The sequence below is a fragment of the Pseudarthrobacter kochi genome (assembly GCF_055412805.1).
Genome location: NZ_JBVAYV010000005.1, coordinates 113,390 through 162,336, shown reverse-complemented (window position 1 = coordinate 162,336; position 48,947 = coordinate 113,390). Strand labels below are relative to the sequence as shown.

Annotated in this window: 52 protein-coding genes; 25 read left to right on the top strand and 27 right to left on the bottom strand. The window is 67.3% G+C overall.

The features are described 5' to 3' along the window. Positions 1-139 precede the first annotated feature (139 nt). From ACZY0Y_RS04875 to ACZY0Y_RS04835, 9 genes are all read left to right on the top strand, one after another. On the top strand, positions 140-487 hold the full coding sequence (locus tag ACZY0Y_RS04875) for a hypothetical protein (protein WP_463886578.1): 348 nt from the start codon (positions 140-142) through the stop codon (positions 485-487). A gap of 223 nt (positions 488-710) precedes the next feature. After that, entirely contained in the window at positions 711-1,433 is a 723-nt protein-coding gene (locus ACZY0Y_RS04870) for an AAA family ATPase (RefSeq protein WP_463956981.1), read from the top strand. Between the two features lie 228 nt (positions 1,434-1,661). Continuing rightward, positions 1,662-2,675 (top strand): isopenicillin N synthase family dioxygenase, encoded by a 1,014-nt coding sequence (locus tag ACZY0Y_RS04865; RefSeq protein WP_463886697.1) that lies wholly within the window; start codon positions 1,662-1,664, stop codon positions 2,673-2,675. A 233-nt stretch (positions 2,676-2,908) separates the two neighbouring features. After that, a complete protein-coding gene (locus ACZY0Y_RS04860) occupies positions 2,909-3,307 on the top strand; it encodes a (R)-mandelonitrile lyase (RefSeq protein WP_463956989.1) in 399 nt (132 codons plus the stop codon). Between the two features lie 97 nt (positions 3,308-3,404). Next, positions 3,405-3,686: a hypothetical protein gene (locus ACZY0Y_RS04855; protein WP_463956980.1), complete on the top strand. Its 282-nt coding sequence runs from the start codon at positions 3,405-3,407 to the stop codon at positions 3,684-3,686. 71 nt (positions 3,687-3,757) lie between these two features. After that, positions 3,758-3,973, top strand: a complete 216-nt coding sequence (locus ACZY0Y_RS04850) for a hypothetical protein (protein WP_463956979.1) — start codon at positions 3,758-3,760, stop codon at positions 3,971-3,973. 90 nt (positions 3,974-4,063) lie between these two features. Further along, positions 4,064-5,206 (top strand): ABC transporter permease, encoded by a 1,143-nt coding sequence (locus ACZY0Y_RS04845; protein WP_463885695.1) that lies wholly within the window; start codon positions 4,064-4,066, stop codon positions 5,204-5,206. Then, the gene (locus tag ACZY0Y_RS04840) at positions 5,203-5,934 is read left to right on the top strand and encodes an ABC transporter ATP-binding protein (RefSeq protein WP_463885697.1); all 732 of its coding nucleotides are present in this window, start codon (positions 5,203-5,205) and stop codon (positions 5,932-5,934) included. Before ACZY0Y_RS04845 ends, ACZY0Y_RS04840 begins: the two co-directional genes overlap by 4 nt. Before the next feature lie 100 nt (positions 5,935-6,034). Next, complete coding sequence (locus ACZY0Y_RS04835; RefSeq protein ID WP_463885699.1) at positions 6,035-6,622, top strand: TetR/AcrR family transcriptional regulator; 588 nt, start codon at positions 6,035-6,037, stop codon at positions 6,620-6,622. Positions 6,623-6,633: 11 nt separating this feature from the next. Here ACZY0Y_RS04835 and ACZY0Y_RS04830 read toward each other — a convergent pair whose 3' ends face one another. Further along, positions 6,634-8,148 carry a CYTH and CHAD domain-containing protein gene (locus ACZY0Y_RS04830; protein WP_463956978.1) on the bottom strand — a complete coding sequence of 505 codons (1,515 nt, stop codon included), beginning with the start codon at positions 8,146-8,148 and terminating at the stop codon, positions 6,634-6,636. Between the two features lie 101 nt (positions 8,149-8,249). Here ACZY0Y_RS04830 and hrpB point away from each other — a divergent pair, with 101 nt between their 5' ends. The 3 genes from hrpB to ACZY0Y_RS04815 all read left to right on the top strand — a co-directional run bounded on the left by hrpB (position 8,250) and on the right by ACZY0Y_RS04815 (position 11,606). Beyond that, entirely contained in the window at positions 8,250-10,931 is a 2,682-nt protein-coding gene (hrpB, locus tag ACZY0Y_RS04825; protein ID WP_463956977.1) for an ATP-dependent helicase HrpB, read from the top strand. 97 nt (positions 10,932-11,028) lie between these two features. Next, a complete protein-coding gene (locus ACZY0Y_RS04820) occupies positions 11,029-11,310 on the top strand; it encodes a hypothetical protein (RefSeq protein WP_463885704.1) in 282 nt (93 codons plus the stop codon). Continuing rightward, positions 11,307-11,606, top strand: a complete 300-nt coding sequence (locus tag ACZY0Y_RS04815; RefSeq protein ID WP_463885706.1) for a hypothetical protein — start codon at positions 11,307-11,309, stop codon at positions 11,604-11,606. Before ACZY0Y_RS04820 ends, ACZY0Y_RS04815 begins: the two co-directional genes overlap by 4 nt. Here the strand turns inward: ACZY0Y_RS04815 and ACZY0Y_RS04810 are convergent. Beyond that, positions 11,597-12,919 (bottom strand): nicotinate phosphoribosyltransferase, encoded by a 1,323-nt coding sequence (locus ACZY0Y_RS04810; RefSeq protein ID WP_463956976.1) that lies wholly within the window; start codon positions 12,917-12,919, stop codon positions 11,597-11,599. The two genes, ACZY0Y_RS04815 and ACZY0Y_RS04810, sit on opposite strands and share 10 nt — an antisense overlap. Before the next feature lie 62 nt (positions 12,920-12,981). Here ACZY0Y_RS04810 and ligD point away from each other — a divergent pair, with 62 nt between their 5' ends. Further along, positions 12,982-14,004: a non-homologous end-joining DNA ligase gene (gene ligD, locus ACZY0Y_RS04805; protein WP_463956975.1), complete on the top strand. Its 1,023-nt coding sequence runs from the start codon at positions 12,982-12,984 to the stop codon at positions 14,002-14,004. A gap of 24 nt (positions 14,005-14,028) precedes the next feature. Here the strand turns inward: ligD and ACZY0Y_RS04800 are convergent, their stop codons facing one another. Beyond that, on the bottom strand, positions 14,029-14,916 hold the full coding sequence (locus ACZY0Y_RS04800; protein ID WP_463956988.1) for an amidohydrolase family protein: 888 nt from the start codon (positions 14,914-14,916) through the stop codon (positions 14,029-14,031). A gap of 136 nt (positions 14,917-15,052) precedes the next feature. Next, positions 15,053-15,406, bottom strand: a complete 354-nt coding sequence (locus ACZY0Y_RS04795) for a hypothetical protein (RefSeq protein ID WP_463885709.1) — start codon at positions 15,404-15,406, stop codon at positions 15,053-15,055. A gap of 151 nt (positions 15,407-15,557) precedes the next feature. On the opposite strand from ACZY0Y_RS04795, the gene ACZY0Y_RS04790 reads away from it, so the two are divergent. Continuing rightward, entirely contained in the window at positions 15,558-16,841 is a 1,284-nt protein-coding gene (locus ACZY0Y_RS04790) for a class I SAM-dependent methyltransferase (protein WP_463956974.1), read from the top strand. Between the two features lie 31 nt (positions 16,842-16,872). Here the strand turns inward: ACZY0Y_RS04790 and ACZY0Y_RS04785 are convergent, their stop codons facing one another. Next, positions 16,873-17,544 carry an alpha/beta hydrolase family protein gene (locus ACZY0Y_RS04785; RefSeq protein ID WP_463885713.1) on the bottom strand — a complete coding sequence of 224 codons (672 nt, stop codon included), beginning with the start codon at positions 17,542-17,544 and terminating at the stop codon, positions 16,873-16,875. Positions 17,545-17,614: 70 nt separating this feature from the next. Here ACZY0Y_RS04785 and ACZY0Y_RS04780 point away from each other — a divergent pair, with 70 nt between their 5' ends. Together ACZY0Y_RS04780 and ACZY0Y_RS04775 are read left to right on the top strand one after the other, a co-directional pair. Beyond that, on the top strand, positions 17,615-18,610 hold the full coding sequence (locus ACZY0Y_RS04780) for a pirin family protein (protein WP_463956973.1): 996 nt from the start codon (positions 17,615-17,617) through the stop codon (positions 18,608-18,610). A gap of 21 nt (positions 18,611-18,631) precedes the next feature. Next, positions 18,632-18,979: a GNAT family N-acetyltransferase gene (locus ACZY0Y_RS04775; protein ID WP_463885717.1), complete on the top strand. Its 348-nt coding sequence runs from the start codon at positions 18,632-18,634 to the stop codon at positions 18,977-18,979. A 31-nt stretch (positions 18,980-19,010) separates the two neighbouring features. Here the strand turns inward: ACZY0Y_RS04775 and ACZY0Y_RS04770 are convergent, their stop codons facing one another. The 3 genes from ACZY0Y_RS04770 to ACZY0Y_RS04760 all read right to left on the bottom strand — a co-directional run bounded on the left by ACZY0Y_RS04770 (position 19,011) and on the right by ACZY0Y_RS04760 (position 22,173). Then, positions 19,011-19,415: a cupredoxin domain-containing protein gene (locus ACZY0Y_RS04770; RefSeq protein ID WP_463956972.1), complete on the bottom strand. Its 405-nt coding sequence runs from the start codon at positions 19,413-19,415 to the stop codon at positions 19,011-19,013. Between the two features lie 96 nt (positions 19,416-19,511). Continuing rightward, positions 19,512-21,710 (bottom strand): putative bifunctional diguanylate cyclase/phosphodiesterase, encoded by a 2,199-nt coding sequence (locus tag ACZY0Y_RS04765; protein ID WP_463956971.1) that lies wholly within the window; start codon positions 21,708-21,710, stop codon positions 19,512-19,514. 160 nt (positions 21,711-21,870) lie between these two features. Beyond that, the gene (locus ACZY0Y_RS04760) at positions 21,871-22,173 is read right to left on the bottom strand and encodes a DUF4193 domain-containing protein (RefSeq protein ID WP_024367177.1); all 303 of its coding nucleotides are present in this window, start codon (positions 22,171-22,173) and stop codon (positions 21,871-21,873) included. 231 nt (positions 22,174-22,404) lie between these two features. On the opposite strand from ACZY0Y_RS04760, the gene ACZY0Y_RS04755 reads away from it, so the two are divergent. Both ACZY0Y_RS04755 and ACZY0Y_RS04750 read left to right on the top strand, forming a co-directional pair. After that, positions 22,405-22,671 carry a hypothetical protein gene (locus tag ACZY0Y_RS04755; protein ID WP_160666091.1) on the top strand — a complete coding sequence of 89 codons (267 nt, stop codon included), beginning with the start codon at positions 22,405-22,407 and terminating at the stop codon, positions 22,669-22,671. Positions 22,672-22,773: 102 nt separating this feature from the next. Continuing rightward, on the top strand, positions 22,774-23,481 hold the full coding sequence (locus ACZY0Y_RS04750) for a response regulator transcription factor (protein WP_463885724.1): 708 nt from the start codon (positions 22,774-22,776) through the stop codon (positions 23,479-23,481). On the opposite strand, the gene ACZY0Y_RS04745 is transcribed toward ACZY0Y_RS04750, so the two are convergent. Beyond that, positions 23,432-24,883, bottom strand: a complete 1,452-nt coding sequence (locus ACZY0Y_RS04745; RefSeq protein WP_463956970.1) for a sensor histidine kinase — start codon at positions 24,881-24,883, stop codon at positions 23,432-23,434. The two genes, ACZY0Y_RS04750 and ACZY0Y_RS04745, sit on opposite strands and share 50 nt — an antisense overlap. 281 nt (positions 24,884-25,164) lie before the next feature. Then, complete coding sequence (locus ACZY0Y_RS04740; protein ID WP_463956969.1) at positions 25,165-25,662, bottom strand: HtaA domain-containing protein; 498 nt, start codon at positions 25,660-25,662, stop codon at positions 25,165-25,167. A gap of 181 nt (positions 25,663-25,843) precedes the next feature. Between ACZY0Y_RS04740 and ACZY0Y_RS04735 the strand changes: the two genes are divergently transcribed. Next, positions 25,844-26,824, top strand: coding sequence for a S1C family serine protease (locus ACZY0Y_RS04735; protein ID WP_463956968.1), 981 nt, complete (start codon positions 25,844-25,846; stop codon positions 26,822-26,824). Positions 26,825-27,212: 388 nt separating this feature from the next. Next, positions 27,213-28,178 carry an AfsR/SARP family transcriptional regulator gene (locus ACZY0Y_RS04730; protein ID WP_463956967.1) on the top strand — a complete coding sequence of 322 codons (966 nt, stop codon included), beginning with the start codon at positions 27,213-27,215 and terminating at the stop codon, positions 28,176-28,178. A 36-nt stretch (positions 28,179-28,214) separates the two neighbouring features. Here ACZY0Y_RS04730 and ACZY0Y_RS04725 read toward each other — a convergent pair whose 3' ends face one another. Next, positions 28,215-29,507: a Y-family DNA polymerase gene (locus tag ACZY0Y_RS04725; protein WP_463956966.1), complete on the bottom strand. Its 1,293-nt coding sequence runs from the start codon at positions 29,505-29,507 to the stop codon at positions 28,215-28,217. Continuing rightward, complete coding sequence (locus ACZY0Y_RS04720; RefSeq protein ID WP_463881341.1) at positions 29,500-29,931, bottom strand: LexA family protein; 432 nt, start codon at positions 29,929-29,931, stop codon at positions 29,500-29,502. Before ACZY0Y_RS04720 ends, ACZY0Y_RS04725 begins: the two co-directional genes overlap by 8 nt. Positions 29,932-30,448: 517 nt before the next feature. Here ACZY0Y_RS04720 and ACZY0Y_RS04715 point away from each other — a divergent pair. Next, positions 30,449-31,024, top strand: a complete 576-nt coding sequence (locus ACZY0Y_RS04715; protein ID WP_463956965.1) for a hypothetical protein — start codon at positions 30,449-30,451, stop codon at positions 31,022-31,024. A gap of 106 nt (positions 31,025-31,130) precedes the next feature. On the opposite strand, the gene ACZY0Y_RS04710 is transcribed toward ACZY0Y_RS04715, so the two are convergent. Beyond that, the gene (locus tag ACZY0Y_RS04710) at positions 31,131-31,487 is read right to left on the bottom strand and encodes a DUF2975 domain-containing protein (protein ID WP_463956964.1); all 357 of its coding nucleotides are present in this window, start codon (positions 31,485-31,487) and stop codon (positions 31,131-31,133) included. Positions 31,488-31,707: 220 nt separating this feature from the next. Here ACZY0Y_RS04710 and ACZY0Y_RS04705 point away from each other — a divergent pair, with 220 nt between their 5' ends. Beyond that, positions 31,708-32,109 carry a VOC family protein gene (locus ACZY0Y_RS04705; protein ID WP_463956963.1) on the top strand — a complete coding sequence of 134 codons (402 nt, stop codon included), beginning with the start codon at positions 31,708-31,710 and terminating at the stop codon, positions 32,107-32,109. A gap of 351 nt (positions 32,110-32,460) precedes the next feature. On the opposite strand, the gene ACZY0Y_RS04700 is transcribed toward ACZY0Y_RS04705, so the two are convergent. Next, positions 32,461-32,808, bottom strand: a complete 348-nt coding sequence (locus tag ACZY0Y_RS04700; protein WP_463956962.1) for a hypothetical protein — start codon at positions 32,806-32,808, stop codon at positions 32,461-32,463. A 755-nt stretch (positions 32,809-33,563) separates the two neighbouring features. Between ACZY0Y_RS04700 and ACZY0Y_RS04695 the strand changes: the two genes are divergently transcribed. Continuing rightward, a complete protein-coding gene (locus ACZY0Y_RS04695; RefSeq protein ID WP_463881333.1) occupies positions 33,564-33,851 on the top strand; it encodes a hypothetical protein in 288 nt (95 codons plus the stop codon). Positions 33,852-33,865: 14 nt separating this feature from the next. Here ACZY0Y_RS04695 and ACZY0Y_RS04690 read toward each other — a convergent pair whose 3' ends face one another. The 12 genes from ACZY0Y_RS04690 to ACZY0Y_RS04635 form a co-directional block, all read right to left on the bottom strand. Next, on the bottom strand, positions 33,866-34,486 hold the full coding sequence (locus ACZY0Y_RS04690) for an L-threonylcarbamoyladenylate synthase (RefSeq protein ID WP_160666076.1): 621 nt from the start codon (positions 34,484-34,486) through the stop codon (positions 33,866-33,868). An 89-nt stretch (positions 34,487-34,575) separates the two neighbouring features. Continuing rightward, positions 34,576-34,731 (bottom strand): hypothetical protein, encoded by a 156-nt coding sequence (locus ACZY0Y_RS04685; RefSeq protein ID WP_463956961.1) that lies wholly within the window; start codon positions 34,729-34,731, stop codon positions 34,576-34,578. Positions 34,732-34,742: 11 nt separating this feature from the next. Then, the gene (locus ACZY0Y_RS04680) at positions 34,743-35,114 is read right to left on the bottom strand and encodes a DUF5134 domain-containing protein (RefSeq protein ID WP_463956960.1); all 372 of its coding nucleotides are present in this window, start codon (positions 35,112-35,114) and stop codon (positions 34,743-34,745) included. A 10-nt stretch (positions 35,115-35,124) separates the two neighbouring features. Then, on the bottom strand, positions 35,125-36,252 hold the full coding sequence (locus tag ACZY0Y_RS04675; RefSeq protein ID WP_463881328.1) for an XdhC family protein: 1,128 nt from the start codon (positions 36,250-36,252) through the stop codon (positions 35,125-35,127). Further along, positions 36,245-37,060, bottom strand: coding sequence for an SRPBCC family protein (locus ACZY0Y_RS04670; protein ID WP_463956959.1), 816 nt, complete (start codon positions 37,058-37,060; stop codon positions 36,245-36,247). The genes ACZY0Y_RS04675 and ACZY0Y_RS04670 overlap by 8 nt, the downstream gene beginning before the upstream one ends. Further along, positions 37,060-38,337 (bottom strand): vWA domain-containing protein, encoded by a 1,278-nt coding sequence (locus ACZY0Y_RS04665; protein WP_463956958.1) that lies wholly within the window; start codon positions 38,335-38,337, stop codon positions 37,060-37,062. Before ACZY0Y_RS04665 ends, ACZY0Y_RS04670 begins: the two co-directional genes overlap by 1 nt. Beyond that, on the bottom strand, positions 38,334-39,260 hold the full coding sequence (locus ACZY0Y_RS04660; RefSeq protein WP_463881322.1) for an AAA family ATPase: 927 nt from the start codon (positions 39,258-39,260) through the stop codon (positions 38,334-38,336). Before ACZY0Y_RS04660 ends, ACZY0Y_RS04665 begins: the two co-directional genes overlap by 4 nt. Continuing rightward, a complete protein-coding gene (locus tag ACZY0Y_RS04655; protein WP_463956957.1) occupies positions 39,257-39,907 on the bottom strand; it encodes a nucleotidyltransferase family protein in 651 nt (216 codons plus the stop codon). Before ACZY0Y_RS04655 ends, ACZY0Y_RS04660 begins: the two co-directional genes overlap by 4 nt. Further along, a complete protein-coding gene (locus tag ACZY0Y_RS04650) occupies positions 39,891-40,811 on the bottom strand; it encodes an XdhC family protein (protein WP_463956956.1) in 921 nt (306 codons plus the stop codon). Before ACZY0Y_RS04650 ends, ACZY0Y_RS04655 begins: the two co-directional genes overlap by 17 nt. A 1-nt stretch (position 40,812) precedes the next feature. Next, entirely contained in the window at positions 40,813-43,206 is a 2,394-nt protein-coding gene (locus tag ACZY0Y_RS04645) for an aerobic carbon-monoxide dehydrogenase large subunit (protein ID WP_463956955.1), read from the bottom strand. Then, complete coding sequence (locus ACZY0Y_RS04640) at positions 43,203-43,763, bottom strand: (2Fe-2S)-binding protein (protein ID WP_463956954.1); 561 nt, start codon at positions 43,761-43,763, stop codon at positions 43,203-43,205. The genes ACZY0Y_RS04645 and ACZY0Y_RS04640 overlap by 4 nt, the downstream gene beginning before the upstream one ends. A 5-nt stretch (positions 43,764-43,768) precedes the next feature. Continuing rightward, positions 43,769-44,647, bottom strand: a complete 879-nt coding sequence (locus ACZY0Y_RS04635; protein WP_463956953.1) for an FAD binding domain-containing protein — start codon at positions 44,645-44,647, stop codon at positions 43,769-43,771. A 120-nt stretch (positions 44,648-44,767) separates the two neighbouring features. Between ACZY0Y_RS04635 and ACZY0Y_RS04630 the strand changes: the two genes are divergently transcribed. Together ACZY0Y_RS04630 and ACZY0Y_RS04625 are read left to right on the top strand one after the other, a co-directional pair. Then, entirely contained in the window at positions 44,768-45,757 is a 990-nt protein-coding gene (locus ACZY0Y_RS04630) for a LysR family transcriptional regulator (protein WP_463956987.1), read from the top strand. Between the two features lie 111 nt (positions 45,758-45,868). After that, positions 45,869-46,186: a DUF6457 domain-containing protein gene (locus ACZY0Y_RS04625; protein ID WP_463881309.1), complete on the top strand. Its 318-nt coding sequence runs from the start codon at positions 45,869-45,871 to the stop codon at positions 46,184-46,186. Between the two features lie 240 nt (positions 46,187-46,426). Here the strand turns inward: ACZY0Y_RS04625 and ACZY0Y_RS04620 are convergent, their stop codons facing one another. After that, entirely contained in the window at positions 46,427-48,778 is a 2,352-nt protein-coding gene (locus tag ACZY0Y_RS04620) for an FdhF/YdeP family oxidoreductase (RefSeq protein WP_463956952.1), read from the bottom strand. Positions 48,779-48,947: the final 169 nt, after the last annotated feature.

The following is a 48,947-nucleotide window of genomic DNA, read 5'->3' as shown; positions in this document are numbered from 1 at the left end:
AATGCACCGCCTCACCCACAGCACAGCACCCACAGGCCACGGCAGTACCAACTTCACGGAAACGCAGTACCAACAACTCGGACTACCGGTACCAACTCACGCTATCTGGCACTCTTGCGGCAAGTGAGACTATGGAGCTATGACGAGCTTCGAAAGCAGAGCCGGTCAGGAGACGTTCGGTCCTCTTCGATTGAAGAGCATTTGGACGGAGCACGAGCTGAGGAACTTTGACCTCATGGTGATCATGCAGGTCTCAGGGTGCGAGCACATCGCCGAAAGCGTCATTGAGGGCGAATCGATTTCCCCGAAAGAGAGGTCTGTACTTGAGATAGCGAATGATTTGGCGAAGCAGAAAGGTTATCTGCCGCCATTTGACTTATCTGGGGATGAGGTACGCGTTTCTGAAGATGCAGGCTTGGAGCTGGAAAAGTTCTTTGAGTCCGAAGAGTGGGCGAAAAGGGATCGGAGCCAGACGCGGCAAATTTGATCTTTGACGTCAAATTTGCGGGCAGCCCCCACTATTGAGAATGGCGGGGGCTGCTTTTGCGTCCTTGGTGGCCTAGCGTCCGAATCCAGAAATGCATGATCCGCCCGGTCCGACCGGCTCTGAAATGCACCCGCCGAGCGGAGACGCACTTGCTGCAGGTGGAGGGTTCGTCCTGTGCTCATAGGCGAGACGAGACCATTTAGATGCCTGCAAGAATGGGCGCATGGCCTTCCACAACTATCCGGTCCGACGACTGGCCGAGGATCCTACCAACGTCCTCGATCGTCGGCGGTGGCCAGCAGCCCTGCCACCTGTCGCCCAAGTCTTGGACCAGGGTCTCGACCTAACTTCAGCCACAATTCTGGTCGGCGAAAACGGATCAGGAAAATCAACCCTCGTGGAAGCCATCGCCCTGGCCTACGGTTTGTCTCCCGAAGGCGGGTCAACAGGCGCCCGCCACGCCACTAGGGCTACGGAATCCGTGCTCGCGAATCACCTGCAGCTCATCAGGAACGCCGGCGCCACCAGACGGGGATACTTCTTGCGTGCGGAAACCATGCATGGCTTCTTCACCTACCTTGAGAAGAACCCGAGCACATCCAGTCCGGACATCTCATTCCACGACATGTCACATGGCGAGTCATTCCTGGAATTGGCCGTCGATCGATTCCGAGGGCACGGATTGTGGGTGCTTGACGAACCAGAGTCCGCACTGTCCTTCACAGGGTGCCTCAGCCTAATTGCAGTCTTGAAGGATCTGCTGGACGAGGGGAACTCCCAGGTCGTAATGTCGACACACTCACCTATTCTTGCAGCGCTTCCCGGCGCGCAGATTCTGGAAGTAGGTCAATGGGGCCTACGCCCCCGTGCGTGGGCAGATCTTGATCTCGTGACTAACTGGCGATCCTTCCTAGACTCACCTGAGAGATACCTTAGACACATCTAGCCTCTGAAACCCGCCTCAGAGCACTGGCCGAGGCTTAGCGTGGTATATTTTCCGTTTTCTGAAGCGCCCCCTACTCCGGTGAGCTGGTGGCGGACGTCCGTGGCAGGCAGAGCACGTCCGCCGTATGTCTTTTTTCGACATGTGAATGCCGCGGAGTGAACGCCGGTCCGTAATATTGGAGAATATTCAGTCCCCAGCTTGCCAAGGTTATTGAAAAGGACTATTGAGGTGCCACTCCAAACATTGCCCGTCCTGGACTTCTCCCGTTTGAATGCCGGCCCGGAGGGGGCTGCACAGTTCCGTGAGGACCTGCGGAACGCCATGCACGAGGTCGGCTTCCTCTACCTGGCCGGACACGGAATCCCCCAGGAGCTGACCGACGCCATGCTTGACGTGTCCCGGCGTTTCTTCGAGCTGCCCGACGAGCAGAAGCTCGCCGTCGAGAATGTCCACAGCCCGCAGTTCCGCGGTTACACCAGGGTCGGCGGCGAGCTCACGGACGGCGCGGTTGACTGGCGCGAGCAGATCGACATCGGCGTCGAGCGTGCCGCCGTCCAGGCGGGTCCCGGCCTCGCCGACTATTGGCGTCTCGAGGGGCCCAACCTGTGGCCGGAAGCCCTTCCCGAAATGCGGGACATCGTTCTGGAGTGGACCGCGCGGTTGAGCGCCATCTCGTTGGCTCTCCTGCGTGCCCTGGCGGTGTCCCTCGGGGCGCCCGAAGACACCTTCGACGCCGCCTTCGCGGCGCGGGCGTTCCCACTGCTCAAGATTGTGCGGTATCCGGGGGAGTCCAACCCGGAACCCAAGCAGGGGGTGGGCTCCCACCGCGACGGCGGGGTCCTGACGCTGCTGCTCGTGGAGCCCGGCAAGGGAGGGCTGCAGGTGGAGTACCAGGGGCAGTGGATCGATGCCCCGCAGGTTCCGGGAACGTTCGTCGTCAACATCGGCGAGATGCTCGAACTGGCAACCAATGGATACCTCAAGGCGACGCTGCACCGCGTGATCTCGCCCCTGCGCGGCACTGACCGCGTCTCCCTGCCATTCTTCTTCAACCCGGCGCTGGACGCGACGATGCCGCAGCTCGCGGTGAGCCCGGAGTTCCAGGCCAGGGCCCGTGGCCTGTCGGTTGATCCGACGAACAGCCCGATTCTGGAAACCTATGGGGACAACGCCCTCCGCTACCGGCTGCGGGCCCACCCTAACGTTGTCGCGGAGCACCACTCCGATCTGCAGGCCGGCTGACGGACGCGCCGCGGGGCCACCGAAGCGACGGCGCCGTCCGTAGGCTTCCCGAATCCGCTACGCAAAAAGAAGCATAACGACGCGGGCGCGTAGCGGAATCGGGCCGGGCCACATCGTCGCGGAAGGACCCGTCGATGCAGGTACCGGCAGAACCTCCCAGGGACGCCGCGGGCCTTCCAGCGTGGACGGGATCGTCAACCGCGATTTACGGGACCTAAAGGAGAGCCTAGGAAATCCAAGCCAAGCAGCCCAGCAACAAAGGCCCCGGGGAGATGTTCTCCGGTGATGTCTGGTTCGACGTCATCGCCAAGGGAGAGGGTCCCTCCCGGTTGCGCGTCAACATGGTCCGGTTCGCGCCCGGTGCGCACACAGCCTGGCACTGCCACGCCAACGGACAGACCCTGCATGTCACCGAAGGGCGTGGCCTGGTCCAGTCCCGGGGCGGCGAGGTCATCGAAATCCGACCGGGGGACACGATCTACACCCCGCCCGGCGAATGGCACTGGCATGGAGCCGCCCCCGATCACTTCATGAGCCACCTGGCCATGTGGGAATCCTTGTCTGAGGGACAGGAAGGCCCGGAGATGCAATGGGGGAGCCATGTTGACGACGGGGAACCCGGCAGCAGCTGAGGGGCCTCGTCGCCGGGATGACGGGTTGGCGCCACTGAATAGCATAGACAGCCGTACGCCCGGTGCCATCGAAGGCTAACGATTGTTTGGGGGAAGCGTGTTCAACCGCAGCCAAATCACGTTCATGCTGGGCTTCGTTCTGATTGCCGTCGGCATAGCAGTCGCCCTTGCCCTGCGCATCGTTGCGTTTTCACGTTACATGCATCTCGAGGATCTGGGTCTGGACGTGAATCCAGCCATCGGCGCCGAACTGTTCAGCCGCGTCGTCGCGCCGACAGGGGCTGAACGGATGTTCCTTTATGCGTCCGTTGCCCTCGTCCCGATGGGTCTGGTGTTGCTGGTACTCGGTTGGCGGGGACGTGCACTGGCTGCACGGTGACCCTGCATGGCGTGTCACCGCTGCAGCCTGGCTCACCGCGGCACTGCACGGGTGCCCGCTAGCCTGTTTTCATGGACGGCATTAAGGGGCCCGACGTGGTTCCGGGAGCAGCTGGCGCGGTGACGGTCACGGACGTGGCCCGCTTCGTGGCGGCGGTCCGCCCGTCCGACGGCGGGGCCGGGCTGATCAGCCAACTACGGGAACTCGAGGACCTGAAGTCCGCCGCGGCCGCGTTACAGGCGCGGATCTTGGTCGCTTTCGACCTGCACCGGCGCCGTGAGATTTGAAACAATCGCAGTTTCCTGACACACTGTCGGAAAGATTCCGACAGCCTGTCAGTAAATCTCGTTCTTCCACCCTTAAACCTAGGACTGCCAATGTTCCTCGCACTCCGCGAATTGATCTTCGCGCGTGGCCGCTTCAGCCTGATGGGCGGTGTCATTGCACTCATCGCCGTCCTCATGGTGATGCTCTCCGGCCTTTCCTCCGGCCTCGTCAACGACGGCGTGTCAGGCCTCAAGTCGATGCCCGTGACCGCTATCGCCTTCGACCAAGGCACCAAGACGGACAACGCCTTCTCGCGCTCCGTGATCGATGACCAGCAGCTCATCGCCTGGCGCGGCGTCGAGGGCGTGGCCGCCGCCGAGAAGATTGGCGTCGGCATGGCCAATGCCGCCACCGATTCGGGCAAGCAGGTTGACCTTACGCTTTTTGGCATCGAGCCCGGATCCTTCCTGGAACCGTCCCGCTCCGCGGGCACCGGCCTCGCCGATCCTGCCGGCATTATCGTGTCCTCGACCGCAAAGGCTGAAGGCATCGACCTCGGCACGGTCGTCACGCTGGACCGGATCGGCACGAAGCTCAAAGTAGTTGGCTTCACCGACGGCCAGGCCACCTTCGGACACGTCGACGTGGCCTACCTGCCGCTGAAGACCTGGCAGTTGATCGCCTCCGGCCAGGCCGCAGCCGGCGCTCCCAACGCTGCGCAGCTGTCGTCAGTGGACTTCGATACCGCCAGCGTCGTTGCCGTCCAGGCGAAGCCCGGCGCAAAGCTCGACCTTGCCGCCGGCGACACTGCCGCCGGAACGTCCAGCAAATCGTTGTCGGCTGCCTTCAATGCATCTCCCGGCTATGAAGCCGAGACCATGACCCTGAGTATGATCCAGGTCTTCCTCTACGCGATCTGCGCCCTCGTGGTCGGCGCGTTCTTCACCGTGTGGACGATCCAACGCAAGCACGAGATCTCGGTACTGCGGGCCATCGGCGCCTCAACCGGCTACCTGCTGCGGGATGGACTGGCCCAGGCCGCCATCCTGTTGGTGGGATTCACCGCCCTGGGCGTGGCCGCGGGCCTGGGACTGGGCGCCGCCATGCCCGACGCCATGCCGTTCGCCCTCGAGGCCGCACCCATCGCCATCGCCACGGCTCTCACCATTGGTCTGGGACTGATCGGTGCCGCTGTTGCCGTGGTTCGCATTTCCCGGATCGACCCGCTCAACGCCCTTGGAGGACAGCGATGACCAGCCCCACGTTCCCGACAGCGGGCGCAAGCCTTGCTGACACACCCCAAATCACCGGACTGTCCATCCGCCATGCGGTGATGGAACTTGGCGACGGCGACACCCGTGTGACAGCCCTCGATGACGTCAGCCTCGATGTTGCCCCGGGCGAGTTCCTCGCCATTGTCGGGCCGTCGGGTTCCGGCAAATCCTCCCTGCTCGCCGTCGCGGGAGCCCTGGCCTCCCCCGATTCCGGAACGGTCACGGTCAACGGCCAAGACCTTTCCCAGTTGAGCCACGGCAAACGCGCTGCGTTCCGGCTGTCCAACATCGGCTTCGTCTTCCAGTCGGGCAACCTCATCCCGGCGCTGACCGCGGCGGACCAGCTCCGGCTGGTAAACCGGCTCGCGGGCGGCCCGAAGACCTTCGACCCGGTTGCGCTGCTGGCATCCGTCGGCATGGCCCACCGTGCCGCCAATCGGCCCGGCCAGCTCTCTGGCGGCGAACGCCAGCGCGTCGGCATCGCGCGTGCACTCGTCTCCGGGGCGAAACTGCTGCTCGTGGACGAACCGACCGCGTCCCTGGACCGGGCCCGTAGCCGCGAAGTCGTGGAACTCCTCGCACGGCAAAGCCACGAGCACGGCGTCGCGACCGTCATGGTCACCCACGACCACGACGTCCTGGGCTACTGCGACCGCGTCGTCGAAATGGTGGATGGCCGCTTAGGCGTCCCAACCCCGGTCCGCTAACACTCACATCCCGAGCACGACGACGGCGGCCCGCTCAGCAGGCCGCCGTCGCGCGCCGTACTCTTGATGTGTAAGTCTGTCCGTGTCAAAGGATCCCGCAATGCCCAGAATCAGTGCCGCCACCGTCGCGGAGCACCGCGCCGCACAGGAGCGCGCACTACTGGACGCTGCCCACGAACTCCTGCAAGAGACCTCCGAAGCGCCGACCATGGCAGACGTGGCCGAGCGGGCTGGACTCTCGAGGCCCAGCGTCTACCAGTACTTCGACTCCCGCCAGGACCTGCTCCAGGCGCTGGTCCGCGACATTTTTCCGCGCTGGACCGAGCGCGTCACCGGCGCCATGGCTGGCGCCCCCACCAAAGCCGACCGTATCCTGGCCTACGCTACGGCCAACGTGGACCTCGTCGCCGAAGGAGCTCACGCCGTCGGGGCAGCGTTGGCCGCACTGGCCCCGGGAGCCGAACTCGACGAGCAAGCCACCCGGATGCACCGCCAGCTCCAGGAACCGCTCATAGAGACGCTCACAGAGCTCGGGGTTGCCGATCCCGCATCACTGGCCGAAATGATCAACTCCGTCGTCCATGCCGGCACCCGCATGCTTGAGACAGGGCAAACGCTGGAACAAGTCCACTCCCACCTCCGGACGCTGCTCGGTCCCTTCGTGACGGCTGCCGGCGCCGCGACCTAAACAGCCTGCAGCTATTTCCAGCGGAGCGGTTCCGGCGGAGACGTCCTCCACGTCCGGAAGAACCGCTCGCGGGCATCCTCGCCGCCCTGTTGCTCCAGGGCGTGCAGCCGCCCGTACGTGAACGCATTGGCGCCGGCGTCGTCGGCAGCCAGCTGGCGCAGCAAATCCCGGGTGACGACGCTGTCATGATGATCGCCCAGACTCTCCTGGATCTCCTCCGCGGCCCGGGCGAGGGCGGTTGCCGGCTTGCCGAAAATCGGTGCCGATGCTTCCGCCGCATAGCGCAGTCGCTTGGCGCGCTTCCGGACGTCGTGGAGTTCGGCGTCCAAGGCCGGACTCGCGGAGTCGACGTCGAGATCGGCTACCTCCTTTGTCAAGCGTTTGAGCTCTTTCGAGACGAGCCGGCCCACGGTCGGCATTGCTTCCTTCCCGGCGGTTAGGGTCAGCGGCGGTTCGGCCAGGAAGGCATCCAGCGCGTCGAGGAGGCGGAAGTAGCGGGCACTATTCAAGGCTGCGAGGCCCTTCGCCCGGGCATCACGGAAAACATCACCGAGGTGGTCCTCAATTTGCTGCGCTACCGGGCCCAACAGCAACTCCGGCGGTTCGGCGCCGACCAGCTCCAGCAGCCGGACCTGCATCACCTCATTATCCCGTGCCTCACCCACGCTGCCGGCGAGCCACTGAAGTCCCGAGCGAAGCGACCCTGCCGCGCCCGGGTCGCTCAGCTTCCGGAAAGTGGCCAGGACGGACCTGATCCGGCGTGCGGCCACGCGGAGCTGATGAACGGCGTCCGGTGCGTTCGCCCGGACTCCGGGGTCATGTCTTTTCAGTGCCTCAACCTGCTGGTCCAGGTACGACAAGAGCACCGCTGAGGCTGCCCCTTCGGGCTCCGGCCCGGAGGGCGCCGTCCGGCCGGGAGGGTACTGTCCGCCCAGGCCGCGGGCCAGTTTGGACGGCAGCGCGGACGGTTCGTGGCCCGCAGCGGCCACAAGAGCGTCGGCGCCCTTAAGCAGCCGCCTGGGGCCGTCGATGAGTTCGATTTCCCATTCCCGCCAGGTGGTACGGGCCTGCGGCGCCAACAGGGTCTGGGAATCCACCCGGTCATCGCTGAATTCGGCCAGGGTGCTGCCATCGGCGGCAAAGAGGCGGTGTATGGTGCGCCTGGTTTTCAGCCGTGCCACAGGGATCACGTCCTGATCCCGCGTGTGGACCCGCACGAGTTGCCGCAACCGCCGGGGAACGGACTCCGGTTCCTTGCCCAACGGTGCCGTGAATTCTTGACGTTGCCCCACCGCCACGGGGAGCTTCAAATGCCATCCGGCATCGTGGCCACCGGTCCGCCGGCGCAGGGTGATCCGGCGGGAAGCCAGTGCCAGATCCGCCGTATCGAAGTAGACGGCGTCGAGTGATTCTTCCTCGGCTGGCCCGACGCGGTCCACTCCCGCCAACGAATCGAGGGCTGGCAAATCGTCGCCTTCTTCAACGTCGTATTTTCGTTCCACCTCGATCTTCCCGGAGCCGGCCATGCCTCAGTCTAGGCCCGCGGGACGTGCCACCGCAGGAGTCAAAAGTCCCGCGTCCGCCCACTGCGGAACCAAGTGCCCGGCTTTGTAGGCACAATGGAGTCGTGACTTCTGCGGCTGTTCCGACCCCCTCTGCTCCCGTGCCCTTCGAACTGGGGGTCATCGGAGCCGGCCTGGTGTTCGCGCATTCGCTCGGTGAGCTGGCCGGGGCGCTGCGGGCCGGCGGCGCCGGCGCAACCGCCGTCGTGCAGGCGCCGCCGGGAACGGGCAAAACCACCCTGGTGCCACCGTTGCTGGCCAACCTCGCCCTGGACGCTGCCCGGCAGCAGGGGCGAGTCACCATGCCCCGCATCATTGTCACCCAGCCGCGCCGGGTCGCCGCCCGTTCGGCTGCGCGGCGCCTCGCTGCGCTGGACGGCAGCCGGCTGGGGGACCGCGTTGGATACACGGTCCGCGGCGAACGACAGACCGGTCCGGGCACCCTGATCGAATTTGTCACCCCGGGCATCCTGCTCAACCGCCTGCTCGCGGATCCGGGACTGGAAAGCACCAGCGCCGTCATCCTGGACGAAGTGCACGAACGCGGCCTGGAGACCGACCTGTTGCTGGGCATGCTCACCGAGGTACGTCTGCTCCGGGGCGACCTCGCGCTCGTCGCCATGTCCGCCACCCTGGACGCACCACGCTTCGCCGCCCTGATCGGGGCGGGCGGCGCTGCACAGGACCACAACGCGGAGGACCACGACGGCGGCAGGGCGGCGCCCGTCGTCGACTGCCTATCCGCGCTGCACCCGCTGGAGGTGGACTGGAGCCCGGCCGCGGGGCCCCGGCTGGATGAACGGGGAGTGACGCGCGCCTTCCTGGACCATGTGGCTGACACGGCCGCCTCGTCGCACTCCCGGGCACTCGCGTCCGGCCAGGATATTGACGCCCTGGTGTTCGTCCCGGGGGCCCGGGAAGTGACCTATGTCGCCGGCCGGCTGCGAGGCCGGACGCGCGTGGAAGTCCTGGAGCTGCACGGGCAGATCGGCCCCGCGGAGCAGGACCGTGCCGTCTCCGGGCGGGAACCCGGAGGCAGCCCGCGGATCATCGTGTCGACGTCCCTCGCCGAGTCCTCCCTCACCGTCCCCGGGGTCCGGCTGGTCATCGACTCCGGGCTGTCGCGCGAGCCCAGGCGGGACGCGAGCCGGGGAATGTCCGGGCTCGTGAACGTCTCCTGCTCCCGGGCCTCCGCCGAGCAACGGGCCGGGCGGGCCGCCCGCCAGGGCCCGGGACGGGTGGTGCGCTGCTACGACCAGAAGACCTATGGCGCCGCACCGGCCCATCAGACGCCGGAGATCGCCGTCGCCGACCTCACAGGGGCGGCCCTGGTCCTGGCGTGCTGGGGATCTCCCGGCGGCCGGGGACTGTTACTGCCGGACGCACCGCCGCAGGCCGCGATGGACGAAGCTGTTGAAGTGCTGCGGGAGCTCGGTGCGGTGGCCCCGGACGGTCTCGCCACGGATCTCGGCAAGGTGCTGGCGAGGGTTCCCGCCGATCCCCGGCTGGCCCGGGCCCTGTTGGACGGAGCTGCCGCCGTCGGCGATCGCACCGCCGCGGAAGCCGTCGCCGTGGTCGCCGGGGACCAGCGTGCGCCCGGTGCTGATCTGCCGCGCCTTCTGGCCGCCCTGCGCTCGGGGAAGGAGCCGGGGTCCCGGCGCTGGACGGAGGACGTCCGGCGGATGGAGGGGATCGCGCGCCAGGAGAGGTCCGCCGTGGCCCCAACTCCCATGCAGCCGGCGGTGACCGCGGCGGAGTCCGTCGGATTCGTCGTCGCCCTCGCGTTCCCTGACCGCGTCGCTCGACGGGTACCCGGTGGAGGCCCGGAGCGCTACCTGCTCACCTCCGGGACGCGGGCCGGGCTCCCGGCCGGAAGCTCCCTGTCGGGTCACCAGTGGCTCGCCGTCGCCGAGGTCTCCCGGGCCCAGGGACGGGATGCGGCAGGCACCGGCGCCGTCATCCGCTCCGCTGCGCCGCTGACGGCGGACACAGCCCAGGCCGCCGCCCGGCACCTCCTGAGCGGCACCATTGAGGCGCAGTTCAGCCAGGGCCGGGTCACAGCCCGCAAGGAACGCAGGCTGGGCGCGATCGTCCTGTCCTCCACGCCGGTGCGTCCCTCTGCTGCTGAGGGCCGTGGAGCCGTGGCCCGGGCGCTCGGCAAAGAAGGGCTCGAAGCCATTGGATGGTCCACGGGGGCGGACGCCCTGCGCCGCCGTCTTGCCCTGCTGCATCGCGAGCTCGGAGACCCGTGGCCGGATGTGTCCGGGCCGGCGCTGCTGGCCCGGCTCGACGAGTGGCTCGCACCGGAACTTGAGGCGCTGGCCGGCGGCGCCGCCACGAGCGCAATCGACCTGGCAGATCCGCTGCGGCGCCTGCTGCCGTGGCCCGACGCCGCCCGGCTCGGGGAACTGGCCCCCGAACGCCTTGAGGTGCCAAGCGGTTCCTGGGTCAGGATCGACTACCCCGATGTCGAAGACGACGGCGGCCGCCCGGTGGTGGCCGTCAAACTCCAGGAATGCTTCGGCTGGGACCAGACGCCACAGCTGGTGGGCGGCAGGGTGCCTGTTCTCTTCCACCTGCTCTCGCCTGCCCGGCGGCCCCTGGCCGTGACGGACGACCTCGCCTCGTTCTGGTCCGGGCCCTATGCGCAGGTCCGTGCCGAGATGCGGGGCCGGTACCCCCGGCATCCCTGGCCGGAGGATCCGTGGACGGCGCCGGCGACCTCCCGTACCAAGAAGAGGAGCTAGCAGCTGTTACGTCATTGTGACTCGGCTCACGGCGTGTCCGGTATCCTAGAAGAGGTCATGCAGTCGGCCGCACATGCTTCACAGGGGAACTTTTACTATGACCAGCAAACTCGGCATCACCGTCGCTGTCGACCTCAGTTCGGAATCTGCACTCGTGGCACCGGAGGGCCAACTCACCGTCCGAAACGTGCCAAGCCTCATTGCCGTTGCCCGCCGGGCCGGCTCATTCGGGTACGGCCTCAACGTTGTTGTGGACCTGCGGAAGCTGACCACCGCTGAACCTGAAGCCGTGGCCATGATCCGCGAATCGGGATGGCAGGGGAGCCGCCTGCTGGGTGGCGGCAGAGCCGCCAACGCCGGATGGGGGCGTGCGGCATGAGGCCGGCACTGGCCGGCGTCTATGGTCCGCTCGCCCACGCGCCCCGCGCGGAGCTGATGTTCGACTCCTTCCGCCGCTGGCCTCTGGTGCCCTCCGCACAGTTGGTGCGGCTCCGCTCGGCGCTGCTGCAGTGCGTCGAATTGGCCTCGCCGGACAACGGCAGGGACCTTTCGGAGTCTGCCGGAAAGCTGTTGCGGCTCGTCACCGATGAGCTGGACCGCCGCAACAGCCCGCCGGCCGGGCCGGCAGTCCCGCCGGCAGGATTCCGGCACGCACGGCGGCGCCCTCACGCGTAGACGGTCGGGAGGGCGGGTTCGCCACGCTGGAGCCGGTTCACGACGGCGGGCAGTTCGGCCATGGTGTCGGCATGCCGGCGCCGGCCCCGCGCCACGGCTTCCGGCCCGGTCCATCCCGGCAGGAGTTCACCATCCCGGACGAATTGCTGCAACAGTGGCCTGCCGGTGGGTTCCCCCACCGGCAGGTGTCCAACGCCCAGGACTTCGTGGGTGGCGGTGCCCGATCCGTCGAGCCGGCGCACCGCATGCTTCCGGCCGCCGACGTTGATCTTGTTCTTGGAGCTCTTGGCCACCGCCACGAACTCACCCGCATCGTTGGTGCGACTGACCAGCTTATAGACCATGCCCGCGGTGGGCACACCGGAACCCGTGACCAGGGCCGTGCCGATTCCATAGGAGTCGGCCGGCGCGGCCTGGAGGGCCGCCACGGAGTATTCGTCGAGGTCGGATGTGACGACGATTTTCGTGTGGACATTGCCCAGCCGGTCCAGCAGTTCACGGACCCACCGTGCCTGCGCCAGCAGGTCGCCGGAATCGAGCCGCACCGCGCCCAGTTTGTCCCCGGCGAGTTCGACGGCGGTCCGGACAGCCGCTTCGACGTCGTACGTGTCCACGAGGAGGGTGGTTCCGGGTCCCAAAGCCTCCAGTTGCGCCCGGAACGCATCACGCTCGGTGTCGTGCAGGAGCGTGAATGAGTGCGACGCCGTGCCGACGGTCCGGAGCCCGAAACGCCGGCCGGCTTCCAGGTTCGACGTTGCTTCGAAGCCCGCGATGACGGCGGCGCGTGCGGCCGCGACGGCGGCCTCCTCGTGGGCCCGGCGTGAACCCATCTCGATGCAGGGCCGTCCTCCCGCCGCGCTGACCATCCGGGAGGCCGCCGAGGCAATGGCGCTGTCATGATTCAGGACGGACAGGACAATCGTCTCCAGGATGCAGGCCTCCGCGAACGTGGCTTCCACGATCAGGACGGGGGAGTACGGGAAGTATGCCTCACCCTCCGGGTAGCCCCAGATGTCGCCCGAGAAGCGGAAGTCCGCCAGGCGGGAAAGGGTCTCCCCGTTGACGACGCCGGTCCGCTCCAGGAACTCCAGCTCTGACGGCCCGAAGCGGAATCCGGCAATGCCCTCGAGCAGCCGTCCGGTTCCGGCGACGATCCCGTACCGCCGTCCCTCCGGCAGTCCGCGGGCAAATGCCTCGAAGACCGTGCGCCGCTCCGCGGCCCCGGAGTGAAGAGCCGCCTGCAGCATGGTCAGTTCATAATGGTCGGTGAAAAGGGACGTGGCGGGGCGGTCCCAGGCCGGCGGGGTATCCATGATTAACCGTAGCCCGCGGCCGGGCTATTCAGTTGACCCGTCTCTGGGGGTACCTTGTCCCCATGGCCAGGGAAGAAGTCACCGTCACCGTCAGCAACCCCGGCGGCAACCGGGAACTGAGGATCTCGAGCCCCAGCCGGGTCCTGTGGCCGGAGCTCGGTCTCACCAAGCTGGACCTGGCCCGGTACATTGTCGACGTCGGGGACGCCTTCCTGGCAGCGAACGGTGACCGTCCGGTCACCCTTCAGCGGTTCGGCGACACCGTCGACGGCGAGCAGTTCTTCTCGAAGAATCCGCCCAGGGGCGCGCCGGATTTCGTGCGCTCGGTGATGGTGGTTTATCCCAGCGGACGCTCGCATCCCCAGCTCGTGATCGACGATGTTGCCGCCGCGGTCTGGGCGGTGCAGATGAACACGGTGGTGTTCCACCCCTGGGCCTCGCGTGCCGGCAACCCGGACAACCCCGACCAGCTGCGGATCGACCTCGACCCGCAGCCGGGCACCGGCTTCGAGGACGCCGTTACTGCCGCGCAGGAACTGCGCGCCGTGCTTTCCGAGGCCGGCCTGGAGTCGTTCGTCAAAACCTCCGGCAACCGGGGACTGCATGTGTTCTCCCCGATCGAACCCAGCCGCGAGTTCCTCGAGGTACGGCACGCCGTGATCGCCGCCGCCCGCGAACTTGAACGGCGGATGCCGGACAAGGTCACCACTGCGTGGTGGAAGGAAGAGCGGGGTACAAGGACCTTCGTCGACTTCAACCAGGCGAACCGCGACCGCACCATGGCCGGGGCCTACAGCCCGCGCGCCCTGCCCGGCGCCACCGTGTCCTGCCCGATCGGCTGGGACGAGCTGGAGCATGTCAGCACGAAGGACTTCACTATCGTCACGGTGCCGCAGCGGCTCAAGGCCACGGGAGACCCGTGGGCGGATATGCATGCGAAGCCGGGCACCCTCGACGTTCTCCTGGCGTGGTGGGAACGTGACCTTGCGGCCGGGCTGGGGGAGTTGCCTTTCCCTCCGGATTTCCCGAAGATGCCGGGCGAGCCGATGCGGGTGCAGCCCAGCCGGGCCAGGAACAAGGACTAGGCGCAATTCCAACTAGGGCCAGGATCAGACGCCCAGCAGGCGCTGGCCGTTGAACCAGCAGACCCTTCGCAACCAGTCGTCGTCGAGGCGGGGCTCCTTGTCCCGGAGGCGTTCCAGGGCCTCCAGCTGATGGGCATACGCATACGGGATGTTCGGGAAGTCGCTGCCCAGGACAACCCGCTCCCGCATCCCGGCCAGCCGCGGCAGGAGCTCAGCCGGGAAGGGCGCGGCCGCCTCGAAGAAGTCCGTGAAGACCATGGTCGTGTCGAGGTGGACGCGCGGATACTCCTCCGCCAGGTCCAGGAATTCGGCGTACTCCGGTGCCCCCAGATGGGCAACGACAGCGGTCAGCTGGGGATGGCGCCGCAGCACACCCTCGAGCTTGTCCGGTCCGGTGAAGCCAGGCCGCGGAACCGGGCCGCTGCCGACGTGTACGACGACCGGAATGCCGGCCTCGGCCAGCAGCCCCCATACCGGGTCCAGGACCGGCTCGCGCAGATCGAAACCGCCCACCTGAGCATGGATCTTGAACACCCGGGCGCCGCGTTCGACTGCGGACTGCACCTGCTCCAGGACGCCGTCTTCAGGGAAAAACGTCGCGCTGGGAACACAATCCGGCTCTGTCGCGGCCAGCTCGAGGGCGAAATCGTTAAGGTCCGCCGCCATGCCCGGCCGGTGCGCGTAGGTCAGTGCAGTGAAATGCCGGAGCCCCAGCTGGCGCAGCCGTGCCAGCCGGCTGGCTTCGTCCGAGCGGTACGTGATGGGCCAGGGGCGGCCGATGAGGGGACCGGCTGCATCGAAGTGCGCCCACACCCGCTGCAGCATCCGCTCCGGAAGGAAGTGCGTGTGGATGTCGATCAGGCCCGGAAGTCCGAGCCGCGCCCACCACTGGGGTACGTCAGCGTCCCGCATCGATTCCACCGGATCTTCCCTTTACGTCGTTGTCTGGCCATTCCCGACACACGGCCCAGACCAGTCTGCCATCACGAGGGACCGTTCCCGGCACACAGTGTCACGGCGGGCAGGCTCCTGCTGGCAGCCGGGCGCGCTACCGTCGCAGCGTCCGGAGGATCCCGCGTGCGGTAAACCCGACGGCGCACACCAGCGGGACCAGCGTGCCGAGGAGGGCTATCGTGTTGGGCCGGAAGGCCACGTGCCCGCTCCCGTTGCGGCAGTAGACGCCCAGCGGGAGCACGAAGCCGCCGCCGCCACCGCCGGCCGCGCTTTCCAGGCCGGCAGCATCGGCGCCTTCGGCTTCGGAGTTGCCTCCGCCGCCGAAGCCGAACGACACCAGGGCCACCGGGATCAGTTCCTCCCCGTCCACCTTGACGGGCGTGCCGTATGCCCTGCTTACACCCACGTTTTTGAACGCCTCCGCAAGAGACGAAAGAGCTTCAGTCATGGAGCCGACCCTACGCGGCACAAGCGGCCAGGCGCCAGAGACGTAGGCCCTGGACGCGCTATGCCGTCAGGGCCATACGGCCCCTATTCGCCAGCGGAACGTCGAAATAGATTGGAACTGAGAACAACGCACTGGAAGAGAGGCCATGTTCATGACGCAAGAGACAGGAGTGGCACCACGGCTGGCTGAAGTGCTGGCCATCGTCCTGGGCACGGAGGAAATCCCGTTGCGGCTGAAGGCCTGGGACGGCTCGGAGGCGGGCCCGGCCGGCGCGCCGGTCATTGAGTTCCGGTCCCGGCGTGCCCTGCGCCGGATGCTTTGGTCGCCCGGGCAGTTGGGCCTCAGCCGCGCCTATGTTGCCGGGGACGTTGATGCGCCCGGCGACGTCTTCGCCGGTTTCGCGGCGTTGAGCTCCGCTGGCAAATTCGCCGAACCCGGACCTTTCCGCCGGCCGACAGTCCGCGAAATCGGGACAATCCTCAAAAACGCCGCCCTGATCGGTGCCCTGGGACCCAATCCGGCGCCGCCGCCGGAGGAAACAAAGATTGTCCGGGCCGGCCGTCGGCACACCCGGAAGCGCGACGCCGCGGCGATCTCCCACCACTACGACGTCGGCAATGACTTTTACGCCCTTGTCCTCGGCCCGTCCATGGTCTACTCATGCGCGGTGTGGGAGGACGAGGACACCGGACTGGAGGCAGCGCAGGACGCCAAGCTCGGCCTGGTCTGCCGGAAGCTGGGACTGAAGCCCGGCATGCGGGTGCTGGATGTCGGCTGCGGCTGGGGGAGCTTCGCCCTGCACGCGGCCAAAAACTACGGAGTCGACGTCGTGGGCGTGACTCTTTCGGGCGAACAGGCGGCCATGGCGGCGAAGCGCGTTGCAGAGGCCGGCCTGACCGACCGGGTGGTCATCCGGGTCCAGGACTACCGCGACGTCGACGACGGGCCTTTTGACGCGATCAGCTCCATCGGCATGTCCGAACACGTGGGCCGCGAGCCGATGCCAGGCTACGTCGCCAAACTGCACGGGCTGCTCCGGCCGGGCGGCCGGCTGCTGAACCACGCCATTTCCTGGAATGCGGGACCCACCGCGCCGGATCCGGACTCGTTTATCCCGCGCTACGTGTTCCCGGACGGCGAGATGCTCCCCCTGGCGGAGACGGTTGGGGCGCTGGAGTCCGGCGGACTGGAAGTCCTCGACGTCGAGGCCCTGCGGCGGCACTACGCGCTTACTCTCCGGGCCTGGGTGCGGAACCTCGAGGAAAACTGGAACGAGGCTGTGCAGCTCGCCGGGGAAGGCCGGGCCCGGGTGTGGCGGCTCTACATGGCCGCCAGCGCCCTGGGCTTCGAATCCGGAATCACCGGCGTGAACCAGATCCTGGTGCAGCGGCCCGGCGGCGCCGAGCCGCCGCTGCGCCGGACCGCCTGGCTCTGAGGCCTGGGGCCGCTCTGGGGCCGCCGGCGCCTCAGACGGGGCTGTGGGCTGCGATGAAGGCAGCGGCGGACCCGGCCAGTGATGCCCCGACCTCTTCCGTGCTGCGCCTGGTTCCCGCGACGTCGAAGGTGTGACCGCCGCCGTCGCGCCACTCCAGCGTTGCTGACGGGCCGATCCGTGCCACCACGGCCTCCAGCAGTTCGGGCGTGGCAAAGGGGTCGCGCGTGCCCTGCAGGAAAAGCATCGGCAGGGTCAGCCCGTACAGGTGTTCGTCACGGAGCTTTTCCGGCTTTCCCGGGGGATGGAGCGGGTAACCGAGATAGACAAGTCCTGCCGCGGGCATCCCTTCGGCAACAGCCATGGAGGCCATCCGTCCGCCGAAGGACTTGCCAGCCGCCCAGACAGGCTCGCCACCGGAGCGGGCAGCGGCCTCGGACATGGCCGCGCGCCAGGCCGCAACGGCTGCCGGAGCCCTGTCGGGGAACTTCCGGCCGGCCTCCCGGTAGGGGAAGTTGAAGCGGAGCGTGGCGATTGCCAGGTGGTTCAGGGCCCGGGTAAAACCGGCGAGGAACGGGTGTTCCATGCCGGCCCCGGCCCCATGGGCGACGACCAGCGTGGCAGCCGGCTGCGCAGGGCGGGCGTAGACGCCCGAAACGGAGGATTCGCCCACGGCGATCGTGACGGGCAACTCGGGGACTGTCATGACTCCATCATGACGCCCGCAGACGCCCAGGGTACTGCGGTACGCGCGGATCGATCGCTAGGCTGTTCCTATGAGCAATACCGAGGTGGCGCCGCAGGAGATTCTGTGCGAAACGGACGACAACTGTGTCGGGGTGGAAATTCTGGTTCCCCGCCAGGTCCCGCTGGGCGGGCCGCGCGCCATGGATGTCAGGAGGACGCTGCCGCAGCGCCAGCGGAGCCTCATCGGCGCCTGGTGCTTCCTGGACCACTACGGCCCGGACCGGGTCGGGGAGTCCGGGGGCATGCACGTCCCGCGCCACCCGCACACTGGCCTGCAGACCGTCAGCTGGCTGTTTACCGGAGAGATCGAGCACCGCGACTCGGCCGGCTTCCACGCGGCCGTGCGGCCCGGCGAGGTCAACCTCATGACGGCCGGACGCGGCATCAGCCACTCGGAATTCTCCACCCCCGCGACCGACGTCCTGCACGGTGCGCAGCTCTGGGTAGCGCTGCCGGACAGGGCACGCCAGTTGGAGCCGACGTTTGAGCACTACCGTCCCGAGCCACTGAGTGGACCCGGCTGGATCATGCGGGTCTTTCTGGGATCCCTGGCCGGCACCGCCTCGCCGGTCACCACCCACACGCCGCTGCTGGGAGCTGAGATCCTGTTGGAGGCAGGTTCCACCCTCAGCCTGGACACCGACCCCTCCTTTGAACACGGCCTGCTGGTGGACACCGGAACCCTGGTACTGGACGGCCACCAGGTCCCGCAGGACCACCTCGCCTACCTGCCGGTCGGGCGAACCACCCTGGCCCTGGCGGCCGGCGACAAACCCCTGCGCGTGCTCCTGATCGGCGGCGAACCTTTGGGCGAGCAGATTGTGATGTGGTGGAACTTCGTGGGACGCAGCCACGATGAAATCGTCGGGTACCGGGCCCAATGGCAGGCGGAAATCGGCGCCGAGGCCCTGCCAGCCGCCGGGACGGACACCGCAGTGCCGCGGTTCGGCACGTTCCCCGCGGGGGAACCCGCGCCGCTGCCGGCCCCCGCGCTCCCCAACGCCCGGCTCCGCCCCCGCGACTGAGCCCCCTGAGAAAAGAGAAACATGTTGACCGCAATCACCATCCGCAGGAACCCCGACCGGCTCCGCTACGAGGTTCTTGACGGCGACACCGTCATCGGCCAGGCGGCGTACATCGACGACGGCGGCACCCACCGGATTTTCTACCACACGGTCATTGACGAGGACTTCGGCGGCCAGGGGCTCGCCGGCCGCCTCGCGGCACAGGCCCTTGACGACACGGTCGCCGCCGGCTTGAAGATTGTCCCCGTGTGCCCGTACATCAAAAAATACCTCGCAAGCCACACGCAGTACGCGGCCAGCGTCCAGGTTCCCACACCGGCACTGCTCGGAGTCCTCAACAGCGCGTTGACGCAGCGCGCCCGACGCTGAGCCGGGCCCCCTGCCGCTCCAGCCCTGACGCTCATCCCACCGTCAGCGTGCCGTGCATCTGCGGATGGTAAATGCAGTGGTAGGTGTAGGTTCCGGGCTGCATGGGCGCGGCAAATGTTCCCGTCCCGCCGCTGCCCTTGACGTCCACGTTGAAGGCCGAGCCGTCGTCGGCCGTCACGGTATGGGCAGCGCCGTCCAGGTTCGTCACGGTCACCCTCGCCCCCGGGGAGACCGGGACCGGCGCCCCGAAACCGAAGTCCTTAAGGGTGATGGTCGTGGCGCCGGCCGTGTTGCCGGGGCTGACCGGGCCGGGCGTCGAGGCCGGGGCCGGACTTCCGCCCCCGGTGGCGCAACCGCCCAGCCCGGCCAACACCGGGACGAGCAACACAGCCAGCGCCGGAGCAAGCCAGCGCGCGGGATCCTTGCCGGCATTCACGGTGCACCATCCTCTGCACGGCGGAGATACAGGACGAGCCACTACCCTCCATTCTCCGCCTGCCGCCGCGAAATCGCACCGGCTTCCCGGCTGCCCCTACGCCACCGGCGGCTGGAGCCGGGCACCTGCCGCGAGGAGCGCCTCGACGATGGGGGCGGGGCCCGGACGGGACAGGAAGTATCCCTGTCCCATCCGGCAGCCCAGGCCGCGGAGCAGGGCCAGTTGCCCGGCGTCTTCGATGCCTTCGGCGATCGCCTCGAGGTTGAGTTTGTGGGCCAGCCCGAGGATGCCCTCGAGCATGGCGGCAGAGGCGGCATCGGAGGTGCTGGCGGCGAGGAATGACCGGTCAATCTTGAGGATGTCCGCGGGCAGATCGGCCAGGGTGCTCAGTGAGGAGTAGCCGGTCCCGAAGTCGTCTATGGCGATGCGGACGCCGACGGCCTTAAGCCGGTGGAGCGCCGTGATGCCGCCGTCGATGCTGCTGGCCAATGCCGTTTCGGTGACTTCCAGGACGACTTTGTCCGCTTCCGCAGCGGGATCCATCAGGATTCTCTCGATCGCGTCCAGGTTCCGCGGGCTGGGCAACTGCAAGGTGGAGAGGTTGATGGAAACCCAGAGGTTTTCGCAATGGCCCATCGAGGCGCGCCAGCGGGCGGCCTGGCGGCTCGCGGTGCCCAGTACCCAGCGGCCGATCTCCTCGATGTCTCCGGTTTCCTCGGCCAGCGGGATGAATTCCGCGGGTTCCAGCAGCCCCAGCGTGGGGTGATTCCAGCGCACGAGCGCCTCCACACCGAGGATTTCCCCGGTGCGCAGATCAGCCACCGGCTGGTAGTCGATCCGCAGCTGCTGCTCGGGCACTGCGGCGGCCAGATCGGCACGGAGGGCTGCACGGTGCGCCATCCTGTCATAGCCCTCGGCGTCGAAGCGCTGGTAGCGTCCCTTGCCTGCTTGTTTGGCCATGTACATGGCGAAGTCTGCCTGCCGCAGCAAATCGGCCGGTTCCACGGTTTCGGGGCGGTGAAGTGTGGCGCCCATACTGACTGAAACTTTCAGCCGGACTTCGCCGACCGAAAAGGGTGACCGCAGTGCATCATGAATCCGTTCCGCGATCGCGGCGGTGACGGATCCGTCGGCATCGTCTCCCACGACGATCGCAAACTCGTCCCCGCCGAGGCGGGCGGCGAGGTCGTGGGACCGCATGCAGCCCTGCAAGCGGTTGGCAAGCTGGATGAGCAGCGCGTCGCCGCCTTCGTGCCCCAGCGAGTCGTTGACGTCCTTGAAGTCGTCGACATCGACGAACAGCAGCCCTTCGCGCCGGGACTTTCCGGCTGTGCCCGGCTGGAATGACTTTGCGAGCCGCTCGGTTAACGCCGCCCGGTTGGCCAGCCCTGTCAGGGGATCATGCGTGGCGCGGTGCGTCAGGGCCAGATGGCTGTCGTGGACAGCGGCGGCCATGGAGTTGAAGGCCTCTGCCAGTTCACCCAGCTCGTCGCGGCGGACGACGTCGATGCGGTGGCTGTAGTCGCCGGCTTTCAGTTTGAGGACCCCACTGTGCAGGCCCTCGACGGGCCGGATCAGGAATTTGACCATTCTGCTGCGGAAGTAGACGACGACGGCCGCCGCCAGCCCGAACAAGGCGCTGCGGGCTGCGATCACGATCTGCTGAAGCTCGGCACTGTAGGCCAGTCCGGAGTCCATCGCTTCAAGGGCCGACCGTTGAATCCCATCCAGCGAGGCACGGACCCCGGCGCCGGACGCGTCGAGACCCGGCGACTCGGCCACGTGGTTTCCCGTGAGGGTCTGCACCTGGTCGCCCCACAGCCCGCGTTCCGCGAGCCCGTCCTGCCACTGGGCGCGGGCGTTGCCCGCGGCGGCACGCATGTCCCGCTCCGCCGGCAGGGAGCCGATGGCCTCGTCGAAGCGGCGGGAAATGTCCCGCTGCTCTTGGAGGAACACCGAACGGTCGACCGGTGCGTTGGACAGGAGCTGATGGCCGGCCTGTTCATGGGCATCGAGGGCGGAGCGCAATTGCGCGATCATCTCTGATTCGCTTTGGAGCCGGGCGGCAGTTTCCTGCACCTGGTCCCCGACGCCCCGGACGCCGACCATCGTGGCCAGGGCCCCCACGAGCAGCGCCACCAGCATCATGGCGAAGGCCCTCGACCATTCGGTCTTAAGGCTCCAGGTGCGCCCGGGGAGCCGGTCTCCGGTCCCGACGGCAACAGCTCCGGTACCGGGTTTGCCGGTGCCGAAGCTGTTTGTACCACCGTGGCCATCAGAAGTGGCACCAGCCACTAGAGGAGGCTGGTCCTCAGGCTTGATGGTCCAGTTCCGCATGATTCCGCCTCCGGCTAGGTACCGGCACGCGCCGAATCGTCAATGAGGAGCGTATCGGAACGCGTCGTGTATGGCATGCCCGGCGGCGTTACGGCGGAAATGTGAAGCGGGCCGCCTGTTAGCTCATGCAGTCAGCGCAGTACGAGTGGCCTGCCTTTTCGCGGGCGAGCTGCGAGCGGTGCCGGACGAGGAAACATGAGTAACATGTGAACTCGTCGTCCTTCTGCGGAATGACGGTGACCGTCAGTTCCTCGCCGGAGAGGTCGGCGCCCGGCAGTTCTACGCCTTCGGAGGTGTCCGCCTCATCGAGCTCGCGGGTTACGCTGCGGGCGTCCGGCGCGTTCGCCGAGCGAAGGGCCTCCAGCGAGGCGTTGCGTGATTCCGCAACGTCGGATCGGACTTCGTCATAGTCGGTTGCCACCTGGTTGATTCTCGATTCCGTTGTTCTGAGTTTCCCGGGATTGAACGGTACAGCATGCACCCGTTAATTTGCTGGGTGTAGGGGCACTGTGTGCAGTGACACTCACAACACCGGTGATGGGTTTCCGCCGGGGTGGCATCTGTTCGATGATCGTCGTCCGGATGTCATACGCCGTTCATGCTGTGGTCCTAGGCTTGTTCCTCAGGCACCGTCCGCCAGAAGGGAACCGGGATGGCAGATATCGCTGCAGTGTTCGGAAGGCTCACGCCCGACGAAGTTGACCGCCTCCGGGCCCTCGGCCCCGTGGGCCACCTGCCCAGACAGCTCACCGACGCCCTTGACCGCGCGGCCGGCGGTCCGGGCGCCGGACGCGGGTACTACGTTCCCACCGGCAGCGTCAGCGCCACGGGCGGACCCCACTTTGTCCTGCGCAGCGATGTCTCCAGCTGGCTGTTTGGCTCCGCTGCCCAGGTGCCCCAGGCCCGCGAAGACGTTTAGGAGACGCCCCGCTCACGGTGCGGTGCCCGCGATTCCCCTTGGAACCAGACATGCCGAGAGGCGCTCCAGGCGCCATACTGGGTCTGAGGAGAGGAGTCCGCAATGAGGGTTCTGATGGTGGAGGACGAGCGGCACCTCGCCGATACCGTTCGCCGGGGCCTTGTGAATGAAGGGTTCGTCGTGGACGTGGCCCATGACGGCGTCAGCGGACTGTCGGCCGCCAGCGAATCCCACTACGACGCGATCCTGCTGGACCTGATGCTGCCGCTCATGAACGGCTACGACGTGCTCAAGGAACTGCGCCAACGCCGGATCTGGACCCCGGTGCTGATGCTCACCGCGAAGGACGGGGAGTACGACCAGACGGATGCCTTTGACCTCGGTGCCGATGACTACCTGACTAAACCGTTTAGTTTCCTGGTGCTCGTGGCCCGGATCCGTGCCCTGATCCGACGCGGGGCCCCGGAGCGGCCCGTCGTGCTGACGCTCGGTACCCTCTCCATCGACCCCGTCACCCGCCGGGTCCGACGGGACGGCACGGAGATCAGCCTCACGGCCCGCGAATACGGGCTGCTGCACTATCTCATGCGGCGGCACGACCAGGTTGTGTCGAAGGCGGAGATCCTCGACAACGTCTGGGATTCGGCGTTCGAAGGCGGGGACAACGTCGTGGAGGTCTACATCGGCTACCTGCGGCGCAAAATCGATGCCCCGTTCGGTGTCCGCAGCCTGGCCACAGTGCGCGGGATGGGCTACCAGCTCAGCGCCGGGCAGATTTCCGAACCGGCGCATCCGCGCCCTCATCAGTAGCCGGGGCCCCGGGCAGGGGAAACGCAATTTCGAAACGGCATTCACCGTCGGGCCCTTCGGTGGCGCAGATGGTGCCGTGGTGGGCGGACATGATCCCCGCCGCAATGGCCAGGCCGAGACCGCTGCCGCCGTTTTCCCGGGAACGGCTCTCATCGAGCCGGACAAAGCGCTCAAAGATCCGCACCCGGTCCGCCGCGGGAACGGGATCGCCGTCGTTGTCGACAGTGATTACAGCGCCGCCGGCCGTGGTGCGCAGGGTGACCCGGAGCCGGGACCGCGCGTGCCGCTCAGCGTTGTCCAGGACGTTGCGGAGCACCTGGCCGATGCGCCGGGCATCGCCCCGGATTCGGGTCGGCGTGAGCTCGGCTGTGATCTGGTGCAGGCTAGCCGACCGCAGCCGCCTGATCTCCTGGTCCACGACGTCGTCCAGGTCCACGTCGTCATCCTCGACCGCCAGCCCCCCGTCGTTCGCCTTGGCCAGCGTCAGCAGGTCCTCCACGAGATAGCGCATGCGCTCCGTTTCGCTGGCAAGGACATCTTTCATCTGGAGCCACATCGCTCCGGATGGATCCGCCGCGGCGATCTCCACGCCGGCACTCAACGTGGCCAGCGGGCTGCGCAATTCGTGGCTTGCATCGGAGACGAAGCGGCGCTGTTCACGGTCCGATGCCTGGAGCCGCTCCAGCATCATGTTCATGGTCCGGGCCAGAGCCTCGAGTTCGTCGTTGGTGGGCGGGACGTCAATGCGGCCATCGAGGCGTTCGGCGTCGATCCGGGCGACCTGGCCCCGGATCCTTTCGACCTGGCGCAGCGATCGTCCCACCAGCCGCCATACGGAGATGCCAACGACAGCGAGCAGCAACGGGGTAGCCCCCAGCAGGAACCACGCCACGGTGGCGACGGTATCGGCCTGCACCTGCACTGAGGAGGCAACCACCACGGTGTACTCGGCGGAACCGACCCGCACTCCGGCGGTGACCACGTGGAAGTCGTCCTGGTTGCCGATGTTGGGGAGACTGGAGACGTCCTGGGTTTGGGTTTGGCCAGGGGAGGGGCGCCGGGCGGTCAGGGGCACCTGGGCGGCCTTGGGCTCGGACCCTGCTACCACCTGCCCGGAGGCGTCCAGGAGCTGGACATACTGGCCGGCGTAGGCCGTTAGCCCGATATACTCGGCGAGCTCATCGATGTCGTGGTCAGCCAGTTGGACGATCACGTCTTGTGTCTTCCGCAGGGAAGCGGAATCGATCGAGGCCGTGAGGGTGCTTTGCAGCAGAGCGAGCCAGATGACGCCACCTACAAGCAGCGCAGCGGCAACGACGGCGACGGCGACCGCCGTCGAGCGCTTGCGCAAGCCCCAACTGCTGCGGCGGGACCGCCTGGCCGGGGACGTGGGCCGTTCCATGTTCCAAGAATGCGGCACCGGCGGTCCTCGGACAACCGCTGCCGGAGAGTTTTCCGGAGCCCGACGCGGCAGGGGCCTTCTCAGGGTCCTCTCAGGTGCTGTGCGGCACAGTTAAGGCAGGAAAAGTTCATGAAGGAGCCGACAGGCTCAAGGCTCCGGCGCACATCCGCCGGCCGCCACAGGCTACCGGCCGCACTCTCTCCTCAACCAGTGTGCGGCCGGTCATTTGTGAATTTAGAGCCGAAGGCGACCGTCCGCGAACTCCACCAGCGCGGCTCTCCTTAGGCTGCCACCCGGATGAAGAGCGGATCCATGGGCTGGCCGGCGGCATACTGGCCGTCGAAGAGCTCGGATCCTTCCGGGGAAATGACGACGTCGACGGGTTCCCACACGAGAGACCCGCCGGCGACGCGGGGCTTCGACGGAGTGAGGAACCCGACCGCGGTGCGGTCCTGGCCATCGCCGGTGCTGATGGAGAGCACTCCGCTGCCGCCGGTGAAGGTGATCCAAGGATCCAGCAGCCGGACCAGCAGCATGCCGTGGTGGCCGGCGAGCCGGACATCCCCGCGGAAGCGCAGCACGCCTGTGCCGCGCTCGACGTCGTAGTCAGAGGACTCCGGGCTGAAGCAGAACAGGGAAGGTTCGGCCACGGTCGCCCCGTTGGTCGCGGAGACGGACCCGTCCGGCAGGCTGTTGATGTAGTCGACGAAGCTGCGCTTGATGCCCCAGCTCAGGCCCAGCGCGGGCAGCGGATCGGGTGAAGCGGACGCTGCGTTCACGTAGGTTCTCCTGTGGCTGAAAAGCTGGACTCTCTGAGCCTAGCGGTGCATGGCCTGCCGCATGAACTGCCGCCCCGCCGTCGTGACATCCGGCGTATTCCCCTGAGGGCGTAGGGTGCGCCGGACTACCTCTCCCGGGCCGGTGGTTGACTTAGATGAGTACCAGTTCAGGAGGTGCGCTGTGGCAACTGCGATCAGCCGGGTCCCTGACCCCGAGGCGTCCGAGGACCCCCTTGATTCCTGCTCCGCAACGGTGATTCGCGTCGCCGCCGCGGTGACTCCCCATGTGGCGGCGCTGGAAGTGTCCGGCACCGGACGGCAGGGCCGCTTCCGCATCGGCGCCGGCTCAGCCGTCCTGTTCACCTCGGACGGGTACCTCCTCACCAACGCCCATGTGGTGGGCGGCGCCCAAGGTGGCGGCGCGGTATATGCCGACGGGACCCGCACCGCCGTGGAAGTGGTCGGCTCGGATCCACTTTCCGATCTGGCCGTCGTGCATGGCAGGGCCCCGACTGTGACGCCCGCGGACCTGGGTGATGCAGAGTCGCTCAGGGTCGGGCAGTTGGTCATCGCGGTCGGCAACCCGCTGGGACTCTCGGGCTCCGTGACCGCCGGGGTGGTCAGCGGGCTGGGACGCTCCATTCCCGTCTGGTCCGGACACAACCGCCGGATGATCGAAGACGTCATCCAGACCGACGCAGCCCTCAACCCGGGAAGTTCGGGCGGAGCGCTCGCGGATGCGCGGGGCAGGATCGTCGGCATCAATGCTGCGGTGGCCGGCGCCGGGCTGGGCCTGGCCGTCCCGGTCAACGCCACCTCGCGGCGGATCATTGCAGCGCTGCTTAAGGACGGCCGCGTCCGACGCGCCTACCTCGGGCTCGTCAGTACCCCAATCCAACTCCAGCCCAGCGCCGTCGTACGGACCGGACACCGCGAAGGGCTCCTGGTGGTCGAAGTCCTGGCAGGGTCTCCCGCCGAGCGGGCCGGATTCCGGGCGGGGGATGTGCTCCTCAGGGTCGGTGAAAAAGCGGTCTCCAACGCCGAAAGTCTGCAGAAACTGCTGTTTGTCGCGGCCATTGGTGTTCCGCTGGAGTTGGCGGTATTACGTGACGGTGCTGAAATCCGGGTGCTCACCGTCCCCGAGGAGATGAGGGAGAAGTAGGGTTAGCGGTGCCCTCGGGAATGCCGATGGATCCGGAAATTCCCGGTTCGCGCGTCAGGGCGCTGTTCGAAACCTGGTCATCGCCCCGGCGCTCCTGGAGAACTCTTCTGACAGGGCCGGCGTTACGGCCCGGGTGGACCTACCCGGGGTCGTGCCACCGCTTGGGGGTGGCGATACTTGCCTCACCGTCCGGGTACTCAGGAGACTTCGGGAGGATACTTGGCGGCGTTCCCCGGTGTACCCGACTTTCCGCGCGGTCAACGATCGGGTAGTTGCATTCCTTGTTGAGCCTCGTCCTGCGTGAAACGGTTTCCCTAGAAAGTCGGATGGAAGTGAGTCTCAGCGTACCTTTCCTGTAATTCCTTTCGGCTCTTCGAGGAGCGATTTAGTGATACCTGGGGAGGGGATCAAAGTGGAGAATTTGAGCGTTCCCACACCGGGAATTTCGGTTCGGCTTTTCGGAACATTCGAGGTCCGGCGAAATGGAGCAGTGCTCAGGGCTGCGGACCTGGGAGGCTGCAAGCCGCGGCACATTCTGGAAATTCTCCTGCTGAACCTCGGGACACCTGTTTCGAAGACGCGTCTCGTGGAGATGCTATGGGGACCGCATGCCAGCGACGGCGCCGTCGCGACTCTCGAGAGCTATGTCAGCGGCCTGCGCCGGGCGATCCAGCCCGGCAACACCAAATCGGGTCCGCTTCGCACCGCGAACGCCGGCTACGTCCTTGATCCACAGCTGGTGGAACTCGACCTGTCCGAGTTTCACGAGCTGGTCCGCACGGCCCGGCAGTCCCCGCCGGCGGAGGCTCACATGCTCTCGCTGCAGGCCTTGGAACTGGCCGCAGAGCCGCTGCTGGGTTTTGAGCTGGTGGCCGAGTGGGCGGAGGAGGCCCGGGCCCGCCACGCAGCCGCGAAAGTCGACGCCCAGATTCTCGCGGCAGAAACCGCAGCATTTCTGGACAAACCCGAACTCGCTGTTTCGCTGGCACAGACCTCGATCCGTTCGGAGCCGCTCAACGAACGTGCATGGACCATCCTGGTCGCGGGATACGAGCAGGCGGGTCTCCCAGTGCAGGGACTGGCCGCGTATGAGCGCTGCCGCCGGTTGTTCGACCGCGACCTGGGCTGCGCCCCGGGGCCGGCCCTGCAGGATGCCCACCTGAGGCTGTTGCGGCAGCGCGCCGAGGGAAACACCGAACTCTCGGAAGTCCTGGCAGCCCTGCTCTATCTGAGTGAACGGCTGCACGGCCCCAAAAGCACGCAGCCCGCCGCAGAGGAATCCCGGCGCATGCAGGAGAACGCCGGCCGGGTGCTCGACTCCTTCCTGCAGCAGGCGCTGGCCGTCGCCGTCTGAATCTGCCCTGGTGCAGCGGCCCGCCGGCCGGGCCACTCACGCGGCTTTGACAACCGGGAGCTCGTCCCAGTGGGTTGTGTAGCGGGGGGACAGCATGTCCCGTTTCATGGTCCAGTCCGGTCCGCCCCGGATTCCGGCGTGGCCAAGGCCGATCGAGCCCCGGCCGTACCTCCGGCTAACCTCCTCAAGCAGAGGGCCGATGCCGCGTTCCTCATGTGGGTTCTCGAAGACCGCCAGCGGTGCCTGGTTGCCTGTGGGCCGCAGGTCCGTGACCATGATGCCCGCACGGACGTACTTGATGCCGTTGTCGATCCGGGGGAGCAGGGCGCAGGCGGCCCTTGCCAGGAGGACCGGGTCCGCGGTGGGCATGGGCAGGGGCACGCACACGGAAGGGTGGGAACTGGACTGCCGGTTGTAGAACGACGTGGCCGCGAATGCAGTCAGCACCTTGGCCTGAAGCCCGTGGCGTGCCAGCCGGGCGCTGGCCTGCTGGGCATAGACGCCGAGGACCTGGCGCAGGCCGGCGCCGGTGGTGATCGGAGCGGCGAACGAGCGGCTGAAGATGAGCTGGTCGCGCCCTATTCGCTGCTCCTCCAGCGGGATGCACGGAGTTCCCTGGAGTTCGAGGACCGTGCGCATCAGCACCACCGAAAAGCGGTCCCTGATCCGGATCGGATCCGCCCGGGCGAGGTCCAAAATCGAATGGATCCCCAGCCCGTTCAGCCGTTTGGTCAACTGTGCCGCAACACCCCAGAGCTCGATCACGGACAGGCCCGCCATGAGCCTTTCCTGCTGGGCGGCGGGGACGGCATCCCAGTGGCAGACGCCGTCGAACGCCGGATTGTGTTTGGCCCACTTGTTGGCCAGTTTCGCCAAGGTCTTGGTGCCTGCGATGCCAACGCAGACGGGGACGCCGACGTTCCGGCGCACTGCCGTCTTCATCGTGTGGCCCAGCCGCTGCAGCTCCTGGGGAGTGCCGCGGACGCCCAGAAAAGCCTCGTCGATGCTGTAGACCTCCAGCCACGCCGAGTAGCGGCCGAGGAGTTCCATCACCCGGGCGCTGATGTCCCCGTAGAGCTCGTAGTTGCTCGAGCGCGCCACGAGCCCCCATTCCTTTGCCCGCGGCGCGAGCTTGAACCAGGGCTCACCGAGCGGGATTCCAAGTGCCTTCGCCTCGGGGGAGCGGGTGACGGCGCAGCCGTCGTTGTTGGAGAGCACCACCAGCGGACGGCCCTCCAGGGAGGGGTCGAAGGCGCGTTCGGCGCTGGCGTAGAAGCAGTTCACATCGACGAGGGCGACGCTGCCCCGCCCGGGCCCGGCCCTAGACATGGTGGAGGCAGCGGGTCGCGACGCCCCAGATGACGAGGTCCGACAACGCCGCGACCCTGATGTCCGGGTAGCGGGGGTTGTCCGCCTGGAGGACCACGCCGGAAGTCGTGAGGCGCAGCCTCTTGACGGTGAGTTCGCCGTCGAGGACCGCGACGACGACACAGCCGTCACGGGGCTCAAGCGCCCGGTTGACGATCAGTTCGTCGCCGTCGCTGATCCCGGCGCCCTCCATGGAGTCCCCGGACACCCGGACGACATAGGTGCTGGTGATGTCCTTGATGAGGTGTTCGTTAAGGTCGATGCGGCCGTCAAAGTAGTCCTGGGCCGGGGAGGGGTAGCCTGCGGCGACCGGCACCGGCGAGATCAGGACCGACAGAAGAGAAGTGCCCGCGTCTATCACGCGGGGCCCGATGATTACGCCCACAACACACCTTTATTCGAATATATGTTCGATAGGTTCAGTGTAGTCCCGGGGACTGACATTGCGCACACGTTGCCGTATTACGCCTAACGCATGGTTGGCGCCATCTGGCGGTGCATGAGGTTCCTCGGAATGCCGTCAGGGTCCACTGTCACCCGCGGACTCCTCAGGACTCGCCCGCGTTTAATGGCGGAAAGGTGCGGCTGAAGGGGGCTGGTTGCTTCTGAGCTGGGCCCGGTGTGTCCGACGCTAGACTCCCGTTATGACAATGGGGGAGAATCGGACCAGGAGTGGGAGCCAGAGGCGCCTGGTCTGGATTCTTGTCACTGCACTGCTGCTGGTGGGGCTCGCCACCTGCCAGGGGATGCGTGACCCTAACCCTGTGATCCAAAGGTGCAAAGACGCTGGCGGAACGTGGATCGGCGCAGAATTCAGCCCCAACCCTTACTGTGCTCTGGGTTAGCATGCACCCGGGGCGGGCCGATTTGGGGGACAACGCAACATGAGACGTAGGGAGATCTTGGGTACAGCCCTGCTCATTTTTACTGCCACCATCTACACGTGGGTGACCTTCTACTTCTCGGCACATCCGCTGGCTCCCGATGGTCAGCGGCTCATCTTCTTCTGGGGGATCGACGGGAGCGCCGTCGTTGGCCTGACGTATGTGGTCGGCGGCCTGGTCGGCTGTGCCGGGATTCTCCTCCTGCTTCCGTCGCTGATTCGCCGCGTGAACCGCCGCTGGCTGCGAGTGACGACAGGGTGGGCTACAACCGTTGCCGCCGTTGCCGCAGCCCCGTTCATAGGGCTGTTTCTGCTGTTCTCGTTGCTCCTCAGCTTCGGGACTAATATCCGTGAAGTGGCCCCGGATGGGCGCTCGGTCATCGTCACCCAGGATCAATTCGACGGCGATGTCATCCATATCTACACGGAATTCGATGCCTTCCACTACAGGTGGTACAGGGAAGCGCCAGAGCTCTCCGGCCCGGGGACCATCACCAGCGAGAACTGCCGCCTCGAAACTTCCGGCGAAGCGCTTGTACTTAGCTGCGGCGCAGGCACGGTGAGGATCCACTCCGACCAGCGCCCCGCTGGCTGACAAAAGCACCGACAAGCCGCCGAGGTTCCCTTCCGGGGATCTCCGTTCCCTTTCGTAGAGCTATTCGTTCAAAAACTACTCCGCAAGTTACCCATACACGTTGCGGTCAAGTGTGCGAAAACTGCCGCATTGGTGGCCCGGACCCGAGAAAAAGTACGAGAGAGCACGCTGCGATCAGAGAGCTTAACCCTCCGGCGATGAGTCCAAGCATCACCCCAGGGGTCGTGTACCCCAGCACGTTCAGCGCGATGAAGGCTGCCACGACGAGCACGATGAAGGCGAGGAGACAACCCACCATCGCGCGCAGCCATTTGTCGGCGGATGAATCCAATCTGTGGTCGCGGGCGCGTATGACAAGCCGCAGTCCAATGGCGGCAATGGCTTGCCAGCAGGCAAGCGCGCAGATTCCCCAGACCATGGCGGGAACCGTGAGTGGCTCGACCTCCGGGAAAACAGCAACCACACTCTCCACTGCGGAGGGGAGGAACCTTCCGGCACCCGGGGAATTGTGGAGATGGACATTCGTTGCTGATCCTGATTCTCGCCCCACGAATTCGACGGACTTGCTATGAACTCTTGGCCTCAACTCACCCTGACGGCAATGATGAACGAAAAGCTGGCGCACCATACAGCTTTGTCGTGTTAACGGAGCTGTGGGTGGGCGGTGTCTGTATGCTGTGCACATGACGGCGCCGCAGATCTATGTCAGTTTCCCGGGCACAGCGCGTGAAGCGCTCGGCTTCTACGCGGACGTTTTCGGCGGAGAGCTCTCCTTGCACACATATGATGACTTCAGTCGCAGCGACGGCCCCCCAGACGCTATAGCGCACGGAATGCTCAACGGCCTTGTTGCTTTGGCGGGATCGGACGCGGCCGCAGGCCAGAAAAGTGTCCGGCTCGAAGGTGTCATGCTCTCCCTGCTGGGGACCGCCGAGCCCTCAGTTCTCCATGAGTGGTTCGACAAACTTGCCGTCGGCGGCCGGGTGGTGGACCCCCTTGCTCCGAAGCCTTGGGGCGCTTCGGACGGCCAGGTCATAGATCGTCACGGACTTCACTGGCTCATCGGATACGAACCCGGCACCTGAGCGAAGCACAGCTGCTCGCACAGTTAGCGAACGAACGCCAGCATGTGTTCCGAACCGTCGACGGACTGGATCGTGTTTCGCGTACTTGGTTAGACTTCCGTGTACGCCGGCCATCTCGACATTGTGCGGGAGACGGTCAACGGCAGGTCGGCTGGACCTCAGGCTCGAGGAAAAGCGGACGTTGCGGACCAGTTGGGAGACGCTTCCAAAGAGCCACGCACCGCCGCCCGCCAACTGCGTGAGCTCGTCGATTCGGGTGTCCGGACTTCCCCGCGCCTCCGTTCCCTGAATGAACAGGACCTCCTCTGGTATTGCCACCCCGCAGGTTCCAGAGAGCTACTCGAAGCGTCCCTAACGGGTGATGGTCAGTGGCTTCGTTGGCATCACACACGATGCCCGCTGGAGAGTAACAGCCGCTCCATCGGCACGATGGTTCCTGCCCGTGTCATCGCACCAGTCGATGTTGTACGGGACGGCCGTGACCGCCCCATCGCCGACTGCCATTTGAGAGGGGACCTCAAAGGTGTAGGTGAACCCGCCATCGTCGTTCATGGGGGTCGTTGCGTCGATGACCATCCTGCTGGTTGCGTCGTTGACGGCCACTTGGATGCGGGCGTGGTCGCCGTAGCGGGGCTTACAGTCAGCATCCGGCGCGGTGACCGTCACACTCTCGCCGGCTTTCGCAGTGGTCGGCTTCACAGAAAAGGCGGGTGGAAAACATGGCGGCTCGCCGTTCCCTGAGGAAGAAGCGCAACCGGATGCAGCACCCACTAGCAGGACGGTGCCGACCGCAATGATTACCGGACAACGCATGCTGCTAATTCGAACTCGACACCTCGGAGTGAGCTGCATTTCCTCATTATTGGTGGGGTTGGCATCGAGCGAATACACCCATCCGATATTCGTCCCCATATCGTTGCCAGAGTCTCCCGCCGCCGCTGGCTCGCATTCGCACTTCGAGGAGTGGCGAGGACCGCTGGCGCGAGCTTCCGATACGCTTTTCGGAGTTGCCGCTGTCCAAGCCGCCGAACCGTTGATTTCAGTGAGCGCAGAAGCTGACGAAGTACTCCTGCCGGACCGGCCGGCGGCCTGCTTCTGGTCCGTCCGCAACGAGGTCAGGTTCCCCGCGTGCATGTGGCCCCAGCCGGTGTCCGCTCCCGAGCGTGGCCCGCTCAGGAATGAGGACTCCGCCGCCGGAGCCAAGCCCTGGTCCGCCGCATATAGGAGTCCCTCCTGATCGGACGCTGAGACAAACGAGGCAAGTGCCGTGGCTTCGGACCACCACTCGGCGGTCCCGGTCCTGCCGAGTGGTGCGGCAGATGTCGCCGTCGTGCCGGGGCAGCAAAGTTAGCTTCGTCACGTGCTGGGATTTCGTCGAAATTCCCAGCCTCGCGGGCCCCATACTTGGAATGACCCCGGCGGACTCTTTCCTCCGCCAGGCATGAGGAGGGTCCATGAAAACTTTGAGTATTGTGAAAAGCGTTGTCACGAGCGAGTACTTTCCCGCCGCGACCGTGCTGGCCGGAGTGGCCCTGTTCTGGGGCCTCGGGCTCTTCGGCGGGTTGTCCCTTCTGAGCGACCACCAGACGCTGCTGACCACGCTCACCTGGCTGCTGTTCGTCTACGCCGCGGCCGTGCTCACGCCGCTCGCGGGAATCATCGCGGCAATGGACCTGTCACGCCGCTGGCTGCGGAACCGGGCGTCGGACACCGCGGGGTCAACCGCAACCGCGTCCGCGTAGGGTCCCGGAAGGGCCTATTCGAACCGGGACGGGTCGCCCATGCCGCGGCGGACGACTTCGGCCACGCCGCTGGAGTAGTCGATCACGGTGGTGGGCTCCGCGCCGCAGTCCCCGGAATCAATCACGGCGTCCACCACGTGCTCCAGCCGTTCCTTGATTTCCCAGCCCTGGGTCAGCGGTTCCTCCTCGTCCGGCAGCAACAGGGTGCTGGAGAGCAGCGGCTCGCCCAGTTCTGCCAGCAGTGCCTGGACCACCCGGTTGTCGGGGATGCGCACGCCTACTGTCTTCTTCTTCGGGTGCAGCAGCCGCCTGGGAACCTCCTTGGTGGCAGGCAGGATGAAGGTGTAGCTTCCGGGAGTGACAGCCTTGATGCTCCGGAACACATCGTTGTCGATCTGCACAAACTGACCCAATTGGGCGAAGTCCTTGCAGACCAGTGTGAAGTGGTGTTTGGCATCGAGATGGCGGATGGCCCTGATCCGGTCGAGCGCCTCCTTGTTCCCGATCTGCGCTCCGAGGGCGTAACAGGAGTCGGTGGGATAGGCGATCAGGCCGCCGGAACGGACGATTTCCACGGCCTGGCTGATGGAGCGGGCCTGGGGGTTTTCGGGGTGAACATCGAAGTATCTCGCCATGGGACGAGCTTACGCCCGACGGCGGCCCGCCCGGGCTGTCCGGCTAACTTGAGCCCCGCGGCGGCGTCACGCCGCGAGCGCCGCGAACATCACTGCCATCGAGGCCGCCCCCACGAGTTCCAGGCCCCTGCCAGTGGGGCCCCGGCGTGGTGCGCCGCCTGGCCCAGGATGCCGGCAGCCTCGACGCCGGCAGCTTCCGGGCCGTGGGCACTGCGGACATCCATGGCCGCGGGCATATACGTCATGGCGGCCATGGTCAGCGCGTGGTAGAGCAAGCCGCCGCGGCCGACTGGCCATCAGGGCGGCCGTGCCCGGGTCTTTCGGGAACGGGCGGCCCGGGAACGTGCACGGGCGGCCACCAATGGGGCACGGGGCGCCGGGAGACGGCGCGGAGGACGAACCACCAGGCGGCCAGGCCGAAGACGAACACCTGGGGCAGTGCGGGCCACTGGAGTCCGGGGACGAGCATCAGCACCATGGCCGTCATCATGGCGGCATGGAGTCCGAAACCGGCCCGGATATCCGGCGGCGACGTGCGGCCCGCACGGAACGCGCGGAACGCCGCGTAGAGCGACGCTGCCAGCAGCGGTGCCACCAGCCCCCAGCGCAGGAGATCATTCTCGATCAACGGTGCCCTGTCACTGCTGCTCGTCGTGGTGGATCCGCTCGTCGAGCTGCCGCAGGGGCTCCCCGCTGCCGCTCCACTGCTTGGCGATGAACTCCGCCGCGATGGACACCGCGGTCTCCTCGGGGGTCCGGGCCCCAAGGTCCAGGCCCACCGGGCTGTGCAGCCGCGCCAAGGCGTCCTCGCCCAGGCCCGCCTCCCGCAGCTTCGCGATCCGGTCCGCATGGGTCCGGCGCGAGCCCATGGCACCAATGAAGGCGATCGGCCGGCCGCGCAGGGCAACGTCCAGCAGCGGAATGTCGAACTTCGGATCGTGCGTGAGGACGCACATGACGGTGCGTTCATCCACCAGGCCCTTGTCCAACTGCTCGGCGAGGTAGCGGTGCGGCCAGGCGTTGACGACCTCCGCGGCATCGGGAAACCGCGCCGGGGTAGCGAAAACGGCCCGGGCATCGCACACCGTGACGCGGTAGCCGAGGAAGGTGCCCAGCCGGGCCAGCGCTGAGGCGAAGTCGATGGCGCCGAAGACGAGCATTCGCGGCGGCGGGGCGTAGCTCGTGAAAAAGACCCGCATCCCGGCGTCCAGCCGCTCCCCGTCGGGACCGTAGCTCAGGATGCCGGAGCGGCCCGCGGCGAGCAGGCCCTGGGTGTCGTCGCCCACGGCGAGGTTGGCCCGCTCGGATCCGAGGTCGCCCTCGAAGTCCGACGGCCGCACGATCAGGTGCCGTCCCAGCCAGCTGCTGTCCGGGTGTTCGATCACCGTGGCAACCCCAACCCGCCGCCCGTCGGCGATGTCCTGCCGGACGGCGTCGAGTTCGGCGAAGGCTTGCCGGGATACCGGCTCCACGAAGATGTCGATGATCCCGCCGCAGGTCAGGCCGACGGCGAACGCGTCGTCGTCGCTGATCCCGTAGCGCACCAGGACCGGGATGCCGTCGTCCTTGACCTGCGTGGCGAGCTCGTACACGGCGCCCTCGACGCAGCCGCCGGAAACCGATCCGACGGCTTCCCCCTCGGCGGTGACGAGCATGGACGCCCCCGGGAGGCGCGGGGCTGACTTGAAAGTGCTCACCACGGTGGCCAGGCCGGCGGTGTCACCCTTGTGCCAGCCCGGCATCATGGCTGCCAGGACATCACGCACGGTCGAACTTCAGCCTTCCCATCGCCCGGATCAGCCGGAAGGCGGACAGGCGGCCGGCCCAGTAGGAGACGCATGCCACGACCGCCACGAGCGCCAGGACCTTCACGGGGCTGGAGAGCTGCTCGGCCGCGATCCCCTTGGCGAGGCTGAGGGCGTCCAGGCTGCCGGCGGGCGCGGATGCCGGTGCGGGCGCGGGGGACGGCCGGGCCGCGGCGGGCACAGCACCCGGCGGAAGGCCCGGAAGTTCTGACGCCGGGGCCGGTATGGTCGCTCCGGAGACCTTGGCCGCGGCCGCCTGCGCTTCCGCCTCCGCATCGAGACCGGGCAAACCGCCCGCTGGAACGGTGCCGGGGGCACCCGGCGCGGTGATCATGGCCTGCAGATTGCTGGCGAACAGGGCCATCATCTGTTCGGTCACGCTGCCGATCACGCCCTTGCCCATCGCGGCCGCTTTGCCGGAAAGCGACAGCTCGGCGTTGACGGTGCCGCGGGTGGTGCCGCCTGCCTCTTCCGTCAGGAGCAGGGTCACCGTGGCGTCGGCGGTGCCCTGGCCGCGGGTCTCCTGGGCCTTGCCGCCGAGAACGGCCCGGTGTTCAGCGGCGTTGCGCTCGATGACGTTGAGCAGCCCTTTGTACTGCATGTTGACCGGACCCAGTTTTACGGTCATGCCCACCTGGTAGGCGTCGTCGGAAAGCTTGTTCAGGATCCTGGCGCCGGGGACGCAGCCGGCCACCCGTTCAAAGTCCATGATGGTGTCCCAGACGGTGTCGATCGGTGCGACGACCGAGAAAGTGCTGTCGATCTGCATTAGTTCCCTCTTCCCTTGAGTGATGACTGGCCGTCGCCGCGGATTGCGGCTGCCACCTCTGCCAAAGCCGTGTAGCTGTGTCCGCTGACGAAAGCGTCGCAGTATGGCAGGGCCGCCGCCATGCCGCCCGCCAGTGGACGGTAGCCCGGGGATGCCTTGCGTGGATTGACCCAGACGATCCGGTGGGCCAGTCGGCGCAGCCGCGCCATCTGGGCCGCGACCTGGTCGGGGTCCTCCTGGGCCCAGCCGTCCGAGAAGATCACCACCACCGCGCCGCGGGCCAGTCCGCGGCGGCCGTGTTCGTCGACGAAGTGCCGGATGCTGTCGGCAAGCCGGGTGCCGCCGGCCCAGTCCGGCGCTGCCTCTGCCGCACGGGACAGCGCCTCGTCCGGATCCCGCAGCGCCAGCTGCCGGGTCAGGCGCGTCAGCCGGGTGGAAAAGACGAAGGCCTCGGCGCCGGCGGTGGCCACCGCTCCCTGCAGAAGCGAGACGAAGATCCGCGCATACGGTTCCATGGACCCGGAGACATCGCACAGCATCACCAGCTTGCGGCGCTGCTCGCGGCGCCGGGCGTACAGCAGCCGGGTGGTGTCGGCGCCGGAGCGCCGCGCCGCGCGGACCGTGGCGCGGACATCCAGGCGGGCGCTGCTGTGGGCGGACTTGCGGGTGCGGCGGCTCAAGCGGGTTGGTGTCGCGAGCAGCAGCCGGGACGCCAGCCGCCTGATCTCCAGGACCTCAGCCTCGGTGAGCTGCGCGAACGACATCCGGTGCAGGCGTTCCTCGGCGGAGGCCATAGCCAGTACGGCCTCCCGTTCCGGGGTCTCCTCGTCCCTGCTGCTCTCCGGTCCCGCAGAGGCAACCGCCGGCGCCGTCCGCGGGTGCGCCGGTCCCTGCCCGGGGGCGCGGTCCTCGGCGGGTGAGGGCCTGGTGCGTGCTTCTTCAGGGGCTGCGGGCGGTGACGCGGCCGGGGCCGGAGCTGTGCGTGGCGGCGCGACGGGGTCAAAGCCGCCGCGGAACACCGCGGCGAAGACGGCGTCGAACACCGGCAGCTGCCCGTGCGCTGACACCAGCACCACCCGGGATGCCCAGTACAGCGTTTCGACGTCGGCTGGTGGGATCAGGCGGAGGGCTTCGGCCAGCCGGACTGCCCGGTCCGGGGAACACGACAGCCCGGCCCGGCGCAAAACGGTGATGAATGCCGCGGACAAGGCGGCCGCCTCCACCGCGGGGTGAGCGGCCGCGGTACCCTGCGCGGTCCCGGCCATCAACGGGGTCACCCGCCCGTGCCGGCCACGAGCCAGTCCGCCCCGCGGGCGCCGACCAGTTCCAGGTCGTCGCGGTTCTTGACGATCGAGCCGAGGGTCTGGTCCGCCGTCGCGGCGTCTATGTGCCCGATACCGAGCACGGCGAGGGCGGACACCCAGTCGATGGCCTCGGAGATCCCCGGCGGCTTGGCCAGGTCCAGCGAGCGCAGCCTGGTGATCACCGCGGCGGCCTGCAGGGCCAGCGGTCCGCTGCTGGCGGGCACGCGGCGTCGGACGATTTCCGCGATCCGCTCAGGTCCCGGGTAGTCGATCCAGTGGTAGAGGCAGCGCCGGGTCAGGGCATCGTGCAGGTCCCTCGTCCGGTTGGAGGTCAGGATGACGATCGGGGGATGGGTGGCCCGGATGGTGCCCAGTTCCGGGATGGTGACTGCGGCCTCGGCGAGCAGTTCGAACGTGAACGCCTCGAACTCGGCGTCGGCCCGGTCGATCTCGTCCAGCAGGAGGACCGCGGGGCGCGGGCCGGGATGTTCGATCGCCTGCAGCAGCGGCCGGCGCAGCAAGTACTCCGGGCCGAAGAGGTCGGTCTCGGTGACCGAGGCGTCCCGGACTTCCGCCAGCCGGATCCCGAGCAGCTGCCGCTGGTGGTTCCACTCGTAGAGGGCCTCGCCGGCGTCGATTCCCTCGTAGCACTGCAGCCGGTACAGCGGCGTATCCAGCAGCAGGGCCAGGGCCTTCGCCGCCTCCGTCTTGCCGACGCCCGCCTCGCCCTCCAGCAAAAGGGGTTGCGGGAGCCGGACCGCCAGGAAGAGTGCTGTAGCCAGTCCGACGTCGGCCAGGTAGTCACCGCTGTCCAGCGCCGAGATCAGGGACGGGACGTCGGGAACCCTGCGCTGCACATCCGTCTCCGCGCCGGTGCGCGCCGCAGCAGTGTTCACAGCGCGCCCGCCAGCCCCGCCAGGACACGGCGGTAGTCCTCGTCCGTGTCGACGTCCAGCGGCACGGGGCCCGGGACGCGAAGTTCGACGGCGTCGGCCGCCCGCTGCTCCAGCAGCTTCCAGACTGCCTTGTCGCCGTGCAGGGCGGCCAGCTCCGGGAGCATCCGGCGGGTGAACGCCAGGGGATGGCCGACGCCGTCGCTGTACCGGCAGACGGCGATCCCAGGGGCATCCCGCCCGCTGGTTGCCTCGCCCCGGAACAGGAGCTCCAGCAGTGCGCGGGCGTCGACGGAACGGACGCCCGGCTGGTCACCGAGCAGCAGGACAACGGCGTCCGTATCCGGGTGGAGTGCGGCAACACCGGCGGCGATGGAGGAGGAACAGCCCTCTCCGAAGTCCGGGTTGAGCACAATCTCGCAGCCGGTGGTGTCGACCGTGCGCTGGACTTCCGCGGCTGAACTTCCCAAGGCCAGCACCGTCTGGTCAAAGCCGCAGCCCCGGGCGGCGGCCAGCACGGCGTCGAGGAGTACCCCGCGGCCGAAGGGCAGCAGCTGCTTGGGCCGGCCCAGGCGCCGCGACGCCCCGGCCGCCAGGACCAGGCCCGCCGTTCGGTGCTGCGAGGGTAGGCGTTCAGAGAGTGAGGGCATAGCGCTCCGGATCTTTGCGGAAGGCGGCCCGGCAGCCGGGCGAGCAGAAGTAGACGGTCACAGCGTTGTGCTCGAGGTGGATCGAGGAGTCCACCGCCGCGACGGTCATGCCGCACACGGGGTCGATCGCCGTCGCCGGGGCTGCCGCTGCCGTCGCCGGGGCTGCCGGGGCCGGGTGCCGTGACTTCGCCCGTTCCTGGATGAGCTGGGCCAGGATCGAGAGCGCGATCTCACCGGGGGTGCGGGCGCCCAGCTGCAGGCCTGCCGGGGTGAACACGCGCGAGCGCTGTGCGGGGTCGACGTCGAGGGATTCCAGCACCGCGGCGCCTCGCGTCCCGCTGGCTACCAGCGCGACGTATGGCACTCCGGCGCGCAGGGCGGCCTCGAGTGCGGCTTCCTCCGCCTTGCCGTGCGAGGCCACAATCAGCGCCGCATCGTCGGACCGCGGGGCCGCTGCTTCCCCGTCAGTGAGTTCCACCGCCAGCCCGACCCCGGAGCCGAGGGTCTCCAGCGCCTGGGCCACGGGCGTGGTGCCGACTACCAAAACCCGGGGCGCCGGGATGCGCGGCTGCAGGAAGATCTCGATCGCCCCGCCGCTGAGGCAGGGATTGGACACCTCAACCGCGCCTTCCTCGACGCTGCGGGACGGCTCGCCGGGGACAACGCGCAGCAGCAGGGGTTCCTCCGATGCCAGGACCTGCAGGCTGTACTCCCGCACCGAGGACTCGACGCAGTTCCCGCCGACGAAGCCCAGGATCTCTCCGCCGGGCAGGATCAGGGCTGTGTCCCCGGCGTGGGTGCTGGTGGGGTGCTGGGCGCGGACCACCGTGGCGTGCACGAACGGCTCGCGGCGGGACGCGAGGTCGTTCGCCCGGGCCGCAAGGGACTCTCCAATCGGTGTCATGTCAGATCGGCGGCCTTGCCCGGCCCTGCATGGCCGCCCAGACCCGGGCCGGTGTGCAGGGCATGTCCATGTGGACCACCCCGTAGGGGGCCAGGGCGTCGACGACGGCGTTCACGATCGCCGGCGGTGAACCGACGGTGGCGGACTCGCCGATGCCTTTCGCCCCGATGGGGTGGTGCGGGGACGGGGTGACGGTGAAGCCGGTCTCCCAGTCCGGCACCTCCATCGCGGTGGGGATCAGATAGTCCATAAAGGACCCGCCCAGGCAGTTGCCGTCGGCGTCGAACTCGATGATCTCCATCAGGGCCATCCCGACGCCGTCGGTCAGGCCGCCGTGCACCTGGCCCTCAATGATCATCGGATTGATCCGGGTGCCGCAGTCGTCCACCGCGATGAAGCGGCGCACCTTGACGTGCCCGGTGCCCGGATCGATGTCGACCACGCAGATGTAGGCGCCGAACGGGAACGTCAGGTTCGGCGGGTCGTAGGTGACCTCGGCATCGAGGTTGCCGTCGACCCCCTCGGGCAGCGTCATGGTGCCGTGGGCCGCCATGGCGATTTCGGCGATGGTCTTCCCGGCGCTGGGATCGCCCTTGACGAACCAGCGGCCCTTCTCCCATTCAAGGTCCTCGGGCCGCGTCTCCAGCATGGCCGCGGCGATCAGCTTCGCCTTCTCCCGCACCTTGCGGGCAACGAGGGCGACGGCGCCGCCGCTCACCGGCGTCGAGCGGCTCCCGTAGGTGCCAAGGCCGAACGGTGTCTGGTCGGTGTCGCCGTGGACGACGTCGATATCCTCGGGCGGGATGCCGAGCTCCTCGGCGACGATCTGCGCGAAGGTGGTCTCGTGGCCCTGGCCCTGGCTTTGCACCGAGAGCCGGACGACGGCCTTGCCCGTGGGATGGACCCGCAGTTCGGCGCCGTCGGCCATGCCGAGGCCGACAATGTCGAAGTGCTTGCGTGGGCCGGCGCCCACGGTCTCGGTGAAGAACGAGATGCCGATCCCCATGAGTTCACCGCGCGCCCGCTTCTCCTGCTGCTCGCGGCGCAGCTCGTCGTAGCCGGCCAGCTGCATGGACAGCCGCATCGCTGGCTCGTAGTTGCCGGAGTCGTACACCCAGCCAGTCTTGTTGGCGTACGGGAATTGTTCGGGTTTGATGAAGTTCTTCAACCGCAGTTCCGCCGGATCCATCTCCAGCTTGCGGGCCAGGATGTCCACCATCCGCTCGACCAGATAGACGGCCTCCGTGACGCGGAACGAGCAGGCATAGGCGACGCCGCCGGGTGCCTTGTTCGTGTAGACCCCTGTGACGGAGCAGTACGCGGCTTTCAGGTCATAGCTTCCGGTGAAGATAGAGAAAAAGCCTGCCGGGTTCCTGGTGGGCTGCGCGGTGGCGTTGAACGCGCCGTGGTCTGCGAGGACGTTGGTGCGCACCGCGAGGATCTTGCCGTCCTTGGTCGCCGCGATCTCGCCCTGCATGATGTAGTCCCGGGCGAAGGAGGTGGACATCAGGTTCTCGGAGCGGTCCTCCACCCATTTCACCGGCCGGCCGGTGACGATCGAGCCCACGACGGCGAGGATGTAGCCGGGGTAGATGCCGACCTTGTTGCCGAAGCCGCCGCCGATGTCCGGGGACACCACGCGGATTTTGTGCTCGGGGATCCCGGCGACGATCGCGAACAGGGTGCGGTGGGCGTGCGGGGCCTGCGTGGTTTCGTACAGGGTCAGCTTGCCGTCGACGGCGTCGAAGTCGGCAATTGCGCCGCACGTCTCCATCGGGGCGGGGTGCACGCGCGGGTAGACGATCTCCTGGGAGACAACGACGTCGGCGCTCGCGAAGACGGCTTCGGTTTCGGCTTTGTCGCCCATTTCCCAGTCGAAGATGTGGTTGTCCGTCCGGCCCTCGATCTCGTCGCGGATCACGGGGGCGTCAGCGTCGAGGGCCTTCCGGGCGTCGATCACCGGGGGCAGGACGTCGTATTCGACGTCGATCAGTTCCAACGCGTCGCGGGCGGCGTAGCGGTCCTCGGCCACGACGAAGGCGACCTCCTGGCCCTGGAAGCGGACCTTGTCCGTTACGAGGACTGCCTGGACATCCGCGGAGAGGGTGGGGGCCCACGCGAGCTTGAGTCCAAGCAGGTCCTTCCCGGTGATGACGGCGAGGACCTTGGGGTGGGCGAGGGCATTGGTGGTGTCCATGGACACCAGCCGGGCGTGCGCCACGGGGGCGCGCAGGATGGCGCCGTGCAGCATGCCGGGCAGGACGATGTCGTCGAGGTAGTTGCCTTTGCCGCGGACAAAGCGCGGATCTTCCTTGCGCTGGATCCGGCCGTAGCCGATCGGGCGGTCCGCGTCGCCGGCCGCCGGATTGCTGGGCCGTTCGTGGATAACGGTCATGCCTTCACCTCTGCGTCCTGTGTCTGCGCTGCGATGTCCTCAACCACGGTGTCCGTGCCGTCGATGGCCTCGTCTGCCGTGGCGTCACTGTCGCCGCCGGCCGGGTGGGCTGCCGCCCACTGCACCGACCGGACGATCGTGGCGTAGCCGGTGCACCGGCAGATCTGGCCCGAAATGGCCTGCCGGATCTCGGTGGAGTCCGGGTGCGGGTTCTTGTCGAGCAGGGCACGGGCGGTCAGCATCATGCCGGGGGTGCAGAAGCCGCACTGCAGCCCGTGCTCCTCCATAAAGCCCTGCTGGACGGGGTCGAGGGTTGCGCCGGTGGCCAGCCCCTCGACCGTGCGGATGTCGTGGCCTGCGGCCATCGCCGCGAGGACCGTGCAGGACTTCACCGGCTGGCCGTCCATCAGGACCACGCAGGTCCCGCAGTTTGTGGTGTCGCAGCCCCAGTGGGTGCCGGTCAGGCCAAGGACCTCGCGGATGTAGTGGACCAGGAGCACACGGGGCTCAATGTCGGACGTGACTTCGTTGCCGTTGACGGTCATGCTGATCTGCATCCGCTTCAGCCTTCCTGTGTCTGTGCGGCGCGGGCACACGCTTGCCGGAGCACCCGCCGGGTGAGTTCGTCGGCGAGGTGCCGTTTGTAGTCAATCGGACCGCGCTGGTCGGCCACCGGGTCGCAGGCTTCCGCGGCGAGCCGTCCGGCCTCCACGAACAGTTCCTCCCGGGGCTGCTGGCTGCGGAGCAGTTCGGCTGCCCCGGCGACCGTGTGGTCGAGGCCGAGGGCGGTGAGCCCGACGGCGGCGTCGGCGATGGTGCCGTCCGGCCCGAGCGTCACGGACGCGCCGGCGGCGCCGACTGCCCAGTCGCCGACCCGGCGTTCGACCTTCTCGTAGGCGCTGCCCGAACGGGGGCGGATCGGGAAGCGGAGCTCGCACAGCAGTTCGTCCTGGCCCACCGCCGTCTCATAGGGCCCGCGGTGGAAGTCAGCCATGGCCAGGATGCGCTCGCCGGCCGGTCCGCGGATCACGGCTTCCGCACCCAGGACGTCGCAGACCGTGGACAGGTCCTCGGCCGGGTCGGCCTGGCAGAGCGATCCGCCGATCGTTCCCCGGTTGCGCACGACAGGGTCGGCGATCACGGATTCCGCGTCCCGGACGATGGGGAAGAGCGCAGCGATCTCGTCCGACTCCAGGAGCGTTGTGTGGCGCGTCAGGGCGCCGATGCGCAGCTTGTCGCCGTCGCGAAGGATGAAGTCGAGTTCGTAGAGGTCGTTGATGTCGATCAGCCATTCGGGCCGGGAGAGCCGGAGCTTCATCATCGGCAGGAGGCTGTGGCCCCCGGCGACGACCCGCGACTCCGGACCGTGGCGGGAGAGGAGTTCCAGGGCGTTGTCCACGGAAGTGGCCCGCACATAGTCGAAAGGAGCCGGAATCTGCATAGTCCCTACCTCACTCCAAGGCGCTGGCAACGTCGCGCAGCACCGGTTTGAGGCAAGTCTTGCCCCGCGTGATACGCAGTGTCAATATCGTCATAAGCGAAAGGTTATGACGCCGTGGCGATGACATTGAGCCAGCTCCGCACGTTCGCCCTGGTCGCCCGTCTGGGCTCGCTGCACGCTGCCGCGGAGACTCTCGGCGTCAGCGAACCGGCGGTTTCCGCCGCCCTGTCGGCGCTCCGGCTGGACCTTGGCGACCCGCTCTTCGTGCGCGCTGCCGGCGGCATTGCCCTGACTCCGGGCGGCCGTGCCCTCGCCGACTACGCCCAGGACATAGTCGGGCTGGTGGACCAGGCCCGCTGGGAAGTCGCCAATGCCAAGAGCGACGCCGGGCGGCTGAAGATTGTGGCCACCGCACCCTTCGCCGAACATGCGGCAGGCCAGCTGCTGGACCTCTTTACCAAACGTGTTCCCGGCGCTTCGGTGGATGTCGTGGTGGGGTCCGCGGAGGACCTTGCCTCGCTCCTGCAGGAACGGGCCTACGACATCGCCCTGGGTGCCCGGCCGGTGCTGCCGGTCGCCCCCGTGGGGACTGCCGGGACCCATCCGGGCCTGGACTGCGTGCCGTTCCTGCGCTACCAGCGCGCCCTGGTCGCGGCGTCGGGGCATCCGCTGGCCCGGCTGCCAGGACCGGTCTCCGTGGCCCGGCTGCTGGACCGGCCGTGGTTTGCCGGACCGGCGGGGATCCAGGAAAGCTCGGAGGAGGGCCGCTGGCTGGCATCGACGGGCGTGGTGCCGGAGATCATCCGGCTCAGCAGCGAGACGGAAGCGTTGGCGGCGGTGCGGGCGGGGGAAGGCATCATGCTGGCGCTCGGCCATATCGTCCGGGCCGAACTGCAGAGCGGGGTCCTCGTCCGGCTGCCCGTCGTCGGGACACCGGTCACGGGCCTGTGGTGGGCGAGCACCCTGGACAACCACCGGACCACCACGATGGCGCGGACGCTCCAGCGCTTCGCCGGCACGGCGGATGCGACCGCCGCGATGGTCGCCCCCGGCGGCCCGCGGGGCCTGGAACGCCGCGGGTCGAAGTTCCACGTCGCGCTGTGGAGCTGAGGAATCCCCGGGAAGGGTTTGCCTGTGTCGCGTTGCGAAACGTGGGTGTCGGTGCTACCCCTTGTTGGGGACGACGATCGACAGACGCACCGCTACGAAGAGGAGTAACAAATGACTTTGCCCCGGGACGAAGACAGCTCACTGCGGCACTGGAGTGCCCGCCTGATCCAGGCGCTGCAGATCCTTGACCTGGAAGTGGACCACGAGAAGATCGTCCAGGTCGCGGACGAGTCGCTCAAGGCCGTCGGGCCGCACGCGGATGCCATCAGCGCCTTCATCGTCGGCTACGCCGCGGGTACCGCGTCGACCGATGGCCGGAAGAGCACCCAGGACGCTGTCCACGCTGCATCCAACAAAGTCATCGAGCTCTGTGAGCACGGCGAGTCCGGCGGCCCCGACGAAGAGGGCTGGGCCAAGCGGGCCCAATAGCCGCGGCAGCCACCCCGCACCGCGGATGGCGTTCGACCCCCGTGGGACATGCCCTCCCCTTGTGCCCAAGGATGGACATATGTGCATCATGTCCAGTGGCCGCGGCCAGGGTGGGGCATGTCCTCCGGAGTGCGAATCACGCGCCGCGGGACATGCCCTCCTCTGGTGCCCGCGGATGGACATATAGGCATTATGTCCAGTGGCCGCGGTCAAGGTGGGGCATGTCCCGTGGGGTGGGACCTACCGCGGCTGGGCCGCGCCGGACGCCAGGGTGGTCGAGCCGTCCGGGGTTTGGTCCGCGCTGGGCTCCAGCCTGACGATGACGGCCTTGGATACCGGCGTGTTGCTGCCTTCGGCCGTGTGATTCAACGGCACCAGCACGTTGGCTTCCGGGTAATAGGCGGCCGCACAGCCGCGCGCGGTCGGGTAGGAAACCACCCGGAACTTGCGGACCATGCGCTCCACGCCGTCCTTGTACTCGCCCCGGATATCCACGAACATACCGTCGGCGAGGCCCAGTTCGGTGATGTCGTCCGGGTTCACGAAGACCACATTGCGGCCTTTCTTGATGCCCCGGTAACGGTCGTTGTGGCCGTAGATGGTGGTGTTGAACTGGTCATGTGAGCGCATGCTCTGCAGGATCAGCGTGCCCTCCGGCTTCTCCACATGCTCGAGGTCGTTGACGGTCAGAACAGCTTTGCCCGTCGGTGTCGGGAACGTGCGCGAATCCCGCGGCCCGTTCGCCAGGATGAAGCCGCCTTCGTGCCGGATCCGCTCGTTGTAGTCCTCGCAGCCGCCGATGACCCGCGAGATGTGGTCCCGGATCAGGTCGTAGTTCTTTTCGAAACCGTCCCAATCGGCCCGGACCCTGTCGCCGACCAGCGCTTTGCCGAGCCTGCTGACGATCGCCGGCTCGGAGAGCAGGTTGTGCGAGACCGGTTCCACGCTGCCCCAGGACGGGTGCACGGCGCAGACTGTGTCCTCCACCGAAACGAACTGCGGTCCCGACTCCTGGATGTCGATTTCGGTCCGCCCCATGGTGGGCAGGATCAGGGCTTCGGCACCTGTCACGGTGTGGGACCGGTTGAGTTTCGTGGAAATCTGCACGGAGAGCTCGGTGTTTTCCATGGCCGCTTCGGTGGCGTTGGTGTCCGAAATGGCGCCGACGAAGTTCCCGCCGAGCGCCACGAAAGCCTTGATCCCGCCGTCGCGCATCTTGTTGATGGTTTCGACGGCGTCTACGCCGTGGTCGCGGGGCGGTTCGAAGCCGAACTCCTCGCCGAGGGAGTCCATGAAGGACTGCGGCATCTGCTCCCAGATGCCCATGGTGCGGTCACCCTGGACGTTGCTGTGGCCCCGGATGGGGGAGGCGCCGGCGCCGGGCTTGCCCATGTTGCCGCGCAGCAGGAGCAGGTTGATGATCTCCTTGATCGTGGCCACGCCCTTTTTCTGCTGCGTGATGCCCATGGCCCAGGTGATGATGACCTTGTCGGCCTTCAGGTAACGGGCGGCGAGCTCGTCGATCTCCCCGGTGCGCAGGCCGGTCGCCTCCAGCACCGCCTGCTCGTCCAGCAGCGCCAGGTGTTCCCTCAGCTCCTGGAGCCCTTCGCAGTGCCCGGCGAGGAAGGCGTGGTCCAGGACGGTGCCGGGGTTCTTCGCCTCGGCGTCGAGCACGCGTTTGGAGATGGCCTGCAGCAGCGCCATGTCACCGCCGATGCGGATGTGCAGGAACTGGTCCGCGATCTCGGTGCCGCGGCCGATGATGCCCCTGACCTTCTGCGGATTCTTGTACCGGCGCAGGCCGGCCTCCGGGAGCGGGTTGACAGCGACAATTTCGCCGCCGTTTTCCTTGCAGGCTTCCAGCTCGGTGAGCATGCGCGGGTGGTTGGTGCCCGGGTTCTGCCCCATGATGATGATCAGGTCAGCTTTGGCGAAGTCGTCAAAGCTGACCGTGGCCTTGCCGATCCCGATGGTCTGGCCCATCGCCCAGCCCGAGGATTCGTGGCACATGTTGGAGCAGTCCGGCAGGTTGTTGGTGCCGTAGCCGCGGACCATCAGCTGGTAGAGGAAGGCTGCCTCGTTGGAGGTGCGGCCGCTGGTGTAGAAAGCGGCCTCGTCGGGCGAGTCGAGGCTTTTGAGCTTGTCCGCAATGATGCGGATAGCCTCGGGCCAGGTCACCGGCTTGTAGTGGTCCTCGCCGGCCGGTTTGTGGACGGGGTCGGTGAGCCGGCCCTGCATCCCCAGCCAGTATTCGGAGCGGGTCCGCAGTTCGCTGACGGAATGCTCCGCCCAGAACCCGCGGTCGATGACGACCGGCGTCGCCTCCCAGGTGACGGCCTTGGCACCGTTTTCGCAGAATTCGAAAGTCTTGCGGTGGTTCGGGTCCGGCCAGGCACAGCTGGGGCAGTCGAAACCGTGCTTCTGGTTCATCGCCAGGACGGTCTTGCGCGTGCGGTTCAGACCCATGTGTTCGATAGCGGGTGTCATGGAGTGCATCACCCCGGGGATGCCGGCGGCCCAGTCCTTTGGACCGTCACCGACCTCGAGGTCCTTGTCATCGTATTCCTCGACCTTGGGGTTCTTGCGGGTCACGTGAACTTCCCTTCTACAACCACCGCCTGTTCAGGCTGGTGCTTCTCTACTACCAAGCACACTACCTTTTGGCCTGTATCAGGCCTATCAGTTGGCGCGGAGCGCCGCAAGGGATCTGCCGTCGACGGCGGCGCCTCAGGTCCGTACCATGTGCGGTAGGCGGGCGGCT

Excerpts from the sequence above, each read along its gene's own strand:
- ACZY0Y_RS04670 (WP_463956959.1), bottom strand. The coding sequence starts at position 37,060 with ATGCAGATCGACAGCACTTTCTCGGTCGTCGCACCGATCGACACCGTC.
- ACZY0Y_RS04875 (WP_463886578.1), top strand. The coding sequence starts at position 140 with ATGACGAGCTTCGAAAGCAGAGCCGGTCAGGAGACGTTCGGTCCTCTT.
- ACZY0Y_RS04845 (WP_463885695.1), top strand. The coding sequence starts at position 4,064 with ATGTTCCTCGCACTCCGCGAATTGATCTTCGCGCGTGGCCGCTTCAGC.
- ACZY0Y_RS04830 (WP_463956978.1), bottom strand. The coding sequence starts at position 8,148 with ATGGCCGGCTCCGGGAAGATCGAGGTGGAACGAAAATACGACGTTGAA.
- ACZY0Y_RS04800 (WP_463956988.1), bottom strand. The coding sequence starts at position 14,916 with ATGCGGGACGCTGACGTACCCCAGTGGTGGGCGCGGCTCGGACTTCCG.
- ACZY0Y_RS04785 (WP_463885713.1), bottom strand. The coding sequence starts at position 17,544 with ATGACAGTCCCCGAGTTGCCCGTCACGATCGCCGTGGGCGAATCCTCC.
- ACZY0Y_RS04695 (WP_463881333.1), top strand. The coding sequence starts at position 33,564 with ATGAAAACTTTGAGTATTGTGAAAAGCGTTGTCACGAGCGAGTACTTT.
- ACZY0Y_RS04790 (WP_463956974.1), top strand. The coding sequence starts at position 15,558 with ATGACGCAAGAGACAGGAGTGGCACCACGGCTGGCTGAAGTGCTGGCC.
- ACZY0Y_RS04625 (WP_463881309.1), top strand. The coding sequence starts at position 45,869 with ATGACTTTGCCCCGGGACGAAGACAGCTCACTGCGGCACTGGAGTGCC.
- ACZY0Y_RS04840 (WP_463885697.1), top strand. The coding sequence starts at position 5,203 with ATGACCAGCCCCACGTTCCCGACAGCGGGCGCAAGCCTTGCTGACACA.
- ACZY0Y_RS04630 (WP_463956987.1), top strand. The coding sequence starts at position 44,768 with ATGACATTGAGCCAGCTCCGCACGTTCGCCCTGGTCGCCCGTCTGGGC.
- ACZY0Y_RS04725 (WP_463956966.1), bottom strand. The coding sequence starts at position 29,507 with ATGTCTAGGGCCGGGCCCGGGCGGGGCAGCGTCGCCCTCGTCGATGTG.
- ACZY0Y_RS04870 (WP_463956981.1), top strand. The coding sequence starts at position 711 with ATGGCCTTCCACAACTATCCGGTCCGACGACTGGCCGAGGATCCTACC.
- ACZY0Y_RS04835 (WP_463885699.1), top strand. The coding sequence starts at position 6,035 with ATGCCCAGAATCAGTGCCGCCACCGTCGCGGAGCACCGCGCCGCACAG.
- ACZY0Y_RS04850 (WP_463956979.1), top strand. The coding sequence starts at position 3,758 with ATGGACGGCATTAAGGGGCCCGACGTGGTTCCGGGAGCAGCTGGCGCG.
- ACZY0Y_RS04635 (WP_463956953.1), bottom strand. The coding sequence starts at position 44,647 with ATGCAGATTCCGGCTCCTTTCGACTATGTGCGGGCCACTTCCGTGGAC.
- ACZY0Y_RS04640 (WP_463956954.1), bottom strand. The coding sequence starts at position 43,763 with ATGCAGATCAGCATGACCGTCAACGGCAACGAAGTCACGTCCGACATT.
- ACZY0Y_RS04820 (WP_463885704.1), top strand. The coding sequence starts at position 11,029 with ATGACCAGCAAACTCGGCATCACCGTCGCTGTCGACCTCAGTTCGGAA.
- ACZY0Y_RS04750 (WP_463885724.1), top strand. The coding sequence starts at position 22,774 with ATGAGGGTTCTGATGGTGGAGGACGAGCGGCACCTCGCCGATACCGTT.
- ACZY0Y_RS04780 (WP_463956973.1), top strand. The coding sequence starts at position 17,615 with ATGAGCAATACCGAGGTGGCGCCGCAGGAGATTCTGTGCGAAACGGAC.
- ACZY0Y_RS04690 (WP_160666076.1), bottom strand. The coding sequence starts at position 34,486 with ATGGCGAGATACTTCGATGTTCACCCCGAAAACCCCCAGGCCCGCTCC.
- ligD (WP_463956975.1), top strand. The coding sequence starts at position 12,982 with ATGGCCAGGGAAGAAGTCACCGTCACCGTCAGCAACCCCGGCGGCAAC.
- ACZY0Y_RS04655 (WP_463956957.1), bottom strand. The coding sequence starts at position 39,907 with ATGCCCTCACTCTCTGAACGCCTACCCTCGCAGCACCGAACGGCGGGC.
- ACZY0Y_RS04705 (WP_463956963.1), top strand. The coding sequence starts at position 31,708 with ATGACGGCGCCGCAGATCTATGTCAGTTTCCCGGGCACAGCGCGTGAA.
- ACZY0Y_RS04815 (WP_463885706.1), top strand. The coding sequence starts at position 11,307 with ATGAGGCCGGCACTGGCCGGCGTCTATGGTCCGCTCGCCCACGCGCCC.
- ACZY0Y_RS04755 (WP_160666091.1), top strand. The coding sequence starts at position 22,405 with ATGGCAGATATCGCTGCAGTGTTCGGAAGGCTCACGCCCGACGAAGTT.
- ACZY0Y_RS04685 (WP_463956961.1), bottom strand. The coding sequence starts at position 34,731 with ATGACGTATATGCCCGCGGCCATGGATGTCCGCAGTGCCCACGGCCCG.
- ACZY0Y_RS04745 (WP_463956970.1), bottom strand. The coding sequence starts at position 24,883 with ATGGAACGGCCCACGTCCCCGGCCAGGCGGTCCCGCCGCAGCAGTTGG.
- ACZY0Y_RS04775 (WP_463885717.1), top strand. The coding sequence starts at position 18,632 with ATGTTGACCGCAATCACCATCCGCAGGAACCCCGACCGGCTCCGCTAC.
- ACZY0Y_RS04810 (WP_463956976.1), bottom strand. The coding sequence starts at position 12,919 with ATGGATACCCCGCCGGCCTGGGACCGCCCCGCCACGTCCCTTTTCACC.
- ACZY0Y_RS04645 (WP_463956955.1), bottom strand. The coding sequence starts at position 43,206 with ATGACCGTTATCCACGAACGGCCCAGCAATCCGGCGGCCGGCGACGCG.
- ACZY0Y_RS04650 (WP_463956956.1), bottom strand. The coding sequence starts at position 40,811 with ATGACACCGATTGGAGAGTCCCTTGCGGCCCGGGCGAACGACCTCGCG.
- ACZY0Y_RS04795 (WP_463885709.1), bottom strand. The coding sequence starts at position 15,406 with ATGACTGAAGCTCTTTCGTCTCTTGCGGAGGCGTTCAAAAACGTGGGT.